Here is a 41,257-nt window from a genome sequence, read left to right as displayed (position 1 = left end):
GAAAAGCCCCCTTTTTGGTAGTAGTTCTTCGACAGCTCTATTATACCAAAATCAGGGGGATTTTCTTTTGTTTTTATATTTTGCGACTTAGTTTCCAGTTATTTAGGACATGTTTTTCAGTGGTCTCAACCTGTCCCCCTGTCCCATGGCTCCCTCCCTTTCTATAAACCTATTTCAATTTCTGTTACATTGCGCTCAACGACACGAGCACCTTTTTTAGCAATGAGATCTCCGCCTGTTGATGTGAAGATATTGGCAGCAATAATTGAATCCATTGCCGCTGATACATTTGCTGCATTTACTGGCTCAATCGGATTATCGATTGAAATTGTAGCCGTTTTTCCTTCGGAATTTTTAAACTGCAACTCTAGCTTTTTGCTCATTTAGTTGCCTCCTTTCTGTTGAAATTTAAAATTCCTTACCCTGCCACAATGACATAATGGCTGTTGCGTTGGACACTAAAGATTGAGTGCTGTTGAAGATTCGCAATCGCTAGTGCAACGCTTTGAATATGATCAGGTGTTGCTGTAGTTTTTAAGTTATTATAATTTTTCGTCTTGTAGATGGGGTTGCCATCTAAATCAATGCCCTGATTATATTCAATTCGAAGTTGACTACTCTTGATTACCTCTGTTGCCATTTGTTCATCACCTCCCTTCACCATATAGATAGGGGCTTTCGCTTAAAAAGGGAGAAAGGAATTTTGGCTTCAAACCTATTGGACTAATAATCCTCATTGCTACTTATTTTCCATACTCTTATAATGAATATGAGATTGTAACAATGGAAGCGAGTGTGGAAAGGTATGGCGATTTTGAAAAACGATTGGGCTTCTCTACTTGAAGGAGAGTTCGCAAAACCGTATTATCAACAGTTGCGAAAAATATTGCGAGATGAATATGAAACTAAAGTTATTTATCCAGATAAATATGATATTTTTAATGCTTTGCATTTTACCTCTTATCAAGACACGAAAGTCGTTATTATTGGGCAAGATCCATATCATGGACCTAATCAGGCTCATGGATTGAGTTTTTCGGTGAAACCAGGGGTGACTATTCCGCCATCCTTGCAAAATATTTATAAAGAATTGCAAGCCGATTTAGGTTGTTCGATTCCTAATCATGGCTATCTAGTAGAGTGGACAAAGCAGGGAGTCTTATTGTTGAATGCTGTTTTAACCGTGCGGGCTGGTATTCCTAACTCTCATAAAACACTAGGATGGGAGATGTTCACAGACAAAGTCATTGAAACATTAAATCGTCGGGAGGAGCCAGTTGTCTTTATACTATGGGGCCAATATGCCCAGCAAAAGCAGCAACTGATTACATCACCTTGGCATTATATTATTAAGTCTCCACATCCAAGCCCTTTCTCAGCTAATAGAGGCTTCTTTGGCAGCAGACCATTTTCGCGTACAAATGCTTTTTTACGGGAAATCGGCAGTGAGGAGATTGAATGGCAAATTTCCAATCTATAATAGGGGTACCACCAGCGTAGCGGAAGAGCTAACAAGTGAGTTTGTCTCTAAATGAAAAGAAACCTGTCCCCTCGACAAGTTTTTTGTTATACTAATTGGAAAGTATAAAATTATTGAAAAAATGCGGTGATAAAATGGTTGTATCAGGTATAGTTAATTCACCTTTAAATGCTCCAAGCACTTTGTTGAATACTTCAAAAAGTTCATCTGACAAACAACCATTATATTCTTCACTATCAGATAGTAGTGGTTATAATCCTCATAATGGCAATTATTTCGGAGATGGCTCCGATTTAAAATATGATGAACAGGGAAGAGCTTTGGCTAATATTCAAACAGGTGCATTTTACAAGGATAATAGCATTGCTTCGGGGCGCTCTGATGAAGGTTTCAAGACACAATTAGACTATCAACTTCAGCATGTTGATAGCTATATTTCAAATGCCAAGAAAGCTGGTAATCAAAAAGCCATTTCTTTTGCTGAAGAAAATAGGGCAAGATTATTAAGTGATGGGACAATTAGACCAACATGGAAATTCGATGGTCGTGGTTTTGGTTATAGTGGAAATATAAATGATGAGGGTCGACAGTATTGGTATGATCCTTCTACTGGTGAAAGCAAAGGTAATCTAAAAATGGAGGATCCCACATATGATTTAATGCGTGATTCAAATTATGATTATTACAAGTCATATTCTGATGAGGTTTGGGATCGATATTTTGATGAATGGATTGACAATGGAAAGCTTCAAGATACAACAGTTGACAAAAAGTGGCTTCTGTCTTTTAAAGATTATTGAAATCCCAGGGGTCAGACCCCCAAAATTTTTTAAAAAGAAGGAAATTAGCGAATCGTGTAGAATAATGTTAGTTATGAACAAATAATTTATAAAAGGAAGTGAAGAAAAGTGGCAAGAAAGCCTCGCGTTTGGTTTCCGGGTGCGATATATCACATAACAAATCGAGGTAATCGTCGTACAGCTTTATTTTATGATAACAGCGATCGTTTAACCTATTTAGATTTATTACAAGAGGTTCGTACTTATTTTCCTTTTCATCTTCATACGTATTGCCTCATGACAAACCATATTCATCTTCAATTGGAAACCATTCATCATCATCCTATGCATATTATGAAAATGTTGAACTCAAGATATGCCATGCATTTTAACAAACGCCATCGGTTAGTTGGCCATGTGTTTCAAGGGCGTTATGGTTCAGAACTGATTGATTCAATCGATTACCAATTAGAAGTTAGTAGATACATCCACTTAAATCCTGTTGGAGCTCAAATGGTAACATCCCCCGAAACCTATCCTTGGAGCAGTTATGAAGCCTATATTTCAAATATAATCAATCCTCACGTAACTACTTCTAAAATTTTATCCTATTTCCCAAATCCGCAAAAAGAAAACTATCGGAGATATGTTGAAAAAGAATATCATCCATTAAGAATGACTGATAAATAAACGAAAATACTTTGTGTTATCAAGTTACTTTACTGCTTTAAAGGTATGGGGGACTGTCCCCTTAGAAGGATTTTCCTCCCTAATCTGAAGGGAGAAGGACAGTTGTGAAAAAGGTTATGGCAGGTTTTGTTGCAGGGGCAATTTCGTTTGGGGCTATAGGTACATATGCAGCAACATCAATTGATGTGGAAATCAAACCATTAAAGTATGTTTTTGATGGAGTGGAAAAAAATCAGCTAGTGAAGGATTTATGTATAAGGGGACAACGTATGTTCCTTTAAGATTTATGGCTGAATCAATGGGGAAAGAAGTGGAATGGGATGCGAAAAACAACACGATATATGTAGGGAAAAAGCCACTTGGTGCTACAGGTATAATTTATCTTTCTGACTTATCACCTAGCGGTACGAACTTAGTTGGAAATCCTGTAAATAAGGGTAGTAAATTTGAAATGAATGGAGTCAAGTACGAGCAGTCAAAAGTTCTACAAAGTGAGGCTGCAAAATATGAAAGTAAAACATCTTACTATCTTTATAAGGAATATTCTAGGTTGACAGGTATTGTTGGTATGGATGATGCCACTCAAAAGGATGAGGCCAAATCATCATTCTATATTTATGCCGATGGCAAACTTGTATATAGTAATGAGAGTCTACTAAAGGGGAAAGGGCCTGCAAAAGTGGATATAGATTTAAAAGGGGTAAACAAGATAGATATTGTTTTTAAACCTGATAGTAGTAGTAAATATTCTTATTATATTAACTTTGCGGATATTGTACTTGAGAAGTAAGCTAATAGGGACAGGAACTTGAAGCCTGTCCCCCAATTTGGTTAGGTTACTTTACCGCTTTAAAGGTGTGGGGGACTGACCCCCTTAAATGCGCCTTCAAAATCTTTTCTACTCTCTGTTTTTCTTGTTCGGAAATGATTAGATAATAGATTCCATCGATGATTTGACCTTTTCCGTGCAGCTGTAATTGCTCGACATTTTGTATGACATCGTTATAGTCTTTTTGAATAGTAATTAATTCGGAAAGTTTGAGATTTGTTTTTACATTATCTCCGATCGCGTCAAAGATGGCTTCATATTTTGTTAACGATGTAATGCTTGCCCCTTTTTTAAAAATACTTTTGATGATTTGTTGTTGCCTTTCTTGGCGGCCGAAATCTCCTTTTGGATCTTCTTTCCTCATTTGAACATAGGATAAAGCGGCTTCCCCTGTAAGTTTAATAGTCCCTTTATCAAAGGTATGCCCATCTTGTACAAATTTCATTGAATTGTTAACGGTGACACCGCCAACGGCATCTACCATCTCTTTAAAGCCTTCCATGTTTATTTTTACATAATAGTCAATTGGGATATCCAGGAAGTCCTCGACGGTTGCGATTGCCATCTTGATATCACCAAAGGCATAGGCATGATTGATTTTATCCAGTTTATGGAGGCCAATTATTTCTGTTCTTGTGTCACGGGGAATGCTAAGCATTTTAATAGAATCTAGATTCGGATTTATCGTCATGACAATGATTGTGTCGGAGCGGCCTTTATCACCAGCACGTTCATCGACTCCTAGAAGAAGCACAGAGAATGGCTCTTTTTTATCTAGGGTTACCTTTTCCTGCCTTTTTTCTGATTTTTCACGTTGCATTGGTTCATGAATCGATTCTACCGTTTTATTGATGGTGCGGTAAATTGCGAATCCATAGCCGCCTACAAATAGTAGAACAATTGCTATCGTAGCAATAAACCAAATTTTTCTTTTGTTCATCTAATTTTAACCCCTTCCAAGTGGGTAAAGGGGGCGTATTTGCGCTCCGTGTCCCATTTCCTTTCATCATACACTTTACTAATCTTATTATTTCACGGGGAACACGTCAAATATATGTTGGTGCTTGTGGCGAAAATAATAAAATACACATCGCTGTTCGCTGCATTTGTTTTGTTAATATGTATTGGGATTCAGGTAAGGGCAGTTCTTGTCCGTTTTTAAAGACGATAATCGATTGCTGCGGTTCATAAGGAGAATGAGCGGTTTTGATGTATTTAACGTGGTTGTAGAAAATCCAGTTGCAATTGAAATTCTCTGGTGAGTTTGTTGGAAAGGCGAAAATATTATGATGTGGATTAATCGGGATGGGCACTTTTTGCTTGGCGCCAGTATGGTATGTTATGGCTTTCCGTCTCCCTTCATATGTAGAGTGACCTTCTAAACAAGATGCCTTCACAATCTGGGTTGGTGTTTGTTTTACATAGAGTCGGCCATTCGTTTCAAGCACAATTGTCCCATAATCGATGTGGGTAGCTGATAGTAGCGCCATTGTATCCTTATTCACTTCATAGTAACCTAATACTTTTTTCATACTATTGAACACTCCTTTTTCGGGGTATTTGAAATCTGGGAGGGGATGGGGAACTACGGAGTTTCTTACCGGCTGGAATCTTCCTGATTATTCATTTCTAATTCTCTTTTTACTGCTTTAAATAGGCGATCAATACTTATATTCATACTCGAATATAGTTTAAATAGAGTTTGAGTGGACGGGATTTTCTCACCTCGCTCAATTTTTCCTAAATTGTTAGGATCAAGATTCGATGATTCCCCAAGTTGCTCCAACGTTTTATTATGCTCTAATCTTATCAGTCTAATTTGCTTCCCAATTGCTTTTTTGAATAAATGTTTGTCTACCATATGTAAATCGCCCTTTTAAAACTATTATTATGTTGATGAAGATATGTGACCACGTCTAGATAGACTTAAAAAGGAAATTTTCAGTAATTTTTCAAGGATTTTTGGCATTGTTAAAAAAGTTGTTAAATTTAAATAAACGTTTAATTAGTTAACATATGATCCGATGATGTTGCATCATATTTTAAATTCACACGGGTGAAACGTGAAGTTTAGTATGACAGCTAGTGTGGAAATATTATGTTTAGTGATATGACGAACTGAATTTGTCTGAGTACAGTAAAGATACCGCGGAATACGTAGAAGGTGTACATCTTCAGAAGGACAAGCTCTTGGTCTATCAAATCAAAACAGTTGAAGAAGTACTTGTGCAATTTGAACCAATGGTTAAAAAGCAAATGCTGTCATTGCAAATTTATAAAAATCAAGATGAATTTTTTCAAATCGGTCTTATTGGGCTGTGGGAGGCCTATAACCGCTTTGATTCTGAGAAAGGGGCATTTCCAGCCTTTGCTCAAATGACGGTAAGAGGAAAAATGCTTACCCATTTTAAAGAAAGAAAATCAATTTGATGTACATCACGCCTCTTTTACCGATGAAATGGCTGAAGTTATTTCTGACTCTAGTAGTGATGAAATGTTAGAAAAAGAAATTATATTATCATATTGTGACGGGCTATCAGATAAACAAATGACATGGGTTATTCAGGGAATTATCGAAAATAAAAAGCCTGGTGAAATTGCAAGGGGGATGGGAGTTCCAGTTGACAGGGTAAAAGGCTGGCGAAAGGAGGCGTTGAAAAAAATATTAAAGAATTATCGAGCGATTCATAAATAGATGAGACAGGTCTGTAAGATTTTTGTAAGACACCCTCTATATAATTTTATTGTAGTTCAAAAAGAACAGGAGGAGAGTCTTAATGGGAGTTAGGAGTCGGTTTAAAAAGGTTTTATCAGTAGCAATGGCTCTAACAATCATTGTGTCATTTTTTGGTACATCGGCACTTGCCGCACCAGACACAAGAGGTCATTGGGCCGAAAAAGAGATTAATGAGTGGGTTGAGCAAGGTTTAATTGGCGGTTATAAGGATGGTAGCTTTAAGCCAGATGCATCGATTTCTAGGGCAGAATTTATTGTACTAGTCAATCGTGCATTTGCTTTCACTGAATCTAGTGAAAGTGGGTTTAATGATGTTTCCCAAAATGACTGGTATTACAATGAGGTGCTGAAGGCAAAAGCCGCAGGCTATATTGGAGGGTACCAGGATGGTACTATTAAACCAAAAAATAATATTAACCGCCAAGAAGTAGCGGCTATTTTATCCCGTCTGTTGAATGTGGGAACTGATGCAACAGGTGTTAATCAGTTTAAGGACAAAGATGCTATTCCACAATGGAGTGCTGGTATCATTGGTGGAATTGTCAACAAAGGGCTTATGAATGGTTATAGTGATGGCACTTTTAACCCATTGAAAAACACAACAAGGGCTGAAGCTGTTGTTATTTTAAAACGGGCGTTGGAAGGAAAAGTTGAAAGCAACATTGAAGAGAAGAAAAATGTGTATAACAATGCTGGAACATATGGGCCAGAAGAAGGAACGGAAACAATCAAAGGAAATGTAGAAGTTACTGCTTCAGGTGTAACATTAAAAAATATGGTGATTGAAGGTAATTTAACAATTGCTAAAGAAGTTGGAAATGGCGAGGTTTTCCTAAAAGGCGTAACAGTAAAGGGAAAAACATATGTTAACGGTGGGGGAGAAAACAGTATTCATTTTGAAGACACAGTTCTTCTTACTGTTATCGTTAATAAAGCTGACGGCACTGTCCGTATCGTTGCTTCAGGAAAAACAACTGTCCAAGAAGTAACACTGCAGTCAAGTGCTAAGTTGGAACAGATTGGTGCAGCTAGTGCAGCATTTAAGGCAGTCACTTTATCTGAAGCTTTACCTAAGGATTCAAAGGTCACTTTAATCGGGGAATTTGAATCAGTTGAAATTTTAGCAGTTAATATTGCTTTAGAAGTACCACGTGGAGTGATAAATGACTTAAAAGTAGCTGCAGGTGCTATTGGTGCGATTATCAATCTAGCGAAGGATGCGAAAGTTGTTTCCTTAATAGTTGAAGCAGTTGTTAAGGTTCTGGGAGCGGGTGTTATTGAAAAAGCCGGGGGTAAACATGCGAATGATTCATCATATGCAAATCCACCAAATAGTGGTGTAGGTCCAACTACTTATCGTTCTACAGGCGGCGGTGGTGGAGGCGGTGGCTCTACGGATGGTGGCGGAGATTCAAGCACACCAACTGATAAAACTGCACCGACAATCAAATCATTATCGCCAGCAAATGGAGCTAAAAATGTTTCGATTTTGAAGGATTTAGTCATCACTTTTAGTGAAGATGTTGTAGCTGTAGATAATAAAAATATTGTCATCAATCCTATCGAGGAAGAATGGGCTGTTGATGCTATAAAAATACCAGTGAAAAGTGACTATGTAAAGGTAGCTGGTTCGGTTGTTACAATTAAGCTATGGAATTATTTAAAGGACAATTCTGAGGATGATATCGGGGTAGCGTCAGCAGGTCCAGAGTTTGAAGTAATGGCTGCCAGCCTTGATGAAGAAGATGAAGATGAATCAGATGATTGGGATTCAAAAGTTTATGTAACAATTGATAAAGGTGCATTCAAGGATAAGGCTGGAAATGAATTTGCTGGCATAAACGATAAAACAACTTGGAGCTTTTCATTTTCATACGATCCATTAACAACAATTGAAGTAACAACTGCATTTGAGGATGGAGAAGGCATTCCTGAGAAATATAGTCTGGATGGGGGAAATGTTAGCTTACCAGTTTCATGGACAAAAGTAGACGATGCAAAGTCCTATATGATTCTTTTCACTGATAATGATGCAGATAATTTTGTCCATTGGATTGTGAAAGATATTCCAGCAAACGTAACAAGTATTGAAGAAGGATTATCGGGAAAAGCAGGAATGGTAGGTATTGAAATGAAAAATGATTTTCCTGAACCCCCAGATTATAATAAAAATATGACAGGCTACGGTGGACCTCAGCCGCCTATCCAACATGTATATACGTTAGGAGTCCTGGCTTTAAATATTGAAAAATTTGACCTTTCAGATAATGCGACACCACGGGAAAGCTTCGAAGCTATACAAGAAGCATATAATGATGGCATTGTCATTGGTATGGGTTGGATCTATGGTACATTTGGTCCAGAGGTTGATAGAACAGCTAGTACAGTAAGCCTGACATCACCCGATACGATATCAATTGACAGCAAGCAGTTTACATTTAATATCGAAGTAAAGGATACGACAGGACAACCAATAAGTGGATTATGGTATTTTCCAGGGTTCATTTATAATGATTTTAGATTTTGGGATGATGCAGAAAATGGTTACATTAATATTGTGAGTGTTATAGAAAGTATTGGGACACCTGGTTTATACACTGTAACGGCAACCTATGAAGCAGAGGAATATGATGACGAAGTTGTTGAAATTATTGTTTATGTTGCTGATGTTGAGTTAGAATCTACAACAACTATCAATGTTAGTAGTTCTCCTTGATTTGAATGAGCTAGGTTTACTGTCTCTTTAAAGATTGTAATTAGCAAAAGGAGAGTTGGTCATTTATTGGAAATGATTGATTCTCCTTTCGTATTTTTATAGAATTAACACAAAAAAACCTACCAAGTAAGGTAAGCTATTTCACTTGCCCCACTTACAAATCCTCAACCGCCGCCCATTCACTTGGGTAAAATTTCATATATTTCGTTAATCCCACGATATGAAACATTTTTTCATAATGATATTCAAGCCCAAATGTACGAATCAAAACATTGTTTTTATGTAAAAGCTTGCAGACACGAAACAAATAAGCAATTCCAGCACTATTGATATAATTCACGTTTGTAAAATTAATAACAAGAATATTTCGCCCATTTGGAAGCCCTTGTTCCCATGGATAATATTTCAATAGTCTTTCACCAGAAGCTCTTGTAAGATCCCCAGTAAGCTGAAGAAACGATACGTCATTGTTTTCTTTGTCAGGCATTATTATTTCTAATTCTTCTTCCATTTATTACACCCCTTTAACAAGCTTATTCTAAAGTTCGCAAACGTTTTTCAAACTGTACACAAAACTGTGAATGTATGCCAAGCTCTTGATACATTGTCCAACTATCTACAAATTGTTGAACAATTTGCAACCCCCAGCCTCGTTCGTCTTTTTTCTTTTCTCCACAAATAAACCCTGTTCCATAATCGAATATTTTGCCCTCGATAACATTGTCTTCTAGTGATACAATCACATGGACTAGTTTTTGTTTGTCTTCCTGATTTCCATGCTCAATCGCATTAATACAAACTTCCGCTAATGCCGCTTTAAATTCATCACAATCCTCTTTTAAAAATGAGTAGTTTGCTAATTGTTCATCAAGCTGTTTGAGTACTTTTTTTTCTTCGCCTAATTCACTTGCAATCTTTATATTTATTAATTGAATTTTCTTCATCAAAAAAGACTCCCTACAGGGATTTGTTTTTTTCAGCCGTACAATTGTCATGTCATCATTTCGTTTATATTTTCCGCAAAAATCATCAATTTGTGACATGTATGACTTTATTTCAGGATTCCACTCGCTGGAAAAAAGCTGATAAAACCGTTCAAAGCCAAATATTTCTTGCTGCTCATTCATTTGTTCAACCATTCCATCTGTAAAAAGAATTACGCCATCAAGCGCATTTAAAGACAGAGTAAATTCCTCATATGTTTCATCTTCGTCTAACCCTAATGGCAAAGAAGAGATTTCAACAAATTCTAGCCGATTCTTTTCTTTTATTAATGGCGGAACATGTCCAGCACTTGCATATGTAAATAGGTTTTTCTCAATATCAATGAACCCTATCCCAATCGTTATATACATGCCGTCAGAAAGCATTGGCACAAGTAAATGATTCATTTCATTTAATAATCTTGCTGGGGAAATAACATCAGTTTGTGTTTTACTGCGGATAACCCCTAAAGTAGCTGACATTAATAAGGCAGCGGGAACCCCCTTCCCTGAAACATCGCCAATTAAAATAATCATCTTTTTTTCGGTTATTTTAATTATATCAAAAAAATCGCCGCCAACTTCTTTTACAGGAAGCGATAAACCCTCAATCATATAACCGGCTATCGTTACATTTTGCTTTGGTAATAAGTTTTGTTGAACGGTTGAGGCAAATTTCAACTCACCCTCCAATTCCTTATATAATTGTTGTAGTTTAGCTTGCTGCTTGTTAAATTTGCCGATTAGAAAAGCAATCTCATCACTTGAAGTAATTGGAATAAAGGATTGCAGCAACTTTTGCTCATCTTTCTCTGTAGTTGTAATCGTTTGTGCAATGGTTTGGATATAGTTAATAGAATCCAAGATTGTTAGACGTATGACAACAACTGCAAAAATGCTTAACAAACAAACTGTTATGAGGCCTTTGATTATCTGTGATTCCACGGTCCCTTCCATATAAAGAACAAGCCAGGTAATATCCGCTACAAAAATGAACAAAATTGAAAAAAAGATGCTGTAAATTTTTTTGCTTAATGAAAGATGTACGTTTGCAATGGTTGAAATCCCCATTTGTAAAATGTACGGTCTTATTATTTTTCGGAGAGCAGCCACAATCATTAATGTAATTACCATCCCTATTGCTATTTCTCGTAATAAATTAAAGAACAAATTGAAGACAAACTCTTTTGTAATCTTATAAATAAAAACAATCTCATAAAGATGATAAGACAAAGCTAAACCAATCATAAATACAATGGAAAATTTAAATAGTGTTCCAGGAAAGGAGACAAGCTCTTCAAACTGTTTTTTCTTTTCAGATTCCGTAAGCTGTCTGCTTTCCTGTTGTTCATTTCGGAAAATATATCCAATTTTTTTGATTGTGTATAGGTAATAAACGATTATAAAAATAAGATTTTGAAGCAAAACAAAAGGTAAATTATATATTAAAATATCTTTCCATGAAATTTCTAATATAAAAAGATTATGAAATTCAACAAACCCAACGCCTGCAAACCCAACAAGTGTATAGAATAAAATAATCTTGATTTTCCAGTTCATTGCCCCACATCCGCCTCGAAATTAAATTCCAATCCTAATTCTTCTCTAAAAAGCTCTTTTTGTTTTTCGTAAAATAGTTTTGCCTCAAGGAAACGCCCTTGTGAATGCAAAAATAATAGTTTTTCTCTAGTGGTGTTCTCATTTAATGGGTCACAGTCTATTAATTCGCGTAACAGTTCTTCTTTGATTTCAATGTTTTTTTGATATGAATAAAGCTTTTGTAACAAGTCGATTTGTTTTTCTTTTAAATAGAATCGAAATTGATAAAGCCAATTTGTATAGAGAATGTTTGTAACAAATTGATTGTCATATAGCTTGCGCGCTTTTTCAAATAAGTTCGCTGCTTCCTCACGATCAACAAACCAAAGTTGTCTCCCAACTGAATAAAGCTTTAAATAGGCTTGAATATCAACGTCTTCAATGATATTCAAATTTAAACGTACTTTGCCGCCTTTTGTCGAAATGATTGGTTCGTTTATAGCAGTTAACTCCAAAAATTGCTTGTTAATGGAATGGATGATTACGTAAAGTCGATTTGCTGCTTTTTTGTTATCGTCTTCTGGGTAAAAATCCTCCAATAATAAGTCTTTGTCCACCTGTAAATTAGGTTGAATTAATAGATAAATGAGCAATTCTTCTGCTTTTTTTCGTTTCCAGTTAATTTCTGTTAATTGTTTTTGCTTGTATTTTATTGTAAACTCTTTAAAAAGCTGAAATGAAAGTTTGGCGGCCTCTGTGTTTTCGGAAAACGGTACAATTGTGTCACTAGTCGGTTGTTCAAGTATCATATCAGCAAGAAAATAGGTCCATGCCTTTAGTAGTGGGTGTTTATATTGTTTCGTCTTTGCAAGCAAGGAGTACATAATTTTAATGGCATTCTCTTTGTTTTTTAGTTGTAAAGCTTTAAAAAAATCGTGATGCAAAGCAATGACTGGATGTGGATGTAGCTCATTTTTTGTAAAAAAACAAATGTAATTATAAAATTCGTTTGCCATTTCGTGATGATTCCCATGGAAGGTAAATTCAAATTCAATTCTGTCTACTAGTGGTTTGCATATTAATTCGAGTCGATCATTGATATAGGATTTTTTTTCTTGATCAGCTACTAAACAATAAAGCCAACGATAAGCTTCAATGAGCATGATTGCTTCATCTTCCGCTTCGTCAAGTAGTAAGTAGGCCGCCATCGACTTTTCGTAATATACGTTGGCTTGTTTGAAATCGTCTTCCGTGAACAATGAATACAATGCTAAAAAACGATAAACAAAAGCTTGCTCTTTTATTGTATATTGTTGTACTTGTGCTGTGCCACAATGCTCATTGTCTTTAAGAAATTGATAAATAATATGGGCTTCAAATTGATTTCCTAATTGAATTTGACAACAGCCATAATCGCTTATCACGCATGCTAATTGAATGCTATCGCCAATGTCCGCACAGTACTGTAGTTCAGACTTCAACAAATCAGCTAAAGCTGGCCAATTACCATTCAAATATAATGAAAACTTCTTATCTTCCTTCATAATTGCCTTCCTTTGCTGAGACTTTAGAACTATAATATATGGAATATAATGCGTTTTCAATAAATTCATTGATAGAAACCGTTAAATCTACTAAAATTAAATAGATTAGGTATAATATAGTAAGTGAGGATTTTGTCAAACTTTGTCTTTTTGTTTGTTTTGTTTTGAAAGGAGACTATTTTTCTATGCATGATATTAAAAGAAATGACCCGTGCACTTGCGGCAGTGGGAAAAAATATAAGAAGTGCTGCGCGTCGAAGGGAAGCGACAATGCCATTCAAGCTATTCTTGAGCGGGAAGTAGTTTCTGTTCAATCCGAGCTTCTTCGACATGCTTTTTCATATACTGAATTCTCTTATGCTGTTCAAAAAAATAAAAGTAAATACAATCCTCCAGAGAGTATGAAAGAATCCTTTTGTTTCTTTGTAGGTGTATGGACATTATTTACTAGTAAAGTTTTAAGCGGCAAAACGGCGCTTGAACAATTTTGTGTTTCATATATTTTAAATTTGCGTCCAGTTGTACAAGAAATTGTTCGCTCATGGATTGGAAAAACGCCATCCGTTGTTAAAGTAGTGGGTATTGAGGGAAGAGACCTTGTTGTCCATGATATTTTTTCAAAAGAGTTGAAAGATATTAAGATTATTGATGAACTGATGGAGATTCCGAAACAAGGAGCGCTCTTGGTTGGATATATTGTTCCGTTTACAGCTGATGTGTCAACCTTTTTTACGTCTGTTTTATCGTTTGAGGATGAAATGGCGGATAAGGTTGAGCAGTTTTTGTGCTGGAAATTTACAGATAGTGCAGCAGAAGCTAGTGCTGCATCGGAATTTTTACAAGAGCGTTTCTTGGACCTTGTTGATTTATTCATGTCTGACCGCGAGCTTGATTCCGTAGAGGCTGAGCCGCACGCTTGCGTTAGTGCCCAAGCAGCAGCGGTTGTGAATCTATTGGAAGAAAAAGTCCAAAGTGAAGATATGCCTGAATCCGTGATCAAAGCGGGTAGCACTTTATGGCAAAAGTATTATCATAAAAAGCAACCATTAATTAAAAATGAAAAAATATATGCAGCAGCCTTACACTATTTATTAGTTGATAAAGTATTCCCTGTTTATCGTCGGACTCAAAAAGCAACTGCCGAACTGTATGATGCATCTATCGCCAGTGTCAGCTCTCGTTCGCGCGAAATGGCTTTTGTACTAGAGGAAGAGCTTAAAGAATTATGTGTGAAATAATCAAAAAATTCCTTTATTGCCATACAAGCTATTGCTCTTGTGATGGTTGCTTGATTTTGTAAGCGTTCCAATGTGCTTGATGATAGGGAGTCAAGTGGTACTGCGTTTGCATGGAAGAAACGGATGAATTCCTCTTTTTTAATAGGCTGGTCATCTTCGGGAAATGGGAAGTCTATCGGGGCGGTGAGCCTTGAAAATTGCGCAATCTGCTGAATGTATTTGATGAACTTTTCTCTTGAAAGAGTTTTATCCATTTCGTATTCATTGTCATAGCCCGCTTCGATGAGTCCGTGACCGCGCAAAAATTTTACACCTTCATAGGCCCAATGGTTTACAATTGGATTTTCATATTGTGGCATTGGGTATAAGTTTGCACCATTTCGATTTAATTTTGCTTGAATGTTCCGTATATGCGGCAGTCCCTCGTTATCAACCAGCTTTTGAAAATCAACCCTTTCTTGATTAGCATAGGCTGCCGCAATTCCGGCGGCTTGTCCAACTGTCATTCCGACTGGTACAGTTCTTGCACTTCCATGGGCTAACGATTTATAGCCTGCGCTTCTACTGGCTACAAGTAGGTTATCAAATCCCTTTGGAACGATGCTCCTAAAAGGAATGGCATATTGAATCGGCTTTCCGACGATTATATCGCCTTCATCCATCATCGTTGCCTGAATGTCGACTGGATAGCTCCCAAAAGCAATCCTGTCATTGAAGTCTCGAGTTTCAAGGACATCATCAACCGTTAACATGTATTCAGCATCAAGATGACGCGTTTCCCTAACATAAAATTCATCCGCAATGCCAACGGATTTTACGTTTTCAAATCCAATAAGATTTCCGCGCAAAAAGTTAATAACCCTTGGCAGCTCGCTAACGGCGATTTTTTTTGCTTCTTGCAGTTCTGCGGCGCTTAGACCGTTGACGCCAAGAATTTGAAAAGCGTTGATGAGCACATGACCATTATTTTGTTTCCCAATATTCAAGGCACGGATTCGCACATTTTTTTGGGTTGGCACGTACTGTTCCATTTCCTTTCCATAACCCCAAGCAGAAAAATCATCAGCCCCTGTATAGGCATCTTCATCATTATTAAGGTAATCTTGCACCCTTTCCCAATGAATCCCTGACAACTCGAATACAAGCGTTACCGCCATCATTTTTTGTTTATTGCGGAAGTCTTCCTGACCTATTGTAAAATTAGCACCAGCAAGCTGGGCAAAATCCGCATTGGGCGTGGCATCGATGTATTGTTTTCCGACGACTTTCTTAACTACTCCATTTTCATTTTTATAATGTAGTGCTTCTACATGTTTGTTTACCATCAGTGGCTCGATGCTTTGGGCACCGAGCTGTACAGTTATATTTTCTTCATTATGAAGCATTTCCTCAAAAACAAGCTGTGCTTGTTTTACATCAAAGGAAGTACGGTTATTTATTTTTTCGAAAAACTCTAGGAAAAGCCCCTTATTTATGCTTTCCTTTGCTTTAGCTTCAGCCTTAGCAGGTGCCCAGTTAATATCAATCATGTTTAGCTTTCCAAGCGTGTAAAGGCCGCCTACGATTGTTTTTTTGTCTACAAGCAATGTTTTTTGCCCTTCCCGTGCTGCAGCAACTGCGGCCATAATTCCTTCTGGTTCGCTGCCGACAATAACAACATCATATTCGTTAGTAGTTACAGCAGTTAATGTTTGGATTAAATTTACGGGATTATGAAACGGCGCAATGCTACTAGAATTGGAGAATAGGATGAGTAAAAAAACGGTAATATTAATTCTCATTTGTCCATCCTTGGTGTTAAGTATTTATACTGATAGTATGGCCCGTTTCAGTTTTTATAGACATTTTTGATGAACAAAAAAAGGGACTCTCAATAGTCAATTTCTCAACTATTGGAAGTCCCGCTATCCGCTAAATTATTGTTGCGGTGGATAGGCTCTCCATTTTGATAAGTCGATTTTACTTGGATCTTTTGTCAATAGTGAAGGCGGGAAGACGAAGTTCCAAGGTTTGCTTGTATTTGCTTTGATTTCAAAGTCATCCATCATGAAGCCGCCCCCTGCAACGATTTCGCCACTTGCATCTTCAACAACTAATGGCAATTGCTGCAATTTAATATTTTGCTCTGTTCCATTTTGGATTAAAATCGAAACTTGCAATTTTTCACCATCTATAAACTTTGATTGGATACCAACAAATTGAATTTCGCCTGGTTTTGGCGGTGTAATTGACTCAACCATACTCCGCAACTTTTCCTTATCTTCATCTGCTAACGTCTTTTCCCAGCTCTCAGCAAGATCTAATGTATGTTCTTCTTGCTCGCGAAGATCGAAGGCTAGTCCCCAAACCTCTGTTTCAATGTCTGCAATCGGCTTGTAAAGGTCCTTTTGCTCAAATACAAATTGAAATGGACGGCTGCATTGTGGCGGTAAATGACCAATCTCCGCAAGATTGAATTGTTTACGTCCGTAAACTTCATTTTCACCAACTAACAGTAGCATTGTCGTTCCAAGTTCGATTGTTTGATTAAGACTGCTGCGTACGAACGCCGTACAGACAACTTCTTCATTATTATTCACAATCTCAATGCCGCTTAACGAAATCTCATTAGGTTTAAGCGGTGAAAGCTCATTATTCAAAAAGCGAAAGACATTCTCTTGCTCTTGTGGAATACTCCAATCCGGATGAATGGAAAGTTCAGTGTAAACTTCTTTTGCATCGTCGCCAGCTTCCCCGATATCTTCCATGTTTAACAAATCCTTTGCAGACACTGCATTTTCGCTACCAGTGCTTTTTATTTCTTCATCTGCGTTTTTCTTTCTTTTAAAAAAAGATAGCATGATAAAATCCTCCCCATATTAGTTTTGGGTTACATATCTTGTTTTTCGGCATTTTCCCCATCAAGTTCTTCTAGTAATGGTGTGACAATGCGAGCTAGTTGGGCGCTGGAATCACGGTCAATCAATGAATACGTGTTTTGGAAAACTTCAAGGCCCTCGTTTTGGTATAGACGAAGTGGATCTTCTTGCTGATAGTGACGCATTCCTATTCCTTCTTTTATACGTGTCATTCTTTCTAGGTGATTGACCCAGTGCTTATCAATAATCATTATAAGGATAGGACGTAACACTTGCTGCAGGTTACTGGTGTCTCTTAATTTTTCTAGGTTTTCCAAATAGTGTTCTACCGCTTGGGCGACTGCTGCATGGACCTCCCCAATCTCTTCAACCTCAGCAGCAAGTTGAATTTTTGGTTGGACGACTAATTGGTTTAATTCATGTATGAGTCTATCTAATGGCCATTCTTCAGGTACAAGTTCTTTGTCACAATATTTGTCAACAAGGAAATGGCAATATCTTGGAATCATTTCAAGTACTAGTGGCAGTACGTCTTCCTCTTCAAGAGCTTTGTCACGCAAGTTATATATTACTTTACGTTGGTCATTGACGATGTCGTCGAGTTTTAAGTTGTATTCACGAATAGCGTAATTGCTGCCTTCGCAAATGCGTTGTGTTCGCTCTACTAATTCATGGATGTTTTTATTTAAAATTAGCCCTGTTTCATCGGTTTGCAGTTTTGGTTTTAATTTTTCAATTTCATCACTCGCGAAACGACGGAATAATTCATCTTCAATTGAGATGAAAAATTGTGATGAACCTGGGTCACCTTGGCGTCCAGCACGTCCGCGCAATTGGTTATCAATCCGGCGGCTTTCATGTTTTTCCGTACCAAGAATGTGCAATCCACCAAGTTCAGCAACGCCTTCGCCAAGCAGGATGTCTGTTCCGCGACCAGCCATATTTGTAGCAATTGTAATATGTCCTTTTTGACCTGCCAATGAGATGAGGCGCACCTCTTGTTCGACTGTTTTTGCATTTAAGATTTCACAAGGTAGGTTTTCCTTCTTTAAGTATTCGCCAATTTTTTCAGATTGGATAATCGATGTTGTTCCAACTAGTATTGGCTGTCCTTTTTCATGGCGTTCTTTAATTTCTTGCGCCATTGCTACGTATTTATCGTGTTTTGTGGCAAATACACGTTCTTCCATATCAACACGGATAACAGGCCTATTCGTTGGAATTGGAACAACTTCCATATTGTAAGTGTTATTGAATTCTTTTTCCTCAGTTTTCGCTGTACCAGTCATTCCTGAAAGGATTGGGTACATTCGGAAGTAGTTCTGAACCGTGATTGAAGCCTGCGATTTATTTTCATCAGTGATTTCAAGTCCTTCTTTTGCTTCAAGGGCTTGGTGTAAGCCGTCGCTAAGTGTTCGCCCTTCCATCACTCGTCCTGTGAACATATCAACGAGCATAATCAATCCATCTTGGACAATATAATCAACATCTCTTTGGAACATGACATGTGCGCGCAGGGCTTGGATTGTATAGTGATATAATGTTTGGTGTTCTAAATCATAAAGGTTATCGACACCAAAAGCACGTTCAACTTGGTTAATTCCTTCATCCGTTAAATTTGTTGCTTTTGTTTCATCATCAAATGTATAATCAACATCACGTTTAAAACGCTTGGCAAGACGTGCACAAATATTATGGAGATTTGCGGCAGCTTCCATTTTGCCAGCAATAATAAGTGGCGTCTTAGCTTCGTCAATTAAGACACTGTCAATTTCATCAATAATGGCATAATGATAAGGGCGTTGAACGCGCTGGCTTATATCCTGCACCATGTTGTCGCGTAAAAAGTCAAAGCCGAATTCGGTACCAATGCCATATGTAATATCTGCCATGTAGGCATCCTTCTTTTGATCAGGCTCCATCATCGGAACATTTAAACCTACTGTTAGACCAAGAAATTCATGGATTTTTCCAATCAAGTCACGGTCCCGCTTTGCTAAGTAATCATTTACTGTAATAATATGCACACCTTTTCCTTCAAGAGCACGAAGGTATGCCGGTAGCGAGCCAACTAAAGTTTTACCTTCACCAGTTGCCATTTCCGCAATATTGCCTTCTGTTAGAGCAAGTCCGCCAATTAGCTGCACATCAAAATGGCGCATCCCTAGCACCCGTTTCGATGCTTCACGGACAACTGCAAATGCTTCTACTTGAATATCGAAAATCGTCTTTCCATCCGCTAACTCTTGTTTAAATTGAGCCGTTTTATTTTTTAATTGTTCGTCAGAAAGCTTTTCAACTTCTGGCTCTAATGCATTGATTTCGTCAACGAGCTTATAGTATTTTTTTAGCTTTCGTTGTTGGTCATCACCGATGATTTTTTTAATTGCATTTAGCATGCATTTCTCTCCTTTTACAAATAAAAGCTTTTATGTATTCATTATGGCAAAAACTTTCTAAATTTATTAAAAAGTGAAGTGGTTGATTCTATTCTGTCAAAATTCTACCTTAATAGTATAACAAAGTACAAAAAGAAAAACATCAATTGTCATTTTGTCATTTTCAAAAGGTCTTTCGCCCTATTTTGCTTTTTTATTGTCCAGTGTGAGTGCGTTATTGTCCAGATTGCTTTTTTATTGTCCCAGCAGACGCTGTTATTGTCCGAAAAAATAATTTATTGTCCGATTGCCGTATATTGGATATTATCGTGCGGTGTCAGCGGGCTATTAGAAATGAGCTACTCAGCCTTTATTGAATTTTTTGCGGCTGACAAGCTCCGTTTTAGCCTATTTGTCATAGCCTACTACTATCTCATGTTAATAAAAAAAGCAGGAGGTATATGATGGTTACAGAAGCGAAGCTTTACAGATGGTCGATTTCACCACATGGCGGTGAATTAATAAATAGCGTTGCTACAGGTGAACGAAGGAATGAGCTGTTGACAAGGGCTAAGAAAATGCCGTCGTTAACGATATCAGATTGGAGCATTTCAGACCTTGAATTAATTGCGATTGGTGGCTTTAGTCCGTTAAATGGCTTTCTTGGCAAGCGGGATTATAAAAATGTTTTGGAGCATATGCGGCTTGCAAATGGAATCGTTTGGAGTATACCGATTACGCTGCCAATATCGGTGGATGAAGCTGCTCGTTTCGAGGAGGGCTCCAATATCGCTTTAAAAGGAGGCGATGGGGTCATTTATGGTGTTTTACAGTTGAAGGAAAAATTTTTTTATGATAAGGAACTAGAAGCGAAGTATGTTTATGGCACAACTGATGAAGCCCATCCTGGGGTGAGGAGGCTTTATGAAAATGGTGATGTATATTTGGCGGGGCCAATTATCTTGCTAAATCGTCCTTCGCATGAGCCGTTTCAGCGTTTTTATTTGGATCCGAGGGAAACGCGCCAGTTGTTTCGCGAATTGGACTGGAGGACGGTTGTTGGCTTCCAAACAAGAAATCCAGTCCATCGTGCTCATGAATATATTCAAAAAAGTGCGTTGGAAATCGTTGATGGCTTACTGTTGAATCCGCTTGTTGGCGAAACGAAAAGCGATGATATTTCAGCGGCGATTCGAATGGAAAGCTACGAAGTGATTCTTGATAAATATTATCCGAAAGACCGTACGAGGTTAATTATTTACCCAGCAGCGATGCGTTATGCTGGCCCGCGTGAAGCGATTTTGCATGCATTAGTCCGCAAAAATTATGGCTGCACCCATTTCATCGTTGGTCGAGACCATGCTGGTGTTGGCGATTATTATGGAACATATGATGCCCAGCAAATTTTTGAACAATTTTCAAAGGATGACATCGGCATTGAAATATTAAAATATGAACATAGTTTTTTTTGTAAAAAATGCGGCAACATGGGCACCTCAAAAACATGTCCACATGGAAAAGAGGACCATGTTCAACTAAGCGGTACAAAGGTAAGGGAAATGCTACGGAGTGGAGAAAAGCCCCCAGCAGAGTTCTCACGCCCAGAGGTTGCCGAAGTGTTAATTCGCGGAATGCGCCAGGAGGTCTGAAGTGTGAAATCGCAAAATATTGTTTGGCATCAAGCGCAAATTACGAAGGCCGATCGCCGTAGCTTAAATGGACATAAAAGTGCAATTCTTTGGTTTACCGGTTTATCTGGTGCTGGAAAATCAACACTTTCAGTAGCTGTAGAAAAAGAATTGCACAAGCGTGGCATACGTACTTATGTTTTGGATGGCGATAATATACGGCATGGTTTAAATCGTAATCTTGGTTTTTCTCCTGTGGATCGGACCGAGAATATTCGCCGCATTGGTGAAGTATCGAAGTTGTTTGTTGATGCCGGTGTCTTGACGTTGACGGCTTTTATTTCACCGTATCAGGAGGACCGTGACATCGTACGGGCGCTCGTCGAAAACGGGGAGTTTGTGGAGATTTATGTAAAATGCACTTTAGAGGAATGTGAAAAGCGAGATCCGAAGGGATTATACAAGAAGGCGAGAAACAGCGAAATAAAAGGCTTTACAGGAATAGATGCTCCATATGAGGTACCGCAGGCGCCAGAATTAGTAGTAGAAACAGACAAGGAGTCACTAAAGGAGTCCGTTGCAAGAGTTTTGCACTTTTTACAGGAAAAGGGATATATCGAGTAAGTAATTCTGTTATTGAAGAACGAATCGGACATTGGTTCCGCTATTTTAATAAAAATCGGCATTTTTTAAAAGTAAGGGACATATGTTCCGTTATTTTGTTATGGGAGCAGCATTTTTTCGTATTTTTCCTTAAATAACGAACCATATGTCCGTTATTCAGTATAAAAGGGAGTAAAGCGTACTTTAAAAAATTCATAAAAATATAACTAAATTTCATTAACGTTTTTACAGAGTTTTTTTGCTTTTAATGGTAATATTATAGAATATATTGATAATGTCAAAATTTGAGAGGAAGTCAAACGAATGCAAACTTTATTTTTAAAGAAAAGAAAATTTTGGACTTTATTTATTTTTACTATTGTACTAGTATTTCAAATTCAAACGATTGTTTTGGCAGATGATATCGATGAAATCCGTGAGCTTTTGCAGGAAGGCTATTATAAGCCGGTTAGCCAAGAGATTTTGGACAAGCCAACAATTGATGAAATTCTTGAAAAACTAGACCCATATACGACATATTTTACAAAACAGGAATTTGAGGATTTTTTATACTTCATCGATATGAATTACGTTGGTATCGGTATTATTGGAGAAGAGCACGAACAGGGGGTTAAGGTTGTTCACTTATTTGAAACAGGTGCGGCGATTCATTCTGGTTTGCAATTAGGAGACATTATCATTGGAGTAAATGGTACGAGTTTGACAGGGAAAACCATTGAAGAAGCACAGGAATTTTTGTTAGGAAGTCCTGGTACAATTGCAAGTTTGAAAGTTTTGAGACCAAATACGAATGAAACGCTCAGCATTCCTATTAAGCGTGCGAAAACAGAAATAGCGCCAACAGTAGAGTCTGCTTGGCTTGGCGGTAATATTGGTTATATTCGTTTAAATAGCTTTAATGAGAATTCCGTTGCGGAAATGAAAAAGGCAATGAAAAGTGTTGGTGATGTCGGAGGCTGGATTATTGATATCCGCGATGATGGGGGCGGTTATTTAGACGCAGCCCAAGATGTTGCTGGTTTTTTCCCAAACGTTGAGATTGCCTTAATTGTTGAAGGTCGGGACCTTGAGAAAAAGGCGTTTATGACAAATAAACAAAATCCGCAGCTTAATGGTCCAATCTCGTTACTAATTAATGCTGAAAGCGCTAGTGCTTCCGAAATTTTGGCGGGGGCAATTCAAGATCAAAACGGAGCGAAGCTTTATGGTCAAACGACCTATGGCAAAGGGGTAGCCCAGTCAGTTTTTGAGCTTTCGAGCGGTAACTTTTTCAAAATGACAGTGGCACAGTTTTATACCCCAGATGGCAAAGTGATTGACGGAGTTGGTATATCACCAGATATTGAAACTGAAACTGGTGATGAGCTTAAAACCGCTCATCGTGATATGCTGCTTGCAAATGATGATGTGTCCATCGTAGCAGGAGAAAAATATAATCGTGCCGTTCCACGAAATGTGGAAATCACGCTTACATTAGATCGGGCTTTAACGCCTAACGACTTGGAAGAGCGAATTTCGTTATTTAAATTATCAGGAAAAAATGTAGAAGTGGATGTGGTGCCAGTAGCATTGAATCGGTTTACTATTATTCCCAAAAATCAATTGGATTCTAATTCTAGCTATCTATTAAAAATAGATTCAGGCAAAAAAGACTATGTCCTTTCTTTTAAAACATCTGATAAAATGGAGAAAAAGGAGGAAGGACAGGCAATATTTTCCGATATAAAAACTGGAGATTTTTTTGCGGATTCCGCAAATGTATTGTATAACGAAGGCCTTTTGAAGGGAATTGGAGAGAAGCGGTTTGGGCCGTTCGCAAATGTAACGAGAGAGCAGGCAGCTGTTTTTTTTGCTAGAATTCTTGGGTTGGATACGGAAGCTGTCGTGGATCCTGGATTTTCCGATGTGAAACCTAATGCGTATTATTACACATCAGTGGCAGCCGTCAAAAAGGCTGGCATTATGGAAGGAAAGTCAAAGACGCAATTTGGAACAGGACATGTTTTAACAAGAGGAGAAATGTCTGCCTTGTTAGCGCGTGCCTTCCAATTACAAGCCGATGGTGATGGTAAGGTGGGAAGTGAGGCATTGGAAGCTATGCCATTTGTTGATGTGACTTCATCACCTTTTAAAGCTGATATTCTCACAATCTATCAATCTGGCTTAGCTGGCGGCACAACGAAAACAACATTTTCTCCAGAAAAAACTGTCACAAGAGGGGAATTTGCCACATTTCTATACCGGGCGCTCGTACGCACAAAAGCAATTCAAAATAGCACTGGACAATTTTCAGTAGAAGCAGCGGGATAGATTTTATGTGATGCCAGACCCCACGAATAAGGAGGCTTATATGAAAAAACTTACGATTATAGCTTTATTGACAGCTTTTTTGCTGACAATCTTGACAAGTGTCGAAGTATCGGCAAATGATGATATTACAGGGCATCAGTTTGAAACGGAGATGCGCTCACTTGAATCCTTAAAAATTATGAACGGTGATGGGTTAGGAAACTTTTTTCCTGAAAAAATTGTGACGAGAGCGCAGTTTGCTGCCTTTTTGAACAGGGCTTTACATTTACCAACTGTACAGCTAAATCTATTTACAGATACTATTAACCATCCGTTAGTAGTAGAAATTAATAATGCTGCCGTAGCAGGCATCATCAATGGGGTTGGTGATGGCAAGTTTATGCCAGATAAGACTTTAAACCGTGAGGAAATTGCCTTGATGGTAAGCAGGGTGATGACTTCAAACGGGGTAACGCTAGGCACCACACAACCTCCAAACTTTAATGATGCAAGTGATATAAAGTATTTAAATGACATTCAACCTGTTCTATCACATGGAATAATGGATGATATTTATACAGACGGCACATTTCGACCGAAAGAAAGCGTTACTCGTGCCCAAACAGCAGCAATCATTTACAAGATGTATAATCTGCTAGAAAAACAAAAAGAAGAGCAAGAACAACTGCAGAAAGAATTAGATAAGCAAAAATCGGAAGAGGCTAACAACAAAAATGATTCAGTAGCAAATAAAGTGCTAGATTCGAATAAGAATCATATTGTTATCGCAACAAAGCTTTTAAATGTTTATGATGAAGCTGGCATGAAACGCGTTCGTACGTATGTAAATGTAGGTACGGAAATGAAGTTTCTTGAGTTGATTGGCAATCGGGTTGAAGTAGAGGTTGCAGGCGTCAAAGGCTATGTAAACAAAGATGATGTTAATATCGTGCCAGAGGATGAAGTAGAAAATAGATCTTATTATAAAGTAGTAGATGGGCATTTACGCCATTATGTTGTCCAAAATGGAAGATATGAAAGTTATATTTTTGGTCCAGCACCAAGATTTTTAAAAGAAGGGGAAATGGACTATAGCTTTGATGGGAAAAACTTCACAAAAGGCACGTATGATCAATATTTTAATAATTTGCCGCTGCTTTCGGAGACAAGCTATTCAGCAACAGAGCTTGATCGCTTTATAGCATCTCAAAGCCCTAATTCACCACTGATTGGATTAGGTGCAGTTTTTAAGGAAGCAGAGCGAGAAACAGGTGTAAATGCCTTATACTTACTGGCCCATGCGATTCACGAAAGCTCATGGGGCACTAGTAAAATAGCAACAGAGAAATATAATTTATATGGCATTCGGGCAATTGATGCTGATGCTTATAATTCAGCAATGGAGTTTGCAAGTTTTGAAGATTGTATTTTATATGCGGCTAAATATGTAAGAGATAATTATTTAACACCAGGAGAACGCAGTTTTTATAACGGTTCATTTTTAGGACATAAAGGAGCAGGAGTTACTTTATTTTATGCATCAGACCCATACTGGGGCCAAAAAATTGCCGGTTATATGTATCGCGCCGATCTTTATTTAGGAAAGGCTGACTGGAACCATTATCGTTTAGCTATTAGCAAGGTGCCATCATTAAATGTTCGCATTGGCCCAAGTACGAAAGACAGCCTCATCTATGAGCATCGCTACGCTGGAGTAGTCATGATTGTGTTGGACGAACTAAAGAGAAGTGATGGGACATGGTACAAAATTAAATCTGACCACCCTAATTATGAGGAAGCTTATATTTATTCCCATGGTGAAAAGGGTGATTTAGCAGAGATCATTAATTAATGATCTCTTTTTTTGTCACAAAATCAACACAATTAGTCAAAAAAAACCATAGTGTGATAAAAATCATTTTACTTTAACTAAGAACTAGTTATACTTCAAATAAACTGAAAAATCCAACTTCTGTTTTTTTACCCCATGACATTTTAAAAAATCTCAAAAAGACGCAAATTTTATACAACGTGATTTAGTATAGTGAGGTGTTCGAATGTAATGGCATCAACAGTTTTTAGCTTTAGTATCTCAGGCGTCGACGGCCATGTCGTAGAGGTTGAAACGGATATTATTCACGGACTTCCGTCGGTATCCATTGTCGGGCTTGGAGATGCTGCTGTTAAAGAAGCGAAAGAAAGACTTGTATCCGCAATTAAGACAGCTGGTTTTGAATTTCCAATGTTTAAACTTGTCATCAATCTTGCTCCATCTGATATGAAAAAGAGAGGTACACATTTTGACTTAGCAATGGCTATTGGGATTTTAGCACGATCAAATCAAATGAAAGTTGACCAAGATTGCTTAAGGTTATTCGGTTTCATTGGTGAACTTTCACTAAATGCTGAATTACGTCCTTCTACAGGTGTTTTGCCAATGGTTATAAGAGCGAAAAATGAAGGAATTCGCCATGTAATCGTGCCAAAAGAAAATGTAGAGGAAGCTCTCCTTGTCAATGAAATCAATATTTATAGTGTAGACACTTTACAAGATGCAGTAGCACTGCTTGAAGGAAACCGCTCCCTCAAGCCTGAAAAGAAATCCACCCAAATTCACCAGCCTACCACATATGAAAAACTTGACTTTTCAGATGTAAAAGGACATGAGCAGCTTATAAAATATATCACTGCAGCAGCCGCGGGAAATCATAATATTCTTCTTTCAGGTCCACCAGGCTGCGGCAAATCAATGCTTGCCAAAAGAATTCCTTCCATTCTGCCAACAATGACAGAAGCGGAGGCTCTTGATGTTACGAAAATTTACAGCGTAGCCAATCTATTGAAATTCAAGGGAAGTCTGATTGTCAACCGCCCATTTCGTGCCCCGCACCATAGTATCTCTCAACAAGCCCTAATTGGTGGAAGTCACCATGCTACCCCCGGCGAAGTCTCTCTTTCACATAATGGTGTATTATTTTTAGATGAAATTGCTGAATTTAATCGGCACACATTAGATTCGTTGCGACAGCCGCTTGAAGATTGTGAGGTTACAATTACAAGAGTTAATAATACAAATACATATCCTTCTAATTTTATGCTTGTTGCCGCGATGAACCCCTGTCCATGTGGTTATTATGGAACGGAAAAATGCCGTTGTACAGATTATGAGATTCATAAATACCGAAAGAAGTTATCTGGCCCTATTTTAGATCGAATTGATATACAGAAGCATGTTTCTTTAGTAAATTTTTTTGATGAAAAATATAGTAAAGTAACGTCTGCCCAATTAAAGGAAAAAGTTGAAAATGCACGAGAAATCCAAAGAAACAGATATAAAAATGACCCTGAAATAAATTGTAATGCGGATCTGACAGCAGCACTTATAAAAAAATATTGTCAATTGGATAGCGATAATGAAGTTTTAATCAAAGAAGCATACAACAGGTTTAAATATAGCGCTAGAACATTGCATAAATTCCTGAAAATTGCGAGAACCTTTGCTGATCTTGATCATTCAACATCCATTCGCAAAATTGATTTAATCAATAGCTTGATGTCAAGGGATATCGAGAAAGAACAATGGGACTTTTTGGTGATGTAAATGGAACGAATATATTGGTTATGGCTTTCAATGTTGCCCTATGTAGGTCCAATTTTGCAAAAAAAATTACTAGACTCCTGTGGTACTCCTGAAAATGTCTATTTATTAAATGAAGAAGAGTTGAAAAATTGCTTTACAGAACATGGCTCCCGCGTGGGTAGTTCCCGTGCTGTTGAATCAATTTCTCAAAATCGTTCTCTTGAAAAAGCAAAACGAATCAATGAGGTATGCGCTAAGAAAAATATTTCAATTGTTACGATAGATCACCCGAATTATTCTATGCTTGCTAGACCATGCCCGGAATCTCCTATTGTTCTCTATGTTAAGGGGGCATTAAAACAAACACAAACCTCAGTTGCCATTGTCGGCTCAAGAAGATGTTCAGCATATGGGAAAAAAATAACACAACAAATCGCCGCCGAGATTTCAAATAAAAATGTGGCAATCATAAGTGGAATGGCAAAAGGGATTGATGGCTATGCCCATACAACAGCTATAAAAAATGGTGGATACACGATTGCCTTTTTAGCAAATGGTGTTGATTTATGCTACCCAGCTGAACACCGCATTCTCTATGAATCAATGATTGACAATGGAGCAATCCTTTCAAAATATCCGCCAGGAACAATTGCATATCCTAAGTATTTTTTGGAACGAAATGCTCTCATTAGCGCTTGGGCAGAGCAATTGATTATCATTGAAGCTGGTGAAAGAAGTGGTGCATTAACAACTGCAAAATTTGCCCATAAGTATAATAGGGAAATTTTCGCGGTTCCAAATCGGATTGATAATCCAAGCGGGATGGGTTCAAACAAACTTTTAGAAACAATAGCGAAGCCTTATTTAGGAATCCATTCGCTTAAAGGATTGGGAGAAACTTCTGCTCCAAAAATACAGAAAGAAGACTTTCTTCTTCCTAATGAAATAAAACTCTTATCGATTTTAGAGCAGGTACCAAGACAAATAGTGGAGGTACAGAAACTTCTTAACATTTCACAAGTAAATTTTGAAGAACTTATTTTTAAATTGGAACTAAAAGGAAAAGTAAAAATTTACGGTGAGTTTATTTTGTTAAAATAATTAATAGTTTGTAAGAAGAGTGCTAGGTTTGGTATAAAACCATCACCAGGCCTATCCGCTCTCATTACATATATATCCTCGCGCATTTCGTGCATCCTAACTCGCCTCGGAATCACGAAATGCCACCATCCCCAAGCGTTATATATAGCAGGATGAAGCTCTTCATCTTGCTATATATTTAAAAATATTGAAGGGAGCGGCAAATATGCAAAATACGATGCTGCATAATAAGGGACAAAAAATTAATATTATCGTTGAAGAGAAAGACCAATCACCAATTTCTAAGCAGCTAACAGCAAAAAGTTTAATTAAAAAATCATTAAACATTTTAAAAAGGTTAAACAAAGACTGCCACAAACAAAATACCATTTATATTACTAAGTCCTCCTATTCAAGTCTGCAAATTGCCTTAGTTTTTTGTTTTTCCAAATCTCAAAGTAGAAATACGGCTACGATAAAAGAGTTAATGACCATTTTTAGACAAAATCAAGAAGCACTAACATTTGAGCAACTTTCCCTAGTTATAGATGGTTTCATTGAGTATATAACGGAAGGTCAAGAAAATTATGATCATGAGGAAGCGCTTTATTTAATTAAATATTTAGCACCGTTATTTTATCTAGAAAATAATAAATAGTAATACAAGAGGAGTGTCTACTATAGTTATGAAAGAAAAAAGGCGGAACTCGGTTTCATATATCCATGAAAGAAAATCTCTTATTTATTTGAAAAAAGGGGTAGAGGATAGCAGACCGTATATCATTATTAAGATAGACGAGAAAAAAGATGACAATTCAGAAGGATCTGCTGCTCCAATAATTTTGAAATAATTCCCAAAGAGGCTGACTTAAAACAAAGGGTTTATCCGTTTGTTTTGAGTCAGTCTTTTGTTTCGCCAAAATATCAAAAAATATTCTTTTCCTTCATTATTTTTATGTCATTTTCAACGATTAATTGGAACTCATTTCCACGTTCTTTTTTTATTCGTTTAAATTCGTTTAATAATTGTTCTCCTGATAGTCCTTTGTTAATTAAATCTTTAAGAATAATTTCAGAGATAGTGTCTTTTCGGATGAGCCTTTTACTGTCTAAAAGAAGCTGGAGCTGATCCTTTAAAAATTTAATTTCACTTACTTTGGCAACAAAAGATACCGGAGGATTATCTATGCTCGTAATGGTTGCCTCGGCAATCATGAGTTCATTGTTAGCTTGTAAAGTATTGAAAAATTGAAAAAGATCTTTTTGAATAAGTCCCTCAATTAACCAATGGTCATCCGTATTTTCTTTATTAATGATTAATCCATCGTTTAGTGGAATTTCATGCTTAGTCATTTGATTATGCTCTTCAACGAAAACCATTAACTTGCAAAGTCGGAATGATTTCAAAGCATCGTCCTCCTTTAGTGTACAATCTAGTCTAATCATTATTATAACACGTTGCAACAATTTTTTATCGGTGTCCAATCAACCGTATTGTTTGTTTGAAAAAAATTTAAAATTAGGTAAAGAGCATTTTTTTATTAATTTTCACTTAAGATTTTCAAAATTACTTTAGGACAATTTAAAAAATCCGAGAGCGTTTTTGTTCGGGATTTTTAATTTTGCCGATTTGCATGAAATTGAATAAGTTTGTATTTTAGTAGTAAGAAAAGCCTCTATATGGTCTTTCTTTCTTATTCTTACAAAATGTTGTAGCCCCCCAATATAAGAATCAATGCCCGCGATTCTTTATTTTGATGAGGATGAGGTTCAAAGAAAGAACATCCCCAAATCTCTACTTTAATAAAATAAATGTGAAGGCGTGATGAGCTATGATTAACCAAGTAACATTAGTTGGCAGAATAACAAAGGATCCAGAATTGCGTTATACTGCTGACGGAATTGCAGTCGCGAAGTTTACAATTGCTGTAAATCGTAATTTTAAAAACGCGAAGGGGGAGTATGATACGGACTTTGTAAATTGTCATATTTGGCGCAAATCAGCAGAAAATCTAGCAAATTATTGTTTAAAAGGGTCATTAATCGGCATAATAGGCCGCCTCCAATCAAGGTATTATGATAATAACGAAGGAAAGCGGATTTATGTAACTGAAGTTGTCGCTGACAGAGTAAGGTTTATTACATTGAAAAATAATATGAACCAAGCTCCCGTGGCTGAAAAGGTGGATGGATAAATTTTGTGCAAAAAATAAGAGTATGGATTTTCAGTAAACAAAAATCCATACCCACTCTCTTTATTCACTCCAACTCTTCCGAAGTGTAAATAAATCGCGGAGCTCGTCTGTTGAAAGTTCGGTAATCCAGTTTTCGCCGGAAATAATTTCATCGCTTAATGATTTCTTTTTTTCAATCATTTCATCAATTTTTTCTTCCAATGTTCCTGTTGTTATGAGCTTGTGAACATGGACAAACCGTTTTTGACCGATTCGGTATGCACGGTCAGTAGCTTGATTTTCAACGGCAGGATTCCACCAACGGTCATAATGGATGACATGATTGGCAGCCGTCAAATTCAATCCTGTTCCACCCGTTTTTAATGATAAAATAAGCAGCTTTTGTTTTCCTTCTTGGAAGGAATCAATGATCGTATCCCGTTCCTGTTTTCTTAAACTGCCTTGCAGAAAATGAACTGTTTCCCCAAAATGCCGATTGATTACATGTTGAATTAATTTACCCATTCCGATGTATTGCGTAAAGATTAAACTACTTTCACCCTGAGCTAAAATATTTTCAATCAGCTCTACAAGCTTTTCCATTTTATTAGACTGTTCAATGATCGCCATTTCCGAATCTGAAAAGTCATCTTTTAAGTAGAGAGCCGGATGGTTGCAAATTTGCTTCAGTTTTGTCAACATCGATAAAATAAGGCCGCGCCTCTCCATACCAGACAGCTTTTCAATTTTGCTGAACGTATCCTGAACAAGCTGCTCGTAGAGTGAGGCCTGTTCAACTGTAAGTGGGATGTATTCCTTTTGCTCTAGTTTATCTGGTAGATTTAAGCTGACGCTTTCATCTTTTTTCGTACGCCGAAGTAAAAATGGTTTCACAAGCTGCTGCACTTGTTTAATACGCTGTTCATCTTTGTTTTTCTCAATTGGCGTCACATATCGCTTTGAGAAAGAGGTAAGGCTTCCGAAATAACCTTTGTTCATAAAATCAAAGATGGTCCAAAGCTCTGTCAGCCGATTTTCAATTGGCGTTCCAGTTAGAGCGATATGATGTTGGCCAGAAAAGTTCCGGATTGCTTTCGACTGCTTCGTGAAAGCATTTTTAATATTTTGTGCTTCATCAAGGCAAATCGTGCTCCAAGAAATTGCTTTTAAATCATCTTCATCAATAGCTGATAACGCATAAGTCGTTAAAATAATATCAAAGTCTTGAACTAAACGAGCTAATTCTTCACTCTTCTTTCTTGAACTACCGTAGTGAAGATGAACTTTCAGCGAAGGAGCAAATTTTTGCAATTCTCTTTGCCAGTTTCCCAAGACAGAAGTTGGACAAATAATTAGCGCCGGCATTGCTAGTTTTTCATGTCTTTTTATATATAAGAAATAAGTAATCATCTGTACTGTTTTGCCTAACCCCATATCGTCGGCAAGACAGGCGCCAAATCCGAATTTTCGCAGGAATACAAGCCATTCCACGCCTTGCTTTTGATAAGCGCGCAATTCACCATGCAAGCTTTTTGGTATTCTTATAGAAGGAATGGATGGTATGTTATGCAAGTGAAATAGTAATTTTTCTAAATGGGTGTTTAGTCCAATTTGAATTTGCGATAGTGGGTTATCAAGCTCTGGGTTCTCTTGTTCGGCTGTACCACCAGTTGCAGTGAAGTCCCGTGCAAGGATGTCTTGGAACGAAAGCCCTTCTTTTTTGACGCGGCCCATAATATCTTTAACTTGTTTAATAAATGCAGGGTCTAGCTTCATCCACTTCCCGTTCACTTTGACTAAGCGTCGATTTTGTTCAACTAATTGTAAGAATTCTTCCTCATTTAATTCGGCATTTCCTGTTGCGAATTTCCAGTCAAAATCACTTATCGCTTGGAAACTTAAAAGTGATTGTTGAGACGACCCAACCGAAGAGCGCAGTTGAATTTTTAACTTCGGATTCATCGCCCGAATTTCCTGCCACCATGAAGGAAGAAGGACTTCAACCCCTGCTTCGGCAAGCGCGATGCTAGCTTCGGTTAAAAATACCCAAGCTTCCGCCTCTTGAAGCGTATAAATAATATCATGTTCATTTTCAGTGCTGGATGATTGTAACCAAGGAACGATGTGAAACCATAACTCCTTGTTCCTGTCGATTTTATCAAGGAAGTCCTGCCATTCGATAGGAACTTCGTTTGCAGTTTCTTTGCCTTTCCAGACAAGCCAATGATTTGTTTTAATTTTGTCACGTAAAACGATATCTAATGTCCATGCATTATCGTCTTGCTGTTCATTCGAGCCATCCAACAGCACATCATCAGGCTCGCTCAATCTTAATGCAACGGTAAATGGTGTTTGATCTTCAATCCAGCCAATTCGTTCTAACCACGCTTCTTCATTGAAAAAGCCGGTTGCTTCATCTAAGCCAGCCCCTTCCTTCAATAACTGCGGATTTTTTGTAATAATATCAGCCCAATGTGCACCCAACTTCTCATCGTGCTCAACGAATGCCATGATTGCATCTGAAACCCATTCACGAATAAACTCATACGTAAACAGGGAGGGCTCTTCCGAAGGCGAAAGTGCATCAAGTCCCATCATTAGTTTCCAACCGAACGTACCAGTCCTCCACTGTTCAAAGTCTGGTAAAAAACGCTCCTCATGAATTTCCTTCATAATAATAGGTGCGCATTTTTGTAGCCATTTCACGCGTTCGCTGCATGTAAAAGAAAAAAGTGAACAGGAATGCCCAGGCTCCGAGAAGAATTGCAGTGTTTCAAATGAAGACAACAAAACCCCTTCGTTCATCTCAGGAAAGCTCGTTCCAAAATAGCTTTCAGAATGCCAAGAAAAAAAGAGTGGCCGCCAATTTGCAAGTGGTATTAAGCGTTGTTTTTGCTGCAAATGTTTAGCGGTTAAATAAAATTGTTTTGAACCTATATAGTCAATCTGAATTTCGTATTGAAGTTGTTTTTTAATCATTGATTAATTTTCCTTTCCCTTTTCGCAATTCCTCTTGAAAGGCTCTTAATCTTTTATATTTTGTTGAAAGCGCATGAATATAGTTGTTCCATAAGTCTTCTTTTTTTAATGCCTTGTAATGAGTGCGTAGCTTTCGTAAATATTTTACTGCCTGCTTGTAGGCATCGCGGCTTTTCAACGCAATTGCCCTTTCAACGGCATTGTGATAAAGCGGAAGAAGGGAAGTGCGGTCTTCGCTCTCGATTTCCTTTAACAGCTCCCGGTCCAAATTTTCAATCGGCATGTTAGTGAAAAGCTGGAGCTCAGCCCATTTTTTGAATTCCTTTTTCTCCAATAAATATTCACAGAAGTCAACATGGCTGTATGGGAGCCATTTATGCAAAGTATTAATGAAAATCTCTCCAGCACCTTTTTCGCTTGCATATTCTTTTATAAAAAATAAGTAGAACGTTGTTAACTGCTGTTTTAGATTCTGTTCACCATACTGTTGAATAAAAGCGCTCATCTTTTCCTCGATAAAAGGAAGCCATAATTCAAAGCGAGTCCATATTTTATTTTGCGCCAACGTTTTAAACCATGTTGTATGGTAGTAAACCTCGTTTGCTGCTCCTTCAGCAAGACGTTCCATCGCCTCTTTATCTTTTTCGAGCATGAAATCAAAATGTGCAAGTGCCAATCGGCATTCTGATGAAAAATTCACTTTTCCCGTTTGCTTCAATTTTTCTTCCTGTTTGTAGCGGGCTAAGAATTTTTGGACAAGTTTATCAATCACTTCTTTTTTATCAATTAAATTTGTAGTAACAATTTGAAAAAGGTAAAAGCGGTCATATTGAAAATCTTTAGACATGAGCAAAATATCCATCATCCGCTGTGGTGTTTCGCTTAGAACTTTTTCGTCTTTAGCTGTGTGCTTGAACGTGCTTTTTCTTAATTTGTATGCAAGCTCAACGATATCAGAAATAATTTCATTCACATATTTCCCGGTATAATGATTTGAATACATAGAAGCATAACTTACTTGGGCAGCCTCTAGTATTTTTTCGAAAACTGTAATTGCCGCATGAATATGAAATAATAGTTCACCAAAAGCTGATGAAGGCAAAGGCGTATCCATTAGGCTTGGGTAGTATGTTTCATAAAGATCTTCTGCAATATTGTTATTACGGGGATGGGTCCAATAGAGCGCCATTCGCGCTTCCCTTTTTTTTGTGAACTGAACATATTTTTCATTAAAATAGGTAAGCCAGCTTTCAAGTGAATCCTCTTGATACAACCGCTCCTTCTCTTTCGGCGCTTCAAAAATTGATTTTTTCGGCGTGGGTTGTTTTTTTTCGAGTGGTGTATATTTATAACCCGCTTTCCAGTTATTAAAAAATTCACCGGGACTGTCGAACAATGAAAATAAATAAAATAATGTGGCAAGCTTATGCACGCAAAAAACCTCATCCTCTTTTTGGCAGCTACAAAAGCTTATTTCCATAAAATCTAACTCAAGTTCTATATCATAAGTGCATCTGTCATCAAGAACATTGGCTTTTACCGTTTCACCACCAACAACAGCATTAAAAACAGCACCATCCCTATATAAGCTAAGACCCCGTTTCAACATTCTATAGTCGTGTTCAACTTTAGGATTAAACATATTTTGAAGATTCTCGATACAATATGTAATTTTTTCTTTTGAAATTTCGTTTACTAACATAAAATGAGACACCACCAATTTTTAACATAAACAGTCCATACATTAAGTTTATCTAACCATTATAATATAAAATTTTATATTGTGGTACGCGCTACAATATCGTAGCTTGATAGTATAGTGCCACACTTCTCAAAAACAAGACAGAATTTTACATACATGTTATAATAGAACGGACAAAAATGATTAGATTTTGTCGATATATATAGTAGTAAAAGTAATAGAATTGAAGGTGATATACATAATGAGTGATTCGAAGGTTAGTAAATTAAATGAAGACGATCTTCTAGCAATTCTTCAATCTGTTTACATAAAAGGAGAAAAATCAATCATTAATAATCCGAAGGAAATGGTGGAAGAAATTATATTGCTAATGAAATCAGTAGGCGCAAAGTAAATGAGGAAGTTAAAATTTTTTTCAATCGTTTTATTGTTCTTCATAATAATAGGTTTCATTGCAAAAAATCCGTTGTTGCAATACATGGCGGATTTTTTAATTGCTGATGAGACAGCGAAAAAAAGTGATGTCATTATCGTTCTTGGTGGGGAAATCAAAGGGGAACGTACGAAAAGGGCTGTTGAACTTTACAATCAAGGCTTGGCGGATGCATTAATTTTTTCCGATGGCACAGATCTTTCGTGGCGGACAAAGGCTGTTGAGGAAATGACAGCGTTGGCATTGGAACTAGGGGTGCCTCTAGATGCAATCATGGAAGAAACTGACTCAAGAAGTACCTATGAAAATGCGTTATACTCTAAAAAACTGATGCTCGAAAAAAACTATCAATCTGCTATTATCGTAACAACTGATTGGCATTCAAAAAGAAGCAAATTTGTTTTCGACAAAGTTTTTGCAGGCACTACTATTAAGCTCACATACGCCAATGCTCCTGATGAACGAATTGATAGTTTAAAAGATTGGTGGAAGGATTCCGAAAAACAGCAAATCGTTCTTACAGAATGGGCGAAGTTTGTTGTTTATTGGCTTAAATATTAGGGCACGGGACATGTTCCTAGTCCCAATAAGGGAGAGAATGTAATGATACGATTAAAACGCAACACGATTGCTATCTTATTGTCGATTTTGCTAGTATTCCAGAGCTTTGGCAGCACGGTTTTTGCCTTTGGAACGAAGATAGGTGAAGAAAGTACACAAGTTTCGCCTGGCGTTACGTATACTGAACAAAAGTATAATGGAAGCTACGAAAGGGCTGTTAATCTACTAAACATTGATTTGAATGACCCATTTACTTCATTAGAAGTCAGTTTGCCAAATCCGTTAACAGCTGTTACAACTGTTTCTAACCGTGCGGTGCAAAATAATTATGAAGGGCATTTTGTCATTGGTGCTGCGAATGCGGGCTTTTTTGATATGGCAGGAAAAATGCCTGTTAACCTAATTGCCGAGAATAATAAATTAATTAATATTGGGATTGCAGGTACTAAAGGGCCAACAAGCCCAACGAACGAACCGATTGCCTTTGGGATTAACCGTTATGGCAAGGCCGTCATTGACCGTTATAAATTAGATGTGGTTGCTAATATTGCTGGAAATTCAATAAACATTAGTAAAATCAACGGCGAGCGTGGGGAAAACGCTATTCATTTATATAAGTCTCCAAAGCAAACAACTGGCACAAACGAATGGGGAACTGAGATTGTCGTTTCAAATGTAATGCCAATACCGACGGAGCTTTATGTTGGGCAAACGATGACTGGTACAGTTTCACAGATTTCCAGATTCGGAGAAGGTGGAAATGCTGCCATTCCATACGATGGCTTTGTAATTTCCGCGCATGGACCAGAATGGAGCGAGAGATTAAAAAATGTTCAAGTTGGCGATATGATAGATTTTCAGTATTCATTAGGGGATGTTTGGCAGGATGCTCAATATGTGATTGGAACAGGCCCGTTGTTAGTAAAAAATGGACAAGTATCAATATCAATGGATGAAAATCAATCGTTTGCAAAAAGTCTGCAACCACGAACAGCGATTGCTACAAATCAGACAGGGGACAAAGTCTTTTTAGTAACCGTTGACGGTAGACAAAACGGACATAGTAATGGAGCGACATTACGGGAGCTTGCAGACTATTTAATTTCACTAGGTGCTTATAATGCTATCAATCTTGATGGCGGCGGCTCAACGGCAATGACCGTCCGCGCGCTTGGAAATGTACAGCCGACACTTGTGAATAAGCCCTCTGAAGGGGTCGAACGCAAAGTCTCATCAATTTTTCAAGTGATTAGCTCAGCACCAACAAGTGATCCTAAAACTCTTAAACTTTCAATACCAAACGGAAAAATTTTAAAAGGAACACCAGTCCAATTGAACCTTCAATATGCGCTTGATCAATATTTTAACCCAGTCAAAGTTAATGCTAGTGATATTACACTAGCTGCTGAGGGCAATGTTGGCACAATAAATGGCATGACCTTTACTGCTGGAAATGCCGGTACCGGAAAAATTCTTGCCAGCTATAATGGCGCTTATGGTGAGGTGCCTGTAACAGTAATCGACAAAATAGACAAAATTGAAATCGAACCGAAATCAGTCGTGATTGGCACGAACGAATCAATCCAACTGACAGCAAACGCCATTTATAACGGCGGTGAGCCAATCGTTTTTGATCGCTCTGTAATTAAGTGGTCTGTGGATGGAAATATCGGTACAATCACAGCTGATGGTAAGTTTACGGCCGGTACGGAAAAAGCAGCAGGAAATATTATCGCAACATTTGAAAATAACAAAGCATCGATTCCTGTAAAAGTAGGCGTGGACCCTGTATTTATTGACGGCTTTGAATCATTGGCAAATTGGACTGCTGAACAAGCTAAAGCGAATGCATCTGTAGAACTGGCATCAGGCAGCGGTGATGTTCAAGAAGGTAAAAATTCATTAAAATTAAATTATGATTTTACAACAGCGGAAGAGGGAATTAAAGTTGCCTATGCAAAAGCAAAGACGCCAATTGAATTGCAAGGCTACCCTAAAGAGTTAGGTGTATGGGTAAAAGGTGATGGAGCAGGACATTGGCTTCGCGCCCATATTATTGATGGCGCAGGAAAACAGCAAACGATTAATTTTACAGAAGAAAATGGTTTAACATGGACTGGCTGGCAATACGTGCGCGCCCAAGTGCCAGCAGGCTTACAGCTTCCGTTGAAATTTGATCGCATCTATGTTGCCGAAACGGTAAAAGAAAAACAAAACAAAGGTGCCATTTATTTTGATGGATTGCAATCTGCATATGTAAGCAATCATTCGCCAGCCGCAGGGAATGCTGGAAATAACGGTGGAACAGGAGCAGTACCCCCTGCTGGATCTGCTGAAAATGGAAATAACTCAAGCCAAACGGTTTCCTTTAAGGATATTTCAAATAATCATTGGGCTTACAAGTCAATCGCCTTTTTAAGTGACAGAGGCATTATCAATGGGTATGAAGATGGAACATTTAGACCGAGTGCCGAAATTACAAGAGCAATGGCAGCTGCGATGATTGCCCGAGAATTCAAGTTAACCGAAGCAAGCGACCTGCCGTTTCTATTTAATGATGTGAAAAAGTCACATTATGCTTATAATGCCATTAAAGCTGTTTCAGAGGCAGGCATTATTAATGGCCAACAAGTAGGAAAGTTCGCGCCGGATGCAAAGCTGACTAGAGCTGAGATGGCTGTCATTTTGACCCGCGCCTATAAATTGGAAGGTGCAGCAGACAAAACATTTACAGATGTAAAAGCAAATCACTGGGCAGCCACAGCAATTGATGCCCTTCTTGCTAATAAAATTACAGGCGGCTATGAAGATGGCAGCTTCAAACCGTCCAAGCCAACAACCCGTGCGGAATTTTCATCGTTCATGGAACGTGTCATTAAATTCACGGCGGAATAGTGGGCAAGCGGGCGATGTAAATTTTTATCAGACTAATTTCGGAAGAATCCCTCTACAGAAACATTGTTTGTGGAGGGATTCTTGTTTGTGAACATGTTTTTTGTAAAAGTAATTTTCATTATATAGCATAATTTACCATTAAGTGGCAATCGGACAATAAACGTTCTTATCCGGACAATATAATTTTTTTCTGGACAATAAAGGGCTTCTCTTGGACAAAATAGTATTTCCATCGGACAATAAGTGTGATTTTGTACTGGAATCCAGTTGGTTACATTGCTGTTACAAAACGTATTAGCGAAAATACAGTATTTTTAAATTAAGAAATGCATTTCGTTAGTCTGTCCATTTAAAATATTTCATTTTACCGTTCATTTTGATATAGTTCAATGTAGAATTATATCGAATCGTCTATTTAGCGAACGAAAATAAAATAAGTTGGTGAAACAATTTGGAAGATAAATTCGTCTCAATATTAGGTGTGAATTTTATACATACAACTATGAAAGATATGGTAGCGCGCTTAACAGAGCGTATGCTCAACAAACAAAAGTGCTTTGTTGTCACCGCCAATCCGGAAATCGTGATGAATACACAGGATGATCGAGCGTACAAGCAATATGTCGACAAAGCGCATTATGTGACAGCCGATGGCATCGGTGTAGTAAAAGGAGCGCAAATTTTAGGAAAGCCGCTGCCGGAGCGGGTTGCAGGTTATGATTTAATGCGTCAATTACTCTCGGTTTTAAATGAACAGAAGCTAAAGCTCTACATGCTAGGCGCCCAAGAAGAAACAATTGAAAAGGCAGTCGAAACAATAAGAAAAGAATATCCAAATCTGCAACTGGCTGGCTACCATCACGGATTTTTTAAATGGGAAGACCCAGCTATTATTAATGAAATAAAAGCAACGAAGCCAGACCTCATTTTAGTTGCCTTAGGAGTTCCGAGACAGGAAAAGTGGATTGCAGAGCATCTTGATGAAGTAGAAAAAGGTGTTTTTATTGGTGTTGGCGGGTCATTTGATGTGCTCGCGGGTACAGTAAAGCGAGCCCCTGAAATTTGGCAAAAGTTAAACTTGGAATGGTTTTACCGTCTCCTTAAGCAGCCTTCAAGATGGCGGCGAATGCTAGCTTTGCCCCATTTTGCACTTAAAGTAGTTGGACAAAAATTAACAGGTAGGAGCTAATAAAGCATGGCTCAATCTTCATTTTTAAAAGGAACACTCATCATTACAATAGCAACGATACTTTCCAAATTTATCGGCAGTATTTTTCAAATACCATTGCAAAATATTGCTGGAGATAAAGTGCTTGGGATTTTTGGGCTTGTATACCCGGTCTATATGATTGCTTTAATTTTATCGGTTGCCGGGATTCCAATCGCGATTTCAAAACTAATTTCTGAAGCACGCGGTGCAAATCGCGAAAACGAAATCGCTGATATTTTTCATTCAGCAAGCATACTCGCAATCATATTTGGAATTTGTAGCTTTACGATCATGTTTGTTTTTTCAAAACCAATCTCAATCATGCTTGGCG

The 41,257-nt window shown here is 37.7% G+C and carries 34 protein-coding genes and 1 pseudogene (1 of these 35 running past the window's edge); 21 read left to right on the top strand and 14 right to left on the bottom strand.

Going from position 1 to position 41,257, the window contains the following annotated elements; genetic code table 11:
* Positions 1 to 161 precede the first annotated feature (161 nt).
* Positions 162 to 383 (bottom strand): DUF2922 domain-containing protein, encoded by a 222-nt coding sequence (locus GX497_13705; protein ID HHY74249.1) that lies wholly within the window; start codon positions 381 to 383, stop codon positions 162 to 164.
* 35 nt (positions 384 to 418) lie between these two features.
* Entirely contained in the window at positions 419 to 640 is a 222-nt protein-coding gene (locus GX497_13700; protein ID HHY74248.1) for a DUF1659 domain-containing protein, read from the bottom strand.
* 165 nt (positions 641 to 805) lie between these two features.
* Between GX497_13700 and GX497_13695 the strand changes: the two genes are divergently transcribed.
* The 5 genes from GX497_13695 (at position 806) to GX497_13675 (ending at position 3,739) form a co-directional block, all read left to right on the top strand.
* Positions 806 to 1,480, top strand: coding sequence for a uracil-DNA glycosylase (locus GX497_13695; protein HHY74247.1), 675 nt, complete (start codon positions 806 to 808; stop codon positions 1,478 to 1,480).
* 134 nt (positions 1,481 to 1,614) lie between these two features.
* Positions 1,615 to 2,280, top strand: coding sequence for a hypothetical protein (locus GX497_13690; protein HHY74246.1), 666 nt, complete (start codon positions 1,615 to 1,617; stop codon positions 2,278 to 2,280).
* 108 nt (positions 2,281 to 2,388) lie between these two features.
* Positions 2,389 to 2,949 (top strand): transposase, encoded by a 561-nt coding sequence (locus GX497_13685; GenBank protein ID HHY74245.1) that lies wholly within the window; start codon positions 2,389 to 2,391, stop codon positions 2,947 to 2,949.
* Positions 2,950 to 3,053: 104 nt separating this feature from the next.
* Positions 3,054 to 3,230: a hypothetical protein gene (locus GX497_13680; protein ID HHY74244.1), complete on the top strand. Its 177-nt coding sequence runs from the start codon at positions 3,054 to 3,056 to the stop codon at positions 3,228 to 3,230.
* Positions 3,200 to 3,739, top strand: coding sequence for a hypothetical protein (locus GX497_13675; protein ID HHY74243.1), 540 nt, complete (start codon positions 3,200 to 3,202; stop codon positions 3,737 to 3,739). The genes GX497_13680 and GX497_13675 overlap by 31 nt, the downstream gene beginning before the upstream one ends.
* Before the next feature lie 46 nt (positions 3,740 to 3,785).
* Here GX497_13675 and GX497_13670 read toward each other — a convergent pair whose 3' ends face one another.
* From GX497_13670 to GX497_13660, 3 genes are all read right to left on the bottom strand, one after another.
* A complete protein-coding gene (locus GX497_13670; GenBank protein ID HHY74242.1) occupies positions 3,786 to 4,718 on the bottom strand; it encodes a LytR family transcriptional regulator in 933 nt (310 codons plus the stop codon).
* A gap of 106 nt (positions 4,719 to 4,824) precedes the next feature.
* Complete coding sequence (locus tag GX497_13665) at positions 4,825 to 5,310, bottom strand: competence protein (GenBank protein ID HHY74241.1); 486 nt, start codon at positions 5,308 to 5,310, stop codon at positions 4,825 to 4,827.
* 65 nt (positions 5,311 to 5,375) lie between these two features.
* Complete coding sequence (locus GX497_13660; GenBank protein ID HHY74240.1) at positions 5,376 to 5,639, bottom strand: helix-turn-helix transcriptional regulator; 264 nt, start codon at positions 5,637 to 5,639, stop codon at positions 5,376 to 5,378.
* 263 nt (positions 5,640 to 5,902) lie between these two features.
* On the opposite strand from GX497_13660, the pseudogene GX497_13655 reads away from it, so the two are divergent.
* A pseudogene (locus tag GX497_13655) lies at positions 5,903 to 6,473 on the top strand (sigma-70 family RNA polymerase sigma factor).
* An 82-nt stretch (positions 6,474 to 6,555) separates the two neighbouring features.
* Positions 6,556 to 9,231: a YbhB/YbcL family Raf kinase inhibitor-like protein gene (locus GX497_13650; protein ID HHY74239.1), complete on the top strand. Its 2,676-nt coding sequence runs from the start codon at positions 6,556 to 6,558 to the stop codon at positions 9,229 to 9,231.
* A 154-nt stretch (positions 9,232 to 9,385) separates the two neighbouring features.
* On the opposite strand, the gene GX497_13645 is transcribed toward GX497_13650, so the two are convergent.
* From GX497_13645 to GX497_13635, 3 genes are read right to left on the bottom strand one after another with little or no spacing between them, the layout of a single operon-like run.
* Positions 9,386 to 9,742 (bottom strand): STAS domain-containing protein, encoded by a 357-nt coding sequence (locus GX497_13645; GenBank protein ID HHY74238.1) that lies wholly within the window; start codon positions 9,740 to 9,742, stop codon positions 9,386 to 9,388.
* Between the two features lie 22 nt (positions 9,743 to 9,764).
* Positions 9,765 to 11,774, bottom strand: a complete 2,010-nt coding sequence (locus tag GX497_13640; GenBank protein ID HHY74237.1) for a SpoIIE family protein phosphatase — start codon at positions 11,772 to 11,774, stop codon at positions 9,765 to 9,767.
* Entirely contained in the window at positions 11,771 to 13,297 is a 1,527-nt protein-coding gene (locus GX497_13635; GenBank protein HHY74236.1) for a hypothetical protein, read from the bottom strand. The genes GX497_13640 and GX497_13635 overlap by 4 nt, the downstream gene beginning before the upstream one ends.
* Before the next feature lie 185 nt (positions 13,298 to 13,482).
* On the opposite strand from GX497_13635, the gene GX497_13630 reads away from it, so the two are divergent.
* Positions 13,483 to 14,535, top strand: coding sequence for a hypothetical protein (locus tag GX497_13630; GenBank protein HHY74235.1), 1,053 nt, complete (start codon positions 13,483 to 13,485; stop codon positions 14,533 to 14,535).
* Here GX497_13630 and GX497_13625 read toward each other — a convergent pair.
* The 3 genes from GX497_13625 to secA2 form a co-directional block, all read right to left on the bottom strand.
* The gene (locus tag GX497_13625; protein HHY74234.1) at positions 14,424 to 16,316 is read right to left on the bottom strand and encodes an FAD-dependent oxidoreductase; all 1,893 of its coding nucleotides are present in this window, start codon (positions 16,314 to 16,316) and stop codon (positions 14,424 to 14,426) included. The two genes, GX497_13630 and GX497_13625, sit on opposite strands and share 112 nt — an antisense overlap.
* Before the next feature lie 135 nt (positions 16,317 to 16,451).
* Complete coding sequence (locus GX497_13620; GenBank protein HHY74233.1) at positions 16,452 to 17,375, bottom strand: accessory Sec system S-layer assembly protein; 924 nt, start codon at positions 17,373 to 17,375, stop codon at positions 16,452 to 16,454.
* Between the two features lie 29 nt (positions 17,376 to 17,404).
* Complete coding sequence (gene secA2 / locus GX497_13615; GenBank protein HHY74232.1) at positions 17,405 to 19,792, bottom strand: accessory Sec system translocase SecA2; 2,388 nt, start codon at positions 19,790 to 19,792, stop codon at positions 17,405 to 17,407.
* Positions 19,793 to 20,235: 443 nt separating this feature from the next.
* On the opposite strand from secA2, the gene sat reads away from it, so the two are divergent.
* The 7 genes from sat to GX497_13580 all read left to right on the top strand — a co-directional run bounded on the left by sat (position 20,236) and on the right by GX497_13580 (position 29,630).
* On the top strand, positions 20,236 to 21,420 hold the full coding sequence (gene sat, locus GX497_13610; GenBank protein HHY74231.1) for a sulfate adenylyltransferase: 1,185 nt from the start codon (positions 20,236 to 20,238) through the stop codon (positions 21,418 to 21,420).
* A 3-nt stretch (positions 21,421 to 21,423) separates the two neighbouring features.
* On the top strand, positions 21,424 to 22,023 hold the full coding sequence (gene cysC / locus GX497_13605; protein ID HHY74230.1) for an adenylyl-sulfate kinase: 600 nt from the start codon (positions 21,424 to 21,426) through the stop codon (positions 22,021 to 22,023).
* 303 nt (positions 22,024 to 22,326) lie between these two features.
* A complete protein-coding gene (locus tag GX497_13600; GenBank protein HHY74229.1) occupies positions 22,327 to 24,333 on the top strand; it encodes a PDZ domain-containing protein in 2,007 nt (668 codons plus the stop codon).
* Between the two features lie 40 nt (positions 24,334 to 24,373).
* On the top strand, positions 24,374 to 26,164 hold the full coding sequence (locus GX497_13595) for an S-layer protein (protein ID HHY74228.1): 1,791 nt from the start codon (positions 24,374 to 24,376) through the stop codon (positions 26,162 to 26,164).
* A 210-nt stretch (positions 26,165 to 26,374) separates the two neighbouring features.
* Complete coding sequence (locus GX497_13590; protein HHY74227.1) at positions 26,375 to 27,913, top strand: YifB family Mg chelatase-like AAA ATPase; 1,539 nt, start codon at positions 26,375 to 26,377, stop codon at positions 27,911 to 27,913.
* Positions 27,914 to 28,993 carry a DNA-protecting protein DprA gene (dprA, locus tag GX497_13585; GenBank protein HHY74226.1) on the top strand — a complete coding sequence of 360 codons (1,080 nt, stop codon included), beginning with the start codon at positions 27,914 to 27,916 and terminating at the stop codon, positions 28,991 to 28,993.
* A gap of 205 nt (positions 28,994 to 29,198) precedes the next feature.
* Positions 29,199 to 29,630 (top strand): hypothetical protein, encoded by a 432-nt coding sequence (locus GX497_13580; GenBank protein ID HHY74225.1) that lies wholly within the window; start codon positions 29,199 to 29,201, stop codon positions 29,628 to 29,630.
* A 266-nt stretch (positions 29,631 to 29,896) separates the two neighbouring features.
* Here GX497_13580 and GX497_13575 read toward each other — a convergent pair whose 3' ends face one another.
* Complete coding sequence (locus GX497_13575) at positions 29,897 to 30,379, bottom strand: hypothetical protein (GenBank protein ID HHY74224.1); 483 nt, start codon at positions 30,377 to 30,379, stop codon at positions 29,897 to 29,899.
* A 425-nt stretch (positions 30,380 to 30,804) separates the two neighbouring features.
* Between GX497_13575 and ssb the strand changes: the two genes are divergently transcribed.
* On the top strand, positions 30,805 to 31,167 hold the full coding sequence (ssb, locus tag GX497_13570; GenBank protein ID HHY74223.1) for a single-stranded DNA-binding protein: 363 nt from the start codon (positions 30,805 to 30,807) through the stop codon (positions 31,165 to 31,167).
* A 60-nt stretch (positions 31,168 to 31,227) separates the two neighbouring features.
* Here ssb and GX497_13565 read toward each other — a convergent pair whose 3' ends face one another.
* Both GX497_13565 and GX497_13560 read right to left on the bottom strand, forming a co-directional pair.
* Positions 31,228 to 34,125 carry a DEAD/DEAH box helicase gene (locus tag GX497_13565; protein ID HHY74222.1) on the bottom strand — a complete coding sequence of 966 codons (2,898 nt, stop codon included), beginning with the start codon at positions 34,123 to 34,125 and terminating at the stop codon, positions 31,228 to 31,230.
* Entirely contained in the window at positions 34,118 to 35,827 is a 1,710-nt protein-coding gene (locus GX497_13560; GenBank protein ID HHY74221.1) for a hypothetical protein, read from the bottom strand. The genes GX497_13565 and GX497_13560 overlap by 8 nt, the downstream gene beginning before the upstream one ends.
* Positions 35,828 to 36,068: 241 nt before the next feature.
* Between GX497_13560 and GX497_13555 the strand changes: the two genes are divergently transcribed.
* The 5 genes from GX497_13555 to GX497_13535 all read left to right on the top strand — a co-directional run.
* A complete protein-coding gene (locus tag GX497_13555; GenBank protein HHY74220.1) occupies positions 36,069 to 36,221 on the top strand; it encodes a hypothetical protein in 153 nt (50 codons plus the stop codon).
* Positions 36,222 to 36,821, top strand: coding sequence for a YdcF family protein (locus GX497_13550; protein HHY74219.1), 600 nt, complete (start codon positions 36,222 to 36,224; stop codon positions 36,819 to 36,821). It begins immediately after the preceding gene.
* Between the two features lie 42 nt (positions 36,822 to 36,863).
* Positions 36,864 to 39,716 (top strand): hypothetical protein, encoded by a 2,853-nt coding sequence (locus GX497_13545; GenBank protein ID HHY74218.1) that lies wholly within the window; start codon positions 36,864 to 36,866, stop codon positions 39,714 to 39,716.
* Between the two features lie 451 nt (positions 39,717 to 40,167).
* Complete coding sequence (locus GX497_13540; GenBank protein ID HHY74217.1) at positions 40,168 to 40,905, top strand: WecB/TagA/CpsF family glycosyltransferase; 738 nt, start codon at positions 40,168 to 40,170, stop codon at positions 40,903 to 40,905.
* A 6-nt stretch (positions 40,906 to 40,911) separates the two neighbouring features.
* On the top strand, positions 40,912 to 41,257 hold the start of the coding sequence (locus GX497_13535; GenBank protein HHY74216.1) for a polysaccharide biosynthesis protein. It continues 1,229 nt past the right edge of the window; 346 of the gene's 1,575 nt are visible here — the first part of the coding sequence; the start codon lies at positions 40,912 to 40,914; its stop codon lies off the right edge, out of view.

This window comes from Bacillus sp. (in: firmicutes), from assembly GCA_012842745.1.
GTDB lineage: Bacteria > Bacillota > Bacilli > Bacillales > Bacillaceae_J > Schinkia.
The sequence above is the reverse complement of the archived record's forward strand: the minus strand, read 5'-3'. Positions and strand labels throughout refer to the sequence as shown.

What these genes read in the sequence shown, in the direction of transcription:
- GX497_13640 (HHY74237.1), bottom strand. Translation starts at nt 11,774, where the DNA reads ATGAACTGGAAAATCAAGATTATTTTATTCTATACACTTGTTGGGTTT.
- GX497_13560 (HHY74221.1), bottom strand. Translation starts at nt 35,827, where the DNA reads ATGTTAGTAAACGAAATTTCAAAAGAAAAAATTACATATTGTATCGAG.
- GX497_13600 (HHY74229.1), top strand. Translation starts at nt 22,327, where the DNA reads ATGCAAACTTTATTTTTAAAGAAAAGAAAATTTTGGACTTTATTTATT.
- GX497_13705 (HHY74249.1), bottom strand. Translation starts at nt 383, where the DNA reads ATGAGCAAAAAGCTAGAGTTGCAGTTTAAAAATTCCGAAGGAAAAACG.
- dprA (HHY74226.1), top strand. Translation starts at nt 27,914, where the DNA reads ATGGAACGAATATATTGGTTATGGCTTTCAATGTTGCCCTATGTAGGT.
- GX497_13580 (HHY74225.1), top strand. Translation starts at nt 29,199, where the DNA reads ATGCAAAATACGATGCTGCATAATAAGGGACAAAAAATTAATATTATC.
- GX497_13555 (HHY74220.1), top strand. Translation starts at nt 36,069, where the DNA reads ATGAGTGATTCGAAGGTTAGTAAATTAAATGAAGACGATCTTCTAGCA.
- ssb (HHY74223.1), top strand. Translation starts at nt 30,805, where the DNA reads ATGATTAACCAAGTAACATTAGTTGGCAGAATAACAAAGGATCCAGAA.
- GX497_13620 (HHY74233.1), bottom strand. Translation starts at nt 17,375, where the DNA reads ATGCTATCTTTTTTTAAAAGAAAGAAAAACGCAGATGAAGAAATAAAA.
- GX497_13635 (HHY74236.1), bottom strand. Translation starts at nt 13,297, where the DNA reads ATGAAGGAAGATAAGAAGTTTTCATTATATTTGAATGGTAATTGGCCA.
- GX497_13675 (HHY74243.1), top strand. Translation starts at nt 3,200, where the DNA reads ATGTATAAGGGGACAACGTATGTTCCTTTAAGATTTATGGCTGAATCA.
- GX497_13665 (HHY74241.1), bottom strand. Translation starts at nt 5,310, where the DNA reads ATGAAAAAAGTATTAGGTTACTATGAAGTGAATAAGGATACAATGGCG.
- GX497_13690 (HHY74246.1), top strand. Translation starts at nt 1,615, where the DNA reads ATGGTTGTATCAGGTATAGTTAATTCACCTTTAAATGCTCCAAGCACT.
- GX497_13650 (HHY74239.1), top strand. Translation starts at nt 6,556, where the DNA reads ATGGGAGTTAGGAGTCGGTTTAAAAAGGTTTTATCAGTAGCAATGGCT.
- sat (HHY74231.1), top strand. Translation starts at nt 20,236, where the DNA reads ATGGTTACAGAAGCGAAGCTTTACAGATGGTCGATTTCACCACATGGC.
- GX497_13700 (HHY74248.1), bottom strand. Translation starts at nt 640, where the DNA reads ATGGCAACAGAGGTAATCAAGAGTAGTCAACTTCGAATTGAATATAAT.
- GX497_13660 (HHY74240.1), bottom strand. Translation starts at nt 5,639, where the DNA reads ATGGTAGACAAACATTTATTCAAAAAAGCAATTGGGAAGCAAATTAGA.
- GX497_13550 (HHY74219.1), top strand. Translation starts at nt 36,222, where the DNA reads ATGAGGAAGTTAAAATTTTTTTCAATCGTTTTATTGTTCTTCATAATA.
- GX497_13645 (HHY74238.1), bottom strand. Translation starts at nt 9,742, where the DNA reads ATGGAAGAAGAATTAGAAATAATAATGCCTGACAAAGAAAACAATGAC.
- secA2 (HHY74232.1), bottom strand. Translation starts at nt 19,792, where the DNA reads ATGCTAAATGCAATTAAAAAAATCATCGGTGATGACCAACAACGAAAG.
- GX497_13545 (HHY74218.1), top strand. Translation starts at nt 36,864, where the DNA reads ATGATACGATTAAAACGCAACACGATTGCTATCTTATTGTCGATTTTG.
- GX497_13590 (HHY74227.1), top strand. Translation starts at nt 26,375, where the DNA reads ATGGCATCAACAGTTTTTAGCTTTAGTATCTCAGGCGTCGACGGCCAT.
- GX497_13565 (HHY74222.1), bottom strand. Translation starts at nt 34,125, where the DNA reads ATGATTAAAAAACAACTTCAATACGAAATTCAGATTGACTATATAGGT.
- GX497_13670 (HHY74242.1), bottom strand. Translation starts at nt 4,718, where the DNA reads ATGAACAAAAGAAAAATTTGGTTTATTGCTACGATAGCAATTGTTCTA.
- GX497_13630 (HHY74235.1), top strand. Translation starts at nt 13,483, where the DNA reads ATGCATGATATTAAAAGAAATGACCCGTGCACTTGCGGCAGTGGGAAA.
- GX497_13595 (HHY74228.1), top strand. Translation starts at nt 24,374, where the DNA reads ATGAAAAAACTTACGATTATAGCTTTATTGACAGCTTTTTTGCTGACA.
- GX497_13695 (HHY74247.1), top strand. Translation starts at nt 806, where the DNA reads ATGGCGATTTTGAAAAACGATTGGGCTTCTCTACTTGAAGGAGAGTTC.
- GX497_13625 (HHY74234.1), bottom strand. Translation starts at nt 16,316, where the DNA reads ATGAGAATTAATATTACCGTTTTTTTACTCATCCTATTCTCCAATTCT.